Source organism: Arthrobacter sp. Edens01, assembly GCF_001307035.1.
In the GTDB taxonomy this organism is placed as follows: Bacteria; Actinomycetota; Actinomycetes; order Actinomycetales; family Micrococcaceae; genus Arthrobacter_B.
Map to the genome: position 1 here is coordinate 568,161 of NZ_LKIU01000002.1, position 56,087 is coordinate 624,247.

At 65.7% G+C, this 56,087-nt stretch carries 55 protein-coding genes (2 of these 55 cut by a window edge); 27 read left to right on the forward strand and 28 right to left on the reverse strand.

Annotated elements, in window-relative coordinates; all coding sequences use genetic code 11:
• The 3 genes from galE to dapD form a co-directional block, all read right to left on the reverse strand.
• A protein-coding gene (galE, locus tag AO716_RS03070; protein ID WP_055239469.1) for a UDP-glucose 4-epimerase GalE crosses the window boundary here: on the reverse strand, positions 1–159 show its start. It extends 861 nt beyond the left edge of the window; the window shows 159 of its 1,020 coding nt (coding positions 1–159); its start codon is at positions 157–159; the stop codon falls past the left edge of the window.
• Positions 160–246: 87 nt separating this feature from the next.
• Entirely contained in the window at positions 247–1,125 is an 879-nt protein-coding gene (locus tag AO716_RS03075) for a hypothetical protein (RefSeq protein WP_055239470.1), read from the reverse strand.
• A gap of 23 nt (positions 1,126–1,148) precedes the next feature.
• The gene (gene dapD, locus AO716_RS03080; RefSeq protein WP_055239471.1) at positions 1,149–2,120 is read right to left on the reverse strand and encodes a 2,3,4,5-tetrahydropyridine-2,6-dicarboxylate N-succinyltransferase; all 972 of its coding nucleotides are present in this window, start codon (positions 2,118–2,120) and stop codon (positions 1,149–1,151) included.
• A gap of 33 nt (positions 2,121–2,153) precedes the next feature.
• Between dapD and dapE the strand changes: the two genes are divergently transcribed.
• Positions 2,154–3,245, forward strand: coding sequence for a succinyl-diaminopimelate desuccinylase (dapE, locus tag AO716_RS03085; RefSeq protein WP_055239472.1), 1,092 nt, complete (start codon positions 2,154–2,156; stop codon positions 3,243–3,245).
• 82 nt (positions 3,246–3,327) lie between these two features.
• Here dapE and AO716_RS03090 read toward each other — a convergent pair whose 3' ends face one another.
• The 4 genes from AO716_RS03090 to AO716_RS03105 all read right to left on the reverse strand — a co-directional run bounded on the left by AO716_RS03090 (position 3,328) and on the right by AO716_RS03105 (position 6,682).
• Positions 3,328–4,200, reverse strand: coding sequence for an amino acid ABC transporter permease (locus tag AO716_RS03090; protein ID WP_055239473.1), 873 nt, complete (start codon positions 4,198–4,200; stop codon positions 3,328–3,330).
• Positions 4,197–4,871, reverse strand: coding sequence for an amino acid ABC transporter permease (locus AO716_RS03095; protein ID WP_055239474.1), 675 nt, complete (start codon positions 4,869–4,871; stop codon positions 4,197–4,199). The genes AO716_RS03090 and AO716_RS03095 overlap by 4 nt, the downstream gene beginning before the upstream one ends.
• Before the next feature lie 99 nt (positions 4,872–4,970).
• Positions 4,971–5,822, reverse strand: coding sequence for a glutamate ABC transporter substrate-binding protein (locus AO716_RS03100; protein WP_055239475.1), 852 nt, complete (start codon positions 5,820–5,822; stop codon positions 4,971–4,973).
• An 80-nt stretch (positions 5,823–5,902) separates the two neighbouring features.
• On the reverse strand, positions 5,903–6,682 hold the full coding sequence (locus AO716_RS03105; RefSeq protein WP_055239476.1) for an amino acid ABC transporter ATP-binding protein: 780 nt from the start codon (positions 6,680–6,682) through the stop codon (positions 5,903–5,905).
• A 150-nt stretch (positions 6,683–6,832) separates the two neighbouring features.
• On the opposite strand from AO716_RS03105, the gene AO716_RS03110 reads away from it, so the two are divergent.
• From AO716_RS03110 to AO716_RS03125, 5 genes are all read left to right on the forward strand, one after another.
• Positions 6,833–7,597, forward strand: a complete 765-nt coding sequence (locus tag AO716_RS03110) for a TIGR00730 family Rossman fold protein (RefSeq protein ID WP_055239477.1) — start codon at positions 6,833–6,835, stop codon at positions 7,595–7,597.
• 33 nt (positions 7,598–7,630) lie between these two features.
• The gene (locus AO716_RS03115) at positions 7,631–8,104 is read left to right on the forward strand and encodes a DivIVA domain-containing protein (protein ID WP_082413264.1); all 474 of its coding nucleotides are present in this window, start codon (positions 7,631–7,633) and stop codon (positions 8,102–8,104) included.
• Between the two features lie 62 nt (positions 8,105–8,166).
• Positions 8,167–8,667: a DNA-3-methyladenine glycosylase I gene (locus tag AO716_RS03120; RefSeq protein WP_082413314.1), complete on the forward strand. Its 501-nt coding sequence runs from the start codon at positions 8,167–8,169 to the stop codon at positions 8,665–8,667.
• Between the two features lie 209 nt (positions 8,668–8,876).
• Positions 8,877–9,044: a DUF3117 domain-containing protein gene (locus AO716_RS16890; protein ID WP_082413265.1), complete on the forward strand. Its 168-nt coding sequence runs from the start codon at positions 8,877–8,879 to the stop codon at positions 9,042–9,044.
• A 9-nt stretch (positions 9,045–9,053) separates the two neighbouring features.
• The gene (locus AO716_RS03125) at positions 9,054–10,676 is read left to right on the forward strand and encodes a leucyl aminopeptidase family protein (protein WP_082413266.1); all 1,623 of its coding nucleotides are present in this window, start codon (positions 9,054–9,056) and stop codon (positions 10,674–10,676) included.
• Here AO716_RS03125 and AO716_RS03130 read toward each other — a convergent pair.
• On the reverse strand, positions 10,673–11,317 hold the full coding sequence (locus tag AO716_RS03130) for an O-methyltransferase (protein ID WP_055239480.1): 645 nt from the start codon (positions 11,315–11,317) through the stop codon (positions 10,673–10,675). The genes AO716_RS03125 and AO716_RS03130 overlap by 4 nt on opposite strands.
• Positions 11,318–11,664: 347 nt before the next feature.
• Here AO716_RS03130 and sigE point away from each other — a divergent pair, with 347 nt between their 5' ends.
• The 3 genes from sigE to AO716_RS03145 are packed head-to-tail and all read left to right on the forward strand — an operon-like array spanning position 11,665 to position 13,684.
• Complete coding sequence (gene sigE, locus AO716_RS03135; RefSeq protein WP_055239481.1) at positions 11,665–12,276, forward strand: RNA polymerase sigma factor SigE; 612 nt, start codon at positions 11,665–11,667, stop codon at positions 12,274–12,276.
• A 5-nt stretch (positions 12,277–12,281) separates the two neighbouring features.
• On the forward strand, positions 12,282–13,193 hold the full coding sequence (locus AO716_RS03140) for a zf-HC2 domain-containing protein (protein WP_082413267.1): 912 nt from the start codon (positions 12,282–12,284) through the stop codon (positions 13,191–13,193).
• A 50-nt stretch (positions 13,194–13,243) separates the two neighbouring features.
• The gene (locus tag AO716_RS03145) at positions 13,244–13,684 is read left to right on the forward strand and encodes a hypothetical protein (protein WP_055239483.1); all 441 of its coding nucleotides are present in this window, start codon (positions 13,244–13,246) and stop codon (positions 13,682–13,684) included.
• An 18-nt stretch (positions 13,685–13,702) separates the two neighbouring features.
• Here the strand turns inward: AO716_RS03145 and AO716_RS03150 are convergent, their stop codons facing one another.
• From AO716_RS03150 to AO716_RS03160, 3 genes are read right to left on the reverse strand one after another with little or no spacing between them, the layout of a single operon-like run.
• Positions 13,703–14,851, reverse strand: a complete 1,149-nt coding sequence (locus AO716_RS03150) for an Mrp/NBP35 family ATP-binding protein (protein ID WP_055239484.1) — start codon at positions 14,849–14,851, stop codon at positions 13,703–13,705.
• A 3-nt stretch (positions 14,852–14,854) separates the two neighbouring features.
• Complete coding sequence (locus tag AO716_RS03155; protein WP_055239485.1) at positions 14,855–15,448, reverse strand: DUF1003 domain-containing protein; 594 nt, start codon at positions 15,446–15,448, stop codon at positions 14,855–14,857.
• The gene (locus AO716_RS03160; protein ID WP_055239486.1) at positions 15,441–16,727 is read right to left on the reverse strand and encodes a magnesium transporter MgtE N-terminal domain-containing protein; all 1,287 of its coding nucleotides are present in this window, start codon (positions 16,725–16,727) and stop codon (positions 15,441–15,443) included. Before AO716_RS03160 ends, AO716_RS03155 begins: the two co-directional genes overlap by 8 nt.
• A 120-nt stretch (positions 16,728–16,847) precedes the next feature.
• On the opposite strand from AO716_RS03160, the gene AO716_RS03165 reads away from it, so the two are divergent.
• A complete protein-coding gene (locus AO716_RS03165; protein WP_055239487.1) occupies positions 16,848–17,813 on the forward strand; it encodes a general stress protein in 966 nt (321 codons plus the stop codon).
• A gap of 86 nt (positions 17,814–17,899) precedes the next feature.
• Here AO716_RS03165 and AO716_RS03170 read toward each other — a convergent pair whose 3' ends face one another.
• On the reverse strand, positions 17,900–19,471 hold the full coding sequence (locus tag AO716_RS03170; RefSeq protein WP_055239488.1) for an aminopeptidase P family protein: 1,572 nt from the start codon (positions 19,469–19,471) through the stop codon (positions 17,900–17,902).
• 121 nt (positions 19,472–19,592) lie between these two features.
• Here AO716_RS03170 and AO716_RS03175 point away from each other — a divergent pair, with 121 nt between their 5' ends.
• Entirely contained in the window at positions 19,593–20,441 is an 849-nt protein-coding gene (locus AO716_RS03175; RefSeq protein ID WP_055239489.1) for a PHP domain-containing protein, read from the forward strand.
• 51 nt (positions 20,442–20,492) lie between these two features.
• Here AO716_RS03175 and AO716_RS03180 read toward each other — a convergent pair whose 3' ends face one another.
• Both AO716_RS03180 and AO716_RS03185 read right to left on the reverse strand, forming a co-directional pair.
• Positions 20,493–21,449, reverse strand: a complete 957-nt coding sequence (locus AO716_RS03180) for a DNA-methyltransferase (protein ID WP_082413268.1) — start codon at positions 21,447–21,449, stop codon at positions 20,493–20,495.
• A 21-nt stretch (positions 21,450–21,470) separates the two neighbouring features.
• Positions 21,471–23,120: a DEAD/DEAH box helicase gene (locus AO716_RS03185; protein WP_055239490.1), complete on the reverse strand. Its 1,650-nt coding sequence runs from the start codon at positions 23,118–23,120 to the stop codon at positions 21,471–21,473.
• A gap of 456 nt (positions 23,121–23,576) precedes the next feature.
• On the opposite strand from AO716_RS03185, the gene AO716_RS03190 reads away from it, so the two are divergent.
• Together AO716_RS03190 and AO716_RS03195 are read left to right on the forward strand one after the other, a co-directional pair.
• Complete coding sequence (locus AO716_RS03190) at positions 23,577–24,287, forward strand: ferritin-like fold-containing protein (protein WP_082413269.1); 711 nt, start codon at positions 23,577–23,579, stop codon at positions 24,285–24,287.
• 138 nt (positions 24,288–24,425) lie between these two features.
• Positions 24,426–25,517 (forward strand): GDSL-type esterase/lipase family protein, encoded by a 1,092-nt coding sequence (locus AO716_RS03195; RefSeq protein WP_152969837.1) that lies wholly within the window; start codon positions 24,426–24,428, stop codon positions 25,515–25,517.
• Here the strand turns inward: AO716_RS03195 and AO716_RS03200 are convergent.
• The 3 genes from AO716_RS03200 to AO716_RS03210 are packed head-to-tail and all read right to left on the reverse strand — an operon-like array spanning position 25,514 to position 26,710.
• The gene (locus AO716_RS03200; RefSeq protein WP_055239492.1) at positions 25,514–25,816 is read right to left on the reverse strand and encodes a hypothetical protein; all 303 of its coding nucleotides are present in this window, start codon (positions 25,814–25,816) and stop codon (positions 25,514–25,516) included. The genes AO716_RS03195 and AO716_RS03200 overlap by 4 nt on opposite strands.
• A 9-nt stretch (positions 25,817–25,825) precedes the next feature.
• Positions 25,826–26,050 (reverse strand): DUF3107 domain-containing protein, encoded by a 225-nt coding sequence (locus AO716_RS03205; protein WP_055239493.1) that lies wholly within the window; start codon positions 26,048–26,050, stop codon positions 25,826–25,828.
• Between the two features lie 45 nt (positions 26,051–26,095).
• Positions 26,096–26,710: a TetR/AcrR family transcriptional regulator gene (locus AO716_RS03210; RefSeq protein ID WP_055239494.1), complete on the reverse strand. Its 615-nt coding sequence runs from the start codon at positions 26,708–26,710 to the stop codon at positions 26,096–26,098.
• Between the two features lie 149 nt (positions 26,711–26,859).
• Between AO716_RS03210 and moeB the strand changes: the two genes are divergently transcribed.
• Positions 26,860–28,038: a molybdopterin-synthase adenylyltransferase MoeB gene (moeB, locus tag AO716_RS03215; protein WP_055239495.1), complete on the forward strand. Its 1,179-nt coding sequence runs from the start codon at positions 26,860–26,862 to the stop codon at positions 28,036–28,038.
• Between the two features lie 37 nt (positions 28,039–28,075).
• On the opposite strand, the gene AO716_RS03220 is transcribed toward moeB, so the two are convergent.
• Positions 28,076–29,380: a glutamyl-tRNA reductase gene (locus AO716_RS03220; RefSeq protein WP_055239496.1), complete on the reverse strand. Its 1,305-nt coding sequence runs from the start codon at positions 29,378–29,380 to the stop codon at positions 28,076–28,078.
• Between the two features lie 153 nt (positions 29,381–29,533).
• On the opposite strand from AO716_RS03220, the gene hemE reads away from it, so the two are divergent.
• From hemE to hemL, 8 genes are all read left to right on the forward strand, one after another.
• Positions 29,534–30,595 (forward strand): uroporphyrinogen decarboxylase, encoded by a 1,062-nt coding sequence (hemE, locus tag AO716_RS03225; protein ID WP_055239497.1) that lies wholly within the window; start codon positions 29,534–29,536, stop codon positions 30,593–30,595.
• Between the two features lie 2 nt (positions 30,596–30,597).
• A complete protein-coding gene (gene hemG / locus AO716_RS03230) occupies positions 30,598–32,067 on the forward strand; it encodes a protoporphyrinogen oxidase (protein WP_055239498.1) in 1,470 nt (489 codons plus the stop codon).
• A 67-nt stretch (positions 32,068–32,134) separates the two neighbouring features.
• Positions 32,135–32,839, forward strand: coding sequence for a hydrogen peroxide-dependent heme synthase (hemQ, locus tag AO716_RS03235; RefSeq protein ID WP_055239499.1), 705 nt, complete (start codon positions 32,135–32,137; stop codon positions 32,837–32,839).
• Positions 32,836–34,026 (forward strand): ferrochelatase, encoded by a 1,191-nt coding sequence (locus tag AO716_RS03240; RefSeq protein WP_055239500.1) that lies wholly within the window; start codon positions 32,836–32,838, stop codon positions 34,024–34,026. Before hemQ ends, AO716_RS03240 begins: the two co-directional genes overlap by 4 nt.
• Positions 34,026–34,979, forward strand: coding sequence for a hydroxymethylbilane synthase (gene hemC / locus AO716_RS03245; RefSeq protein ID WP_200907578.1), 954 nt, complete (start codon positions 34,026–34,028; stop codon positions 34,977–34,979). The genes AO716_RS03240 and hemC overlap by 1 nt, the downstream gene beginning before the upstream one ends.
• Before the next feature lie 14 nt (positions 34,980–34,993).
• Complete coding sequence (locus AO716_RS03250) at positions 34,994–35,896, forward strand: uroporphyrinogen-III synthase (protein ID WP_055239501.1); 903 nt, start codon at positions 34,994–34,996, stop codon at positions 35,894–35,896.
• A complete protein-coding gene (gene hemB, locus AO716_RS03255; RefSeq protein ID WP_055239502.1) occupies positions 35,893–36,876 on the forward strand; it encodes a porphobilinogen synthase in 984 nt (327 codons plus the stop codon). Before AO716_RS03250 ends, hemB begins: the two co-directional genes overlap by 4 nt.
• The gene (hemL, locus tag AO716_RS03260) at positions 36,876–38,192 is read left to right on the forward strand and encodes a glutamate-1-semialdehyde 2,1-aminomutase (protein ID WP_055239503.1); all 1,317 of its coding nucleotides are present in this window, start codon (positions 36,876–36,878) and stop codon (positions 38,190–38,192) included. The genes hemB and hemL overlap by 1 nt, the downstream gene beginning before the upstream one ends.
• Positions 38,193–38,274: 82 nt before the next feature.
• On the opposite strand, the gene AO716_RS03265 is transcribed toward hemL, so the two are convergent.
• From AO716_RS03265 to AO716_RS03290, 6 genes are all read right to left on the reverse strand, one after another.
• Positions 38,275–39,093, reverse strand: coding sequence for an ABC transporter permease subunit (locus AO716_RS03265; protein ID WP_235471981.1), 819 nt, complete (start codon positions 39,091–39,093; stop codon positions 38,275–38,277).
• On the reverse strand, positions 39,090–40,034 hold the full coding sequence (locus tag AO716_RS03270; protein WP_055239505.1) for an ABC transporter ATP-binding protein: 945 nt from the start codon (positions 40,032–40,034) through the stop codon (positions 39,090–39,092). Before AO716_RS03270 ends, AO716_RS03265 begins: the two co-directional genes overlap by 4 nt.
• A gap of 137 nt (positions 40,035–40,171) precedes the next feature.
• Positions 40,172–41,011, reverse strand: a complete 840-nt coding sequence (locus tag AO716_RS03275; RefSeq protein ID WP_055239506.1) for a MetQ/NlpA family ABC transporter substrate-binding protein — start codon at positions 41,009–41,011, stop codon at positions 40,172–40,174.
• Positions 41,012–41,137: 126 nt separating this feature from the next.
• Positions 41,138–41,938 (reverse strand): methionine ABC transporter permease, encoded by an 801-nt coding sequence (locus AO716_RS03280; RefSeq protein ID WP_082413271.1) that lies wholly within the window; start codon positions 41,936–41,938, stop codon positions 41,138–41,140.
• Positions 41,935–42,915 carry a methionine ABC transporter ATP-binding protein gene (locus AO716_RS03285; protein ID WP_055239507.1) on the reverse strand — a complete coding sequence of 327 codons (981 nt, stop codon included), beginning with the start codon at positions 42,913–42,915 and terminating at the stop codon, positions 41,935–41,937. The genes AO716_RS03280 and AO716_RS03285 overlap by 4 nt, the downstream gene beginning before the upstream one ends.
• Before the next feature lie 272 nt (positions 42,916–43,187).
• Positions 43,188–44,030, reverse strand: coding sequence for a 3'-5' exonuclease (locus AO716_RS03290; protein ID WP_082413272.1), 843 nt, complete (start codon positions 44,028–44,030; stop codon positions 43,188–43,190).
• A gap of 70 nt (positions 44,031–44,100) precedes the next feature.
• On the opposite strand from AO716_RS03290, the gene AO716_RS03295 reads away from it, so the two are divergent.
• The 3 genes from AO716_RS03295 to AO716_RS03305 are packed head-to-tail and all read left to right on the forward strand — an operon-like array spanning position 44,101 to position 51,193.
• Positions 44,101–44,517, forward strand: a complete 417-nt coding sequence (locus AO716_RS03295) for an MGMT family protein (RefSeq protein WP_055239508.1) — start codon at positions 44,101–44,103, stop codon at positions 44,515–44,517.
• The gene (locus AO716_RS03300) at positions 44,514–47,738 is read left to right on the forward strand and encodes an ATP-dependent helicase (RefSeq protein ID WP_055239509.1); all 3,225 of its coding nucleotides are present in this window, start codon (positions 44,514–44,516) and stop codon (positions 47,736–47,738) included. Before AO716_RS03295 ends, AO716_RS03300 begins: the two co-directional genes overlap by 4 nt.
• Positions 47,735–51,193, forward strand: coding sequence for an ATP-dependent helicase (locus AO716_RS03305; protein ID WP_055239510.1), 3,459 nt, complete (start codon positions 47,735–47,737; stop codon positions 51,191–51,193). The genes AO716_RS03300 and AO716_RS03305 overlap by 4 nt, the downstream gene beginning before the upstream one ends.
• 113 nt (positions 51,194–51,306) lie before the next feature.
• Here AO716_RS03305 and AO716_RS03310 read toward each other — a convergent pair whose 3' ends face one another.
• The 4 genes from AO716_RS03310 to AO716_RS03325 all read right to left on the reverse strand — a co-directional run bounded on the left by AO716_RS03310 (position 51,307) and on the right by AO716_RS03325 (position 54,773).
• Positions 51,307–52,002, reverse strand: a complete 696-nt coding sequence (locus tag AO716_RS03310; protein WP_055239511.1) for a hypothetical protein — start codon at positions 52,000–52,002, stop codon at positions 51,307–51,309.
• A complete protein-coding gene (locus tag AO716_RS03315; RefSeq protein WP_055239512.1) occupies positions 51,999–52,928 on the reverse strand; it encodes an ABC transporter ATP-binding protein in 930 nt (309 codons plus the stop codon). The genes AO716_RS03310 and AO716_RS03315 overlap by 4 nt, the downstream gene beginning before the upstream one ends.
• Positions 52,925–53,305, reverse strand: a complete 381-nt coding sequence (locus AO716_RS03320; protein ID WP_055239513.1) for a GntR family transcriptional regulator — start codon at positions 53,303–53,305, stop codon at positions 52,925–52,927. Before AO716_RS03320 ends, AO716_RS03315 begins: the two co-directional genes overlap by 4 nt.
• 145 nt (positions 53,306–53,450) lie before the next feature.
• On the reverse strand, positions 53,451–54,773 hold the full coding sequence (locus AO716_RS03325; protein ID WP_082413273.1) for a macrolide 2'-phosphotransferase: 1,323 nt from the start codon (positions 54,771–54,773) through the stop codon (positions 53,451–53,453).
• 153 nt (positions 54,774–54,926) lie between these two features.
• Here AO716_RS03325 and nudC point away from each other — a divergent pair, with 153 nt between their 5' ends.
• Positions 54,927–55,883, forward strand: coding sequence for an NAD(+) diphosphatase (gene nudC / locus AO716_RS17165; RefSeq protein ID WP_055239515.1), 957 nt, complete (start codon positions 54,927–54,929; stop codon positions 55,881–55,883).
• Positions 55,880–56,087, forward strand: partial view of an ATP-dependent DNA helicase UvrD2 gene (locus tag AO716_RS03335; RefSeq protein ID WP_055239516.1) — the 5' end (the start) only. Its footprint extends 1,916 nt past the window's final position; 208 of the gene's 2,124 nt are visible here — the first part of the coding sequence; it begins with the start codon at positions 55,880–55,882; the stop codon falls past the right edge of the window. The genes nudC and AO716_RS03335 overlap by 4 nt, the downstream gene beginning before the upstream one ends.

Here is a 56,087-nt window from a genome sequence, read left to right on the forward strand (position 1 = left end):
CGAAGCCGTGCGTCCGGAGAGTTCCTGGACCCGGTTCAGGGATTCGGTGCTGGAATTGGCGAGGTTGTCCATCACAACAACGTCGTGCCCGGCCTGCAGCAGCTCGAGCGTGGTGTGGGATCCGATGTAGCCGGTTCCGCCGGTGACTAGTATTCGCATGGTTTCCAGCCTAGCTGGTCCGCCGGGCGGCCAGCCTGAGGGCCTGCCGGGTTACCCCTGTCTGCCGGGTTAGCCCTGTCTCCCGGGTTAGCCCTGCCCGCCCACGGAGGCCGGGGCAATGTGGATGGCCACCTGCGTGCCGGGAGCATCGGACGGAGTCCACGTGCCGCTTCCACGGGTCCAGGTCATGGAGTCGAATGAGACTTCATTGATGTTCAGTGCCTTGGCGTTGGCTACAGCCCACTGGGCCAGCGACCAGCCGTATTCCCCTGAAGCACCTACCACCAGGACCTCGCCGAGCACCATGGCCTGCTGCTCGCCGTACAGCGTGTTCATCGCCGCCAGGACGGCGTTCGGATCACCGGGGGCCTGCGCGGGATTGAGGGTGCAGGCCAGCGCCGCGGGCGATTGCCCGGTCAGGGCCGAAGCGAAAGCCCTTCCCTCAGGCTCATGGTCCGCGTAGGCATCCGGATAGGCGCTTCGCTGGACTGTCTGGGCGGCGACCGTAACCGGCAGGTCCTGGTACCCGGGAACTTCGACGAGAGCGTCGTAGAAGACGTTCACGGCGTAGACCGGGTCCATCACCTGCTCCTGGGAGCCCCAGCCCTGCGACGGCCGCTGCTGGAACAGCCCGCGCGAATCAGGTCCCGCGTCATCTCCGTAGTCCAGATTGCGCAGCCCGGATTCCTGCACCGCGGTGGCCAGTGCGATCGATGCCGCACGCGGCGGAAGACCGCGCGCAACGGCTACGGCAGCAATCGTTGATGCGTTGGCTGCCTGGTCCGGGTTCAGGGACCAGGAGGCGTCGTTGACAGTAGCGGTGCAGCGTTCGCGTACCGGCTTCTCCTCGTCCCGGCCCAGGGCCAGGACGAGGAGGTAGATCAGGACTGCGGCGGCTGCCGCAGCGGCAAGCAGCAGCACGCTGATGGTCCTGCGCCGTGCCGCCGGCTGGGGGTTGCGGGCCACGGCCCTGCCTCCTGGTCGGGGTCCTAGTTGGCGTGCAGCGCTTCGTTCAGTTCCACAGTTCGGGCCAGCCGCGGAAGGGCCTCAACAGCGCCGGTTGAGGAATTGCGCCTGAACAGCAGGCCCGGAACACCGGAGAGATCTGCTGCCTTGACGGTGCGGACTTCGTTTGTTTCGGGATCGGTGACGCTGACGCGTGTGCCGGCGGTGACGTACAGGCCTGCTTCAACAACGCTGTCATCGCCGATGCTGATACCCACACCGGAGTTGGCGCCCAGGAGCACACGCTCACCGACGGTGATCCGCTCCTTGCCGCCGCCGGACAGGGTGCCCATGATGGATGCGCCGCCGCCGACGTCGGAGCCGTCGCCAACGACGACGCCCGCGGAAATCCGGCCTTCCACCATCGAGGTGCCGAGGGTGCCGGCGTTAAAGTTGACGAACCCTTCATGCATGACAGTGGTGCCTTCGGCGAGGTGTGCACCCAGCCGGACGCGGTCTGCATCGGCGATGCGCACCCCGGTGGGCAGGACGTAGTCGACCATGCGGGGGAACTTGTCCACGCCGTAGACCGTGACTGCACCGCGGGCGCGCAGGCCCAGGCGGACCGAGTCGAAACCGGCAACCTGGCAGGGACCGAAGTTGGTCCATACAACGTTGGGCAGCACGCCGAAGATGCCGTCCAGGTTGATGGTGTTCGGCGCCGCAAGGCGGGCCGAGAGAACGTGCAGGCGGAGGTAGGCGTCTGCCGTCCCGGCGGGAGCCTCATCGAGGTTGATCTCGGTGCGGACTACCTCGCCGCGGGTTCCGCGGACTTCATCCGCCATGGACGCAGCGGCCTTCTCGAGATCGGCTGCGAGTTCTTCGCCTGCCTGGAGCGGGGCCAGCTCGGGGCGGGGGTACCAGACGTCCAGGAAGGTGCCGTCTGCGGCTACAGTTGCCAGTCCGAGACCGGACGCGGTGCGTGGGGAGGGGGCTGCTGAAGTGCTTGAAGTCATGGGTTCCACTCTACCGAGCGGTACTCTGGACCGGTGACCGTATTACCTGCCAAACCCCTGAACCTGCACAACGACGTCGCTTCCCTCACAGCGGCCCTGATGGACATTGAGAGTGTGTCCGGAAACGAGGCCGCGATAGCCGACGCCGTTGAGGCGGCGCTGCAGGACCTCGGCCACCTTGAAGTGGTGCGCGACGGCGATTCCGTAATGGCACGGACCAATCTGGGACGCAGCGAGCGGGTCATCCTGGCCGGACACCTGGACACGGTGCCCCTGCCGTCCGTTCCCGGGTCCCGCGGAACCGTTCCGTCCAGCTGGGACGGCGAAGTCCTCTATGGCCGCGGTGCCACCGACATGAAGGGCGGGGTGGCGGTGCAGCTGGCGCTGGCGGCAAAGCTTACGGAGCCCAGCCGGGATATCACCTTCATCTTCTATGACCATGAAGAGGTTGATGCTTCACTGAGCGGGCTGGGCCGGCTGGAGAAGTCCTTTCCGGAGTGGCTGAAAGCTGACTTCGCGATCCTCCTTGAACCGACCGACGGGACCGTGGAGGGCGGCTGCAACGGAACCATGCGCTTCCAGGCCCGCACCACCGGCAAAGCCGCACATTCGGCCCGTGCCTGGATGGGGGAGAACGCAATCCATGCCGCTGCGGAGATCCTGGTGCGGCTGCGGGACCACGAGCCGGCCACGGTCCGTGTTGAAGGACTGGATTACCGTGAGTCGCTCAATGCCGTAAAGATCCACGGCGGCACCGCCGGCAACGTCATCCCCGATTCCGCCGTGGTGGAAATCAACTACCGTTTTGCCCCGGACAAGGACCTGGCCCAGGCCGAAGCCTACGTCCGTGAGCTGCTGGACGGCTTCGACCTGGTGCGCACCGATGCTTCCGCAGGGGCACGCCCCGGCCTGGACCGTCCCGCGGCCGCCAGCTTCGTGGAAGCCGTTGGTGCTGAGCCGAAGCCAAAGTACGGCTGGACCGACGTCGCCCGTTTCAGTGCCCTTGGGATCCCCGCCGTTAACTTCGGACCGGGAGACGCGCTGCTGGCTCACTCCGACAATGAGCACGTCACGGCCGGCGCCATCCGCGAATGCCTCCGGGCCCTTCAGGACTGGCTGGCCTAGTTTCCGGCAGTCGAACGAGACAGCCGAAAGCGCCCTTTAGAAGCTTCTAAAGGGCGCTTTCTGCTGTCTCGTTTAGGAGGACCTACCGCACGGGTGCCGGGACGCCTTCCGGGTCCACGGCTTCGTCAGTCTTGAGCAGGGCCCCTGCGCGCGCGCCGAGCAGGCGCGAAAGGCGCTGGGCGGCAAACGTCAGGATCATGTTCAGGATGATGAAGATCGCGGCGGTGACAAGCAGGGCCGGCAGGATATTGCCTTCACCCGAGGCAAGCCGGCGGGCGTAGCCGAGCAGCTCCGTGTAGCCAATAAAGGTACCCAGGGCAGAGTCCTTGAGGATCACGACGAACTGGCTGAGCAGGGCGGGGAGCATAGCCACCAGGGCCTGCGGAACCTCGACGATGCGAAGCGACTGGCTGCGGGTCAGGCCGATGGCCAGGCCTGCCTCACGCTGGCCCTTCGGCAGGCCAAACACACCCGAACGCACCAGTTCGGCGATCACGGAACCGTTGTACAGGGTCAGTGCCAGCACGACGGCGACAAACGGAACGTCCGAGGACGGAACCGGCGTGGACTTCGAGAGGAACTGGTAGAAGAAGATCATCATCAGCAGCACAGGCACCGCACGGAAGAACTCAACGACCAGGCCGGCGACCCAGCTGATGGCCTTCACCGACGAAAGCCGGCCGAGGCCGAAGACCAGGCCGAACACAATCGAAGTCACGATCGCAACGCCGGCCGCCTTCAGGGTCTCCAGGAGGCCGGGAAGCATGAAGTACTCCCAGGTCCGGCCTTCAATAAACGGATTCCACTTGGCCGCGTCGAACTGGCCCTTCTCGGCCAGGCCATAGACGACCAGTGCGAGGAGGGCAAGGATGAACAGGGTGCCGAGGATGTTGCCAACCATGATGCGGCGGCGTGCCCGGGGACCGGGCGCGTCAAAGAGTACGCTCTGGCTCATCGTGCCACCGCCAGTTTCTTCGAGGCCCAGGTGGTGAGCAGACCAATCGGGATCACAATGAGCACAAAGCCCAGTGCGAAGGTCAGGAAGATCTGCGTCATAAGGTCAGGGCGGAATTCGATCATGGTCTTCATCAGGCCGGAGGCCTCAGCAACGGAAGCTACGGCGGCCACCGTGGTGTTCTTGGCCAGTGCAATCAGGACATTGCCCAGCGGTGCAACAGCGCCGCGGAACGCCTGCGGCAGGATGATCAGCCACGCTGCGGGCAGGAAGGACAGCCCGATTGAGCGGGCAGCTTCGGCCTGTCCCAGCGGAACGGTGTTGACGCCGCTTCGGATCGCCTCGCAGACAAACGCTGCGTGGTAGACCGAGAGGGAGAGCACCGCCAGCCGGAAGAAGTTGAGTTGGAAGTCGCCGGACAGGTTGACCTGCAGCTGGGACCAGAGAGCCAGGGTGCCGAAGACCATGATGATGGTCAGCGGGGTGTTCCTGAAGATGTTCACGTATGCCGTGCCGAACCAGCGCAGGCTGGCGATTGGCGAAATACGCATCACGGCCAGGATGGTGCCGAGCACGAGGGACCAGAGCGCGGCCCAGAACGTGAGTTGGATGTTGACCCAGAAGGCCCCGACGACGTCGTATTCGCCAAAGAGCTCGAGGAAACCTTCCATATGTCACCTCTTCCGTAAAAATGTGTGGAGCGGAGTTCGGGGCAGGGCCGAAAGCCCTGCCCCGAACGTTGCCGCCGAAACCCGGCGGAGGCGGGCCGCTTAGGCGCAGGCGTCCATCGTCGGCGGGTTCAGGTCGGCGTTGAACGTGTAGTCAGCGCCTTCGGTGTTCTTCTTGATGGCTTCTTCCCAGGCGCCGTCTTCGATCATCTTTTCGATGGCAGCGTTGATGTCTTCACACTTGTCGCTGTCCTTCTGGATGCCGACGCCGTACTTCTCCTCGGAGAAGGTGTTGCCGACAACCTTGAACTGGCCCTTGTTGGCGTCCGTGGAGGCGAGGCCGGCCAGGATGATGTCGTCGGTGGTGACGGCGTCAATGGCGCCGCCCTGCATGGCGGTGACGCACTCGGCGTAGCTCGGCTGTTCCACGAGGTTGGCTTCATTGGCCAGCGTGTCCTTGACCTTCTGCGCGGACGTGGAGCCGGTAACCGAGCAGAGGGTCTTGCCGTTGAGGTCTTCGGGGCCGGTGATCTCGGAATCGTCGGAGCGCACCAGCAGGTCCTGGCCGGCAACGAAGTACGGTCCTGCGAAAGCGACCTTTTCCTTGCGGGTGTCCGTGATGGAGTAGGTCGCGAAGATCATGTCCACCTGGTCATTTTCCAGCATGTTTTCACGCTGGGCAGACGGGGTCTCGATCCATTCGATCTGGTCTTCGCCGTAGCCGAGTTCGCCGGCTACGTACTTGGCAACATCCACGTCGAAGCCGCTGTAGGAGCCGCCTTCGTCGAAGCCGAGGCCTGGCTGATCGAACTTGATGCCGATCCGGATGCTGTCGCCGCTGCCGGAATCAGCAGAGCCGCTGGCCGAATCGCTGCCGGAGTCGCCGCCGCAGGCGGACAGGGTCAGAGCGGCAGCTGCAGCCATGGCGGCAACTGCGTAACGGGTATTGCGCATTTTTTCTCCTTGCATTGCGGCCGGGGCCCGTGGGGGCCGCGGCCTTGCCTCAAAGGGTGGATGAAAAACCGGCGGACGCCCTAGTGGGCGAGGATCTTGCCGAGGAAGTCCTTGGCCCGGTCGCTCTTGGGGTTGGTGAAGAACTCTTCGGGTGCAGCCTGCTCAACGATCTGGCCGTCCGCCATGAAGATCACGCGGTCTGCTGCCTTGCGGGCGAAGCCCATTTCATGGGTCACGACGATCATGGTCATGCCCTCCTGGGCGAGCTCCACCATGGTGTCCAGGACCTCGTTGATCATTTCCGGGTCAAGCGCAGAGGTGGGCTCATCGAACAGCATGACCTTCGGCTTCATGGCCAGGGCCCGGGCGATTGCCACGCGCTGCTGCTGGCCGCCGGAAAGCTGGGCGGGAAGCTTGTTCGCCTGGTTGTCCACGCCTACCCGCTTGAGGAGCGCCATTGCCTTCTCCTTGGCTTCGGCGGACTTCATCCGCTTCACCTTGACGGGGCCAAGTGCCACGTTGTCCAGGATGGACTTGTGCGCGAAGAGGTTGAACGACTGGAAGACCATGCCGACGTCGGCACGCAGCTTGGCGAGTGCCTTGCCTTCAGCGGGCAAGGCCTTGCCGTCAATGGTGATCTCACCGTCGTCGATGGTCTCCAGGCGGTTGATGGCCCGGCACAGTGTCGATTTGCCGGACCCCGACGGGCCGATCACCACAACTACTTCGCCGCGCGCTACATCAAGGTTGATGTCCCGCAGCACATGGAGGTCCCCGAAGTGCTTGTTTACGTTCTTCAGCGAGACGAGGGGTCCTGCTTGCTCAGGCACCGGCTGCCCTGATGTTGTGTCACTGGTCATAGATAGAAGATAGCGAACAAATCAACCCCCGGTGTCCCCGATCACTCTTGCATGAACAAATCGTGACGCAAGAGAAACCAAAAGACGGCGGCGGGTGAGAGCGGGCGTGAGGTCCTCATCACAGGCTCGCGCTAGCCTTGGTAGATGGCTATGAGCGACGCAGAAGACGGAACCCGTCCAATATCGGCGAAACGGCGCGGACCTGTGGAGCTGCGCCGCGGGCAGGCGCGGGTTCCGCAGTCGGACCGGTTCCTGCTTGATACAGCGGACGGGACCCATTTCACGCATACCGATCCCTGGCGGGTATTGCGGATCCAGAGCGAATTCGTTGAAGGCTTCGGCACGCTGTCTGAACTGGGTCCTGCGGTAAGTGTCTTCGGGTCCGCCCGCAGTCTCCCGGGATCCCGCTGGTACAAGCTCGGGGAAGAGGTTGGCAGGCTGCTCTCCGAGGCAGGGCTTGCAGTCATTACCGGCGGTGGCCCAGGTTCGATGGAGGCCGCCAACAAGGGAGCAGTGGAAGCCGGAGGGGTCTCGGTTGGCCTCGGGATCGAACTGCCGTTTGAAACCGGGCTCAATGACTGGGTGGACCTCGGAATTAATTTCCGCTATTTCTTCGTCCGGAAAACGATGTTCGTCAAATACGCCCAGGGGTTTATTGTGCTGCCGGGCGGCTTCGGCACGATGGACGAGCTCTTCGAAGCAATGACCCTGGTCCAAACCCAAAAAGTAACATCATTCCCCATAGTGCTGATCGGCACCGAGTTTTGGTCCCCGCTGCTGGAATGGGTCCGCGGAACGCTGCTTGAGGAGGGAATGATCTCGGCCAAGGACCTGGACCTCGTGCACCTGGTGGATGACCCGGCTGAAGCCGTGAAACTCATCATTGCCGACAGCGCCGGCCACGTTTCCCTCTGACCACGCGGACTCATCTGCGACGATGGACCCGTGATGATCCTGCTCGCCTTTCTTGCCATCGCCGCCGTCGGCGCGGCCGCACTCCTGGTGGCCGGCCGCATCGGACCCGGCCGCCTGCGCCGCAGGTCCGGTTCCGCGGACGGGGGATGGGAGGCACTTAGCCCGTCAGAACCCCTGGCCACCCTTGGCGAGCCGGACCCGCGGCTGCCTCCGGTGCTGCTGCCGGAGCATCCCGGCGCGGCGGACGTTGGGGCACTGAAGTTCTCCGTTGCCTTTCGGGGTTATCGGATGGACGAGGTGGATCAGGTGCTTGAACGGCTGGGCGCTGCCCTGGAGGAACGGGATGCCGCCCTGGCCCGGTTCCGGGGGCCCGGGCCGGAAACAGACGCCGGGTCCGCGCCCCGAACCGGCCGGCACGCCCTGATTCAGCCCGGGGAAAGCGGAACCAATCCGCAGCCCGGAAGCACCAGGCCGGGAAACATTAAGCCAGGCACCACAGAACCGTGACGGCACTTCCCGGACCGGACGGAGCGCTGCGCTGTGCATGGGCCCTGGCCAGCGGCGACTACATGGAGTACCACGACCATGAGTGGGGCCGTCCTGTGCGGGGCGAGGCCGCCCTGTTTGAACGCCTGAGCCTGGAAGGGTTCCAGTCCGGACTCAGCTGGATAACTATCCTGCGGAAGCGGGAAGCCTTCCGGGAGGCGTTTGCCGGCTTCGATCCGGCCACGGTTGCGGGGTTTGGCGAAACCAATGTGGAGCGGCTGATGGACAACCCCGGCATTGTCCGCAATGCGGCCAAGATCCGGGCCACCATCGCCAACGCACGCGCCCTTCTTGCGCTGGGGGAGGATGAGTCGCTGGAAGCCCTGCTGGAGAAGCACCGTCCGCCCGTCCATGCTGCTCCCCGAGCTGCTGCTGACATTCCCCCCTCCACGGCGGAGTCAGCGAGCCTTTCGCGTGAGCTGCGGGCCCGCGGTTTTCGTTTCGTGGGGCCGGTGACTGCCTATGCCATGATGCAGGCCACCGGGTACGTAAACGACCATCTTGCTGACTGCGCCTTTCGCTGACCCGTGCCCCTGCCCGGTGCAGTTCCGCGCCGGCAGAACCCCCGGATGTGTCCTCAGACACACCGAAATTTCGCCTGCTTACGGTTGTACGGAATAATGGTCGCAAATGCGGCTCGGGCGCCTAACAACAATAGGTCCGGGGCCGCGGCAGGAACGGTGATTACTCGGGGAATAACCCCGCAGTGCACTTTTGAAAGGGGAATTTCAATATGGCTGCGATGAAACCGCGTACGGGTGACGGGCCCATGGAGGTTACCAAAGAAGGGCGCAGCCTGATCCTGCGGGTGCCGATCGACGGCGGCGGACGGCTCGTTGTCGAACTGAACGCTGAAGAAGCAGGCAAGCTCAAGGAATGCCTCCTCGGCGTCACCAGCTAGGCTGGATGCATGCGTCCTTCCAGGCTTACTTCCAAGCCTGCTGGTGCCTCTCCGGCTACCCGCAGGATGTCCATGACGGCGGTTTCCGGGCTCGCTCCGCTTTCGGAGCGCGCCGGAGATCCAGCCGGCGGCACCGGTCTGGCGCCGCGGACTGACGAGGGCGTAGACGTCCTCGCCGTTGCTATTGCCCCCGGGCCGCCCGGGGACCGCACGGTCCCCGAACCCAGGCGCGGCGCTGTTGAAGCCGCTGTGCAGTACGGCATCGACGTCGCTGCACGGGCAGAAGCAGCCGGAGTGACCGGCAAGGCAGGGGAACACCTGGTGGTGGAACCGCCCCGGGGATCTGCCGGTCTTGCGGGCAGGCTCATTTATTTGGGAGTGGGCGACGAATCCCACCAAAGCCTGCGGCGTGCCGGTGCAAGCCTGGCCAGGGCGACATCCGGAGCCAAGAGGATCCGGACGAGCGTTGTTGACGGGCTGACCCCGCAGGCGCAGCAGGCCTTCCTCGAAGGCTTCTTCCTGGGCGGCTACCGCGCGCCGCGCACCGGTGTAACCGATCCTCCGAAGCCGATGGCCGAGGTCATGGAGGTTACCGGGCTCAAGCCGCAGGCACTTGAGCTGGCGGAAGTTGCGGCCCGTGCGGCCTGGCTGGCCCGCGACCTGACCAATACTCCGCCGGATGTAGCCACCCCTGAATGGATCGCTGCACAGAGCGAGGCGGTGGCGGCTGCCAGGGGGCTCGACGTCGAGGTCTGGGATCCGGCGCGCCTGGCTGCTGAAGGATTCGGCGGGCTCACCGCCGTGGGATCCGGTTCTGCCAACGGCCCGCGGATGGTACGCGTCACCTACCGGCCGGCGGGCGTTGAAACCACGGACCGGGTGGTGCTGGTGGGCAAGGGAATAACGTTCGATTCCGGGGGCATTTCGCTGAAGCCCCGTGAGTCGATGCCCCCGATGAAAATGGATATGGCCGGATCGGCCGTAGTGCTGGCGGCGGTGCAGGCCGCGGCCGAGCTGCAGGTTCCCTTTGAAGTGACGGCCCTGCTCGCTTTGGCTGAAAACGCAATCGGAGCAGCGTCCTACCGGCCCGGCGACATTGTCCGGACGTACAACGGCACAACCGTGGAGATCGGCAACACAGACGCTGAAGGACGGATGGTGCTGGCTGATGCACTCGCGTACGCAGTGCAGGAGCTGAAGCCCTCCGCCGTGATCGACGTCGCGACCCTGACCGGCGCCGCCATGCTGGGTCTGGGCAAACGACATGCAGCCCTGTTTGGCAACGATCCCGAGCTTCTTACCGCGCTGGAAGCTGCAGCAAGCGCCAGCGGCGAGCCGCTCTGGCAGCTGCCGCTCGTCCCGGATTATGAGTATCTGCTTGAATCAGCCACCGCAGACCTGGCCCATGTTGCCCCAGTGAAGGCCAAAGCCGGCGGGGGAGCAATTCTTGCGGCACTGTTCCTGGAGAAATTCGTGGACGGAACTCCCTGGATCCACCTGGACATCGCCGGGCCCATGGAAGTTTCCTCGGACACCCACGAGTACTCGAAGGGGGCCACGGGCTTCGGTGCCAGGCTCCTGATCGCCTTCCTGCGTGCACGGGCTGCCCGTGCAAGGGCAGAAACAGCCTAGCGGCCGGGAAGTACCTTCACGGCCAGCTGAAGGCCGTCGCCCGTGGGCAGAAGCGAAGAAACAAGCGAATCGTTGTCCCGGATGAGGCGGCCGACCTGCCGCATGGTCGCCGTTAGGGGTTCCCGTGCGGCGGGGTCGGCCACCCGCCCGTTATCCAGGGCCCCGTTGATGATCAGCAGGCCACCGGGCTTCAGCAGCCGCACGGCCTGCTCGGCGTACAGGACGAAGGATGGCTTGTCCGCATCGATAAACACGAGGTCGTAGGCATTGTCCGTAAGGCGGGGCAGCACCTGTGCCGCCCGGCCGGAGATGGTGCGGGTGCGGTTTCCCGGAACTCCAGCCTCGGAGTAGGCCTGGCGCGCGGCGCGCAGATGGTCCACATCGGAGTCGATCGTGGTCAGTACCGAACCCGGACCAAGTCCGCGAAGAAGGCACACGCCCGAAACTCCGGCTCCGGTTCCGATCTCCACGACTGTCTGCGCCTTGGATGAAGCGGCAAGTACGGTCAGCGCAGCTCCCACCCCGGTGCTGACCGGTGCGACACCCAGTTCGTGTGAACGCTCACGCGCGCGAAGCAGGACTTCATCCTCGAAAGGCAGGGCCTCCGTGTAGGACCACGTGCTCTGCTTGTCGGCGCTCATGGATGCACAGTCTCTTTCGCTCAATAATCGTGGGGAAGCCGCGTCAGGTGTGGGTCTGCCGCAAACCGGGGCGAACGAACGCCCGCGGAACTGCGGCGGAACTGCAGCAATACAAGCTTAAGGCCACTGAAGCACGGTTTCTGCCCATCGCGCCCGGGTGAGCCGCGCCTAAAAACGAGCTGCTGCCCAATGAGCGGCGGCCACTTGTCCTGATCCGTTGGGCATGCTAACAGCGAACTCACAGAATCATGCGCAAACATGGATGGTGAACTTACTGACGATCGCCGCCCCGCAATCACGCTGAGCTGATTCCGGGGCCGCAGGCTACGTTGCGAAGGGAGGAAACCGTGACGGGGACAACGGACGTTGCAGCGGAGGCATCCGCAGGAACCGAATGGGTGCGTCCCACCTGGCAGGAGGTCGTGGAAACACACTCCGCCAAGGTGTACCGCCTTGCCTACCGGCTGACGGGCAATAAGCACGACGCCGAGGACCTCACACAGGAAGTCTTCGTCCGCGTCTTCCGCTCCCTTGCCAACTTCCAGCCCGGCACACTGGACGGGTGGCTCCACCGGATCACCACCAACCTCTTCCTGGACCAGGCCCGCAGGCGCAGCCGCATCCGTTTTGACGGCATGAGTGAAGAGGCAGAGAGCCGGCTGCCCAGCCAGGGCCCCGGGCCCGAGCGCAGCTTCGAGTTCAACAACCTGGACGTGGATATTCAGCGGGCACTCGAGGAGCTTCCTCCTGACTTCCGGGCCGCGGTAGTGCTCTGCGACCTTGAAGGACTTTCTTACGACGAAGTGGCGAACGCCCTGGGCGTGAAGCTCGGAACGGTTCGTTCGCGCATCCACCGCGGGCGCAGCATGCTCAAGGAGAAACTGGCTCACCGGGACCCGGCCCAGCGCCGTACTCCAGCCGTGGGCCTGAAGATCCCCCGCGTGGCAGGAGCCGGCTAGAGGATATGCGCCACCCCAAACGCCACCTGCGTGAGTTCCTCGACGGGGAACTGCCGGCACGCCGGCGTGATGCAGTCGAGTCCCATCTTCAGCGATGCGCATCCTGCCGCTGCCTTGTGGAAGAAGAGCGCCGCCTGCGCAGCCGGCTGAGGGCAATGAGCGTGCCGTCTCCGCGCGAAGACCTGGCCAGCCGGATCGTGGCAGACACTGCCAGCGCCCGGGTACCGCAAATCCCCGAAGCCCGTAGCCGCAGGCGTTACGCCGTCGCAATCGGGGGCATTCTCACCCTGGTGTCCGGCTTCGTCCTGGCCGGTGCCTATGTGCTGGGAAGCATCGCCGACGAGCCGCTTTCCGCGCCCCGGCAGGCACATCTGCTGGCCGGCTGGAACCAGCTGGCAGAGCAGCGCAGCCTTTCAGCCGAAGAGCTGCAGTCCCTCAGGGATGCGGGCTGGTCCTGCCCGGAACTGACCGAACTCGGCTTCACATTGGCCTCGGCCCGCACCCTGGAAGTCGCAGGACACCCCGCCGTCGCCATGGAGCTGACCCGTAACGGCGAGACCGTCCGGGTCTATGAGCAGCGCCCGCGCGAGGGCGATGCAAATCCTGAGGTGCTTCACGCCCTGACCGGCAGGCCGGCCGCGCTGGAAGGATTCAGTGCGCCCGATGCGGGCCAATCGACAACACCCCGGCTCTGGCGGAATGAGGAGCGCCCGGGGGAGGCCGTGCTCTCCGCGCGCAATGTTACTTACACACTGGCGACATCGAAGCCGGACGAAACCATGTCCTCGGTTGTTGGAGAACTCTCCCTCAGCGAGTCCGCCCGCCTGCTGGTTCCTTCGGGCGACGCGGATTCCGGAGCCGCCGAACGTATCCTGCGGGGACTGGCGCTGCTCGCGGGCGCAGGGCGTTCATCTTGAGTCCAGCCTTAAAGTGGCCCCGGTCCGGCTGGAAAAGGTAACCTTCAAAAGTGTTCGGAATTAACGGCTATGAGCTGATCATCCTGGCGGTCCTCGCCGTGGCCATCCTTGGCCCCGAACGCCTGCCCGAATACGCTTCGCAGCTGGCGCGGCTTGTGCGTGAAATGCGTCGTATGGCAAGCGGTGCCCGGGAACAGCTTCGCGAAGAAGTCGGGCCGGAAATCGACGAGGTGGACTGGCGGAAGCTCGATCCCCGCCAGTACGATCCGCGCCGCATTATCAAAGAGGCACTGCTCGACGACGTTGAGGACGCGGTCCGGCCGGCTGCGGCCCGCAGCGCCGGCTCCGCACGTCCTGTGGCGGAGCGGGCCGGAGCCGCTCCCGCCGGATCTGCTCCTGCTTTCCCCAGCCCGGCGGCGCCGCCGCCCGTCCAGCGCATCGAACGCCTGGCCGCGGGGGAACGGCCCCCCTTTGATGTCGAAGCCACCTAGGGGACGGCAGCTCAACCGTTAGCTTCGGGGTGTCACTCCGAGGTTGAGACCGGCCAGTCCGCGGGGACGCCCCGCCAGGGCAGCGGCTATCCGGCGCAGTTCGCCGCCGGCACTTTCGGCTTCTTCGGCCGACTCGTCCAGCACCGCCGGTTCTCCGGCGTCTCCGCCTTCGCGAAGTCTGACGTCCAGCGGAATGCTGCCCAGCAGGGGAACGCTGTAGCCCAGCGCCTCGCCCAGCCGTTCGGAAACGAGCGTGCCTCCGCCGGAACCGAACAGTTCCATGCGCTCACCTCCGGGCAGTGTCAGCCACGACATGTTCTCGATGACACCGGAGACTTTCTGTCCGGTCTGGGCCGCGACCGTACCGGCCCGCTCTGCGACCTCGGCTGCAGCTGCCTGCGGCGTAGTGACCACCAGGATCTCGGAGCCCGGCAGCAGCTGTCCCACTGAAATAGCGATGTCGCCGGTGCCCGGCGGCAGGTCAAGCAGCAGCACGTCCAGGTCGCCGAAGTAGACGTCGGTGAGGAACTGTTCCAGCGCCCGGTGCAGCATCGGTCCGCGCCAGGCAACCGGCTGGTTCCTGTCCAGGAACATGCCAATGGAGATTGTCTTGATGCCGTGGGCCACGGGGGGCAGGATCATCTCGTCGACCCGGGTGGGCGGTGCAGTGATGCCGAGCAGTCCGGGTACGGAAAAGCCGTGGACATCGGCGTCGACCACACCCACACGCAGACCGGATGCGGCCATGGCGGCCGCGAGGTTCACCGTCACGGTGGACTTGCCCACGCCGCCCTTGCCGCTGGCAACGGCGTAGACCCGGGTCAGCGAGCCGGGACGGTTGAACGGGACCCCGCGTGCTCCGGCGGGTCCGCGCAGCTTCTCCTTGAGTTCCTCACGCTGGGCCGGCGTCATGACATCGAGGTCAACCTGGACGGAAGTGATGCCGGGGACAGTGCTGAGTTCGCGTTCGACGTCGGCGGTGATGGTTCCGCGCAGCGGGCACCCCGCGATAGTGAGCAGGACACCGATCCTGGCCGCGCCGGCGTCGTTCACTTCAACGCTGCGGAGCATACCCAGCTCAGTGATGGGCCGGCGCAGCTCGGGGTCGATGACCCGCTCCAGCGCTGCGCGGGCGGCGTCCTTGAGGGGATTCTGTGTTTCGGGCACTGCCTAGTCTTCTCCCGCACCCTGGGTCGCTTTGGACGGCGGGGTTGTGCCGTCCTGGCCGCGGCGGCGGGTGCTGCGCCGCTGGCCGTCTTCTCGGTTGTCATTGGCTTCGAGGAGTTCCTCGAGGAGCCCGCGGATTTCGGAGCGGACGTAGTCGCGGGTAGCGACTTCCCGCAGCGCGATGCGCAGCTCTGCAATCTCGCGGGTGAGGTATTCGGTGTCCAGCAGGTTACGTTCAGCGCGTTCGCGGTCCTGGCGCATGGAGACCCGGTCCCGGTCATCCTGCCGGTTCTGTGCCAGCAGCAGCAGGGGAGCGGCGTAGGAGGCCTGCAGCGAGAGCATCAGGGTCAGCAGCGTGAAGCCCAGGGCCACGCTGTCGAACCGCAGGGGCTCTGGTCCCCAGGTGTTCCAGACGAGCCAGACAACACAGAACACCGTCATGTAGAGCAGGAACTGCGGGGTGCCCATAAAACGGGCGAAGTTCTCCGTGGCATGGCCAAAGGCATCAGGGTTGGGAGAGAGCCGCGGGAACCACCTGGTTCGGGCGGTGCGCGGAGTGTCGAGGCCGTCAGTACGGGGGCGGTTCTTCTCAGCCATTCTTCCTTCCCTGCCACGTTATGGGGCCGGTGTCGTCGGAGGCACGCCAGTCATCCGGGAGCAGGTGGTCCAGGACGTCGTCGACTGTCACTGCTCCCACCAGGCGTCCGGTGTCGTTGACCACCGGCAATGAGTTCAAGTTGTAGGTTGCCAGCATCCGGGAAATCTCCGCGATGTTGGCGAAGTCCCGCACCGGCTCCAGATCGGTATCGAGGATGTTGCCCAGGGCCTCCGGGGGAGCGGTGCGCAGCAGCTGCTGGATGTGCACGACGCCGAGGTAGCGGCCCGTGGGCGTCTCCAGGGGCGGCCGGCACACGTAGATCGAGGAGGCCAGGGCCGGGGTGAGTTCTTCCCGGCGCACGTGTGCCAGGGCTTCAGCCACCGTGGCCTCGGGCGGCAGGATCACCGGGACCGGCGTCATCAGTGAACCGGCAGTGTCCTCTTCATACTGCAGCAGCCGGCGCACGTCACGGGCGTCCTCCGGCTCCATCAGCTGCAGGAGCTCTTCCTTCTGCTCCTCGGGAAGCTCGTTGAGGAGGTCAGCGGCGTCGTCGGGGTCCATTTCCTCGAGCACGTCGGCGGCACGCTCAACGTCCAGGGACTGCAGGATCTGCACCTGGTCGTCGTCGGGCAGTTCCTGCAGCACGTCCGCGAGGCGTTCATCCTGCAGTTCGCTGGCCACCTCGATACGGCGCTTGCCGCTCATTTCGTGCAGTGCCTCAGCGAAGTCTGCGGGCTTGAGGTCATCATGCTGGGCGACGAACTGTGTCGCAGCCTGGGGTCCGGTGATGTCCCAGTGGCCAACCTCGGGCCACTCGATAATGAGCAGCTCACCCTTGCGGCGCAGACTGCGCAGGCGGGAACCGCCCCCGCCGCGCCGCACGAACAAACTTGAAACGTGCCAGTCACCGGCGCGGTTCTGCTCAATGGCGATGTCTTCGACGGTTGCTTCCCCGCTGCCGTCAGCCAGGACAACCCGGCTGTCGAACAGCTCAGCGACCACCAGCATTTCCGCCCCGCGCTGCTGGAACCGGCGCAGGTTCACCAGGCCCGTGCAGATGATCTGGCTCGGGTCCATGGAGGTGATGCGCGTGATGGGCACAAACACGCGTTTCTTGCCGGGAACCTCGACGACGATTCCCACCGCCTGGGGCGGGCGGCCCGCGCCGCGGTCCAGTACGACGGCGTCGCGGAGCCGGCCCAGCCGGTCGCCCAGGGGGTCGAAGACATCCAGGCCCAACAGCCGTGCAATGAAGACGCGCGTAGGATTTGTACTCACCCTACTTAGGCTACTTGGCGGGGGCAGGATCGGTGCATTTATGGGACCGGGCGCCGTGCCGGCGTTCACTGCCAGCGATACATTGGCGCACAATCGGCGCAACTGCGAAAGAATAGGGGAATGTCGAACCTATTTGGCGCCTCATCCCCGCGGGACCTCGGACGAACACTGCCCAGGGGTGAGCTGGTTGGCCGCTACACTGCCTACCTGGACGCCCAGAAGGCAGTTGACTACCTCGCGGATTCAAAGTTTCCCGTCCACCTTGTCAGCATTGTCGGCAACGAACTGAAGTCCGTGGAACGGGTGACCGGCCGCCTGACGTACCCGCGCGTGGCCATGTCCAGTGCCGCGACCGGTGCCTGGTTCGGCCTTTTCGTGGGCCTTGCGCTCATGCTTTTCGGCGGCGGGGATTCATACCTTTCGCTGATCCCGTCCATGGCACTCGGTGCGATTTTCTGGCTGCTTTTCGGGGTGCTGGCCTATGCCTTCCAGCGCGGACGCCGTGACTTCACATCCACCAGCCAGGTGGTCGCCACAAGCTACGACGTGGTGGTGGCGCCGGAAGCTGCAAACGAGGCCCGCCGCCTGCTTTCCCAGCTGCCCATGGTGGGCCAGAGCGGACACCCGGCACCGCAGGCGGGCCAGCCTCCCTTCCAGCAGCCTCCCTACCCCGGCCAGCCGGCGCAGCCCGGTACCGCACCTGAACGTCCCTCCACCTGGGCCGATCCCTACGGCACCCGCGGAGCGGGACGCCAGGATGCGCCCGCCGGGACCGGGACTCCGGAGAACTCCGGTGCGCACGCGGCACCGGGACAGCCTGTCCCCGGGCAGCCGGTGCAGGGCCAGCCCCAGCCGCAGCCTGCACAGCCTTCCGGAACGCCGCGCGGCCAGTTCCCCGACCTGCCCGACGGCCGTCCCCGCTACGGTGTCCGGCTTCCCGCCGCCCAGCAGGAAAGCCCGAAGGAAGCTCCCGCGCCGGCCGGCGCCTCCCAGCCGAAACCGGGCCATGGAGAACAACAGCCGGTTCACGAGCAGCCCGCTCCGCAGGACGGCGGGGACTCCCGCACATCCGGTGAAGGGCGCTAGCGCATACGCTGCCCGAACATACAGAAACTGCCCGTTTGGAAATCCAAACGGGCAGTTTCTGTATGTTCGATACTGTTTTCGGAAGGCTACGACGCGTAGATCCCGGCCATCCAGTCCTCGACGTCGGACGGGTCGCGGGGCAGTGCAGCACTGAGGTTCTCGGGGCCGTCTGCCGTGATCAGGACGTCGTCCTCGATCCGCACACCAATGCCGCGGTACTCCTCGGGGATGCTGAGGTCCTCTTCCTTGAAGTACAGGCCGGGCTCAATGGTGAACACCATGCCCTCTTCGATGATGCCGTCCAGGTACAGTTCACGCCGTGCCTGGGCGCAGTCATGCACATCCAGGCCCAGGTGGTGGCTTGTACCGTGGGGCATCCAGCGCCGGTGCTGCTGGCCCTGTTCGGAGAGTGCTTCCTCCAGCGGAACCGGCAACAGGCCCCATTCCTGGAGACGCTCTGCCAGCACCCGTACGGCGGCGGCATGCACATCACGGAACTTGTTGCCCGGCTTTGCGGCAGCGAAACCGGCATCAGCGGCGTCCAGGACAGCCTGGTACACGCGGCGCTGCACTTCGGAGTACGTACCGTTGACCGGCAGGGTCCGGGTGATGTCCGCGGTGTAGAGGCTGTCCGCTTCCACACCGGCGTCCAGCAGCAGCAGGTCCCCGGCCTTCACTGCGCCGTTGTTGCGGATCCAGTGAAGCACCGTGGCGTTGTTGCCGGCAGCGGCGATGGTGTCGTAGCCGAGGTCGTTGCCTTCTTCCCGGGCACGGGCGAAGAATGCACCTTCGACGACGCGTTCCCCGCGCGGGTGGGTAATGGCGCGGGGGAGAGCCTTCACAACTTCGGTGAAGCCGTTCACGGTTGCGGCGACTGCCTCGCGCATCTGTTCGATTTCCCAGGCGTCCTTGACCAGGCGCAGCTCCGAAAGGGCTTCGGTGAGCTCTTCATCCTTTGAATCGAGGGCGCTGAAGTCCATGTTTTCCGGGTCGAGCGCGGTGTTGTAGCGGACGGTGTCCACCAGCGCGTCGACCATTTCATCGACCTTGCGCAGCAGCCGCACGGACACTCCGCCGAACTGCGGGTCGCCTACGTTGGACGTGATGGCGGTTTCAGCCTCGGAGAGGTCCCGGGTCGGCAGGTCCACGAGTGCGCTGACCTGTTCCAGGTTCATCCTCGACCCGATCCAGAATGCGCCGTAGCGTGCGTTGGAATAGAACTCTTCATTGTCGGTGCCGGCCAGCGGACGGAAGTAGAGGGTAGCGGTGTGGTGGCCGCCGTCGTCGCCCTTGCCTTCTTCCACCGGTTCCAGGACCAGGACGGCGTCCGGTTCGTGGTCCAGGCCCAGACCGGTGAGGTGGGCGAACCCGGAGTGCGGACGGAACCGGTAATCGGTGTCGTTGGAGCGGACCTTCAGGGGGCCGGCCGGGATAACCAGGCGCTCGCCCTTGAAACGCTCGGAGAGTGCACGGCGGCGGGCGGCCGCGTGGGGAGCCACTGCGGACTGCTCCGGAAGCTCATCGGACGCGGACGCCCAGCCGGAGGACATAAAGTCCTTGAACGCCTGCGATGTGGGGCGCTGGGAACGGTTGTTCACCCGGTCCTCAAGCGGCTGTCCCTCGGACAGTTCCTCAAGGCCGGAATCGGCGGGGTTCATGGAATTGGCTTCAGTACTCACCTGTCTATGCTCTCACCGGCAGTTAACAAGGCCAAACATGCCCTGGCCTCCGCGGAGCGCCAACGCCGGATCCGCGCGGCTAACCGCGTAGATTGGAGGGGTGAGAATCGACCTGCACACCCACTCCAATGTTTCGGACGGCACGGAAGCGCCCGGGGCAGTGATGGCCTCCGCCGCCGCCGCCGGACTGGATGCCGTGGCGCTGACGGACCACGACTCCACTGCAGGGTGGGGCGAGGCAGCCGAAGCGGCCCGCACCCTGGGCCTGATATTCGTTCCGGGCATGGAGGTCTCCTGCCGCACCGAGGACGGGATCAGCGTCCATGTGCTGTCCTACCTCCACGACCCGTCCCATCCGGGTCTGCTGGCCGAGATCGCCAAGTCCCGCTCGGCGCGGGTAAGCCGGGCAGAACGCATGGTGGAACGGCTTGCCGAGGACTACCCCATCAGCTGGGCAGACGTGCAGGAACAGGTTGCTCCCGGCGCCACTATTGGCCGGCCGCATATTGCCGATGCGCTGGTTGCCGCCGGGGTGGTGCCTTCGCGATCGGCTGCTTTCGCCGGAATCCTGACCGGACGCTCTCGCTATTTCGTGGCGCACTATGCCCCCGATCCCGCGCATGCGGTGCGCCTGATCCGGGACGCCGGGGGAGTGCCCGTTTTTGCACACCCCGAGGCGTCCGCGCGCGGACGTGTGGTGGGAGAACGGACTTACCTGGAAATGATCGACGCCGGGCTGGCCGGCGTGGAGATTGAACATCGGGACAACCCCCAGGACGGCCGCGCCTACCTGCGCCGGCTGGCTGCTGAGCATTCCCTGCTGGTGACCGGCTCCAGCGATTACCACGGAACGGGCAAGCCGAACCTGCTGGGGGAAAACACCACCAGCGCCGAAGTCCTGGAACGGATTACTGAACTGGGTACGGGCACGCCCGTCGTCCGGCCATAACTGGTCCGGCCATAAGAAGTAGTCCGGCAGGAGCCATCCGGTCCCTGGCGGCTAGAGCGCTGCAGGCGCCGGTCCCGGGTCCACGGACTCGGCCGGTGCGTTCTTCGGGGCCGCAGCGCGCCTGGCCCGGACGCGTTTTGGCTTGGCCGGCACCAGTACCTTTGCGGCATGTCCCAGCCGGCGCTCCATAACCTCAATGGCCTGCGGGTTCGCGTCGACGCAGACAAACCGGCGGCCGAGCTTCTCGGCTACCGCTCCGAGGGTTCCGGATCCCGCGAAGAAATCGAGCACCCAGTCGCCCTCGCGGCTGGAAGCGGCGACGGCGCGGCGGAGCAGGCCTTCAGGTTTCTGGGTCGGATAGCCGGTCTTTTCCCGACCGGTGGGGGAGACAATTGTGTGCCACCAGACGTCGGTGGGCAGCTTGCCAAGCGCCACCTTCTCGGGCGTCACCAGTCCGGGCGCCATATAGGGCTCCCGGTCCACTTCAGCATTATTGAAGTGATACGCAGCGGGATTCTTTACATAGACCAGGATGTTGTCATGTTTGGCCGGCCAGCGGTTCTTGGCCCGTCCGCCGTAGTCGTACGCCCAGATGATTTCATTCAGGAAACAGTCACGGCCAAAAAGGGCATCGAGCATCACCTTGACGTAGTGCACCTCGCGGTAATCCAGGTGCACGTAGAGAGTTCCGTCGTCAGCCAGCAGGCGCCAGGCTTCTGCCATCCGGGGTTCAAGGAACGCCCAGTAATCTTCGAAGGCATCGTCGTAGCTGGAGAGCAGTCCTTTGACCGTGGTGTAGCTGCGGCCCTTGAACCCAGTCCGGTCGCCGGTTCCCTCGACGCTGCGGACCATGGTGGTCTGCTGCCGGCGCTGCGCCCGGCCGGTGTTAAACGGGGGATCGACGTAGATCAGGGTAAAGGAGCCGTCCGGCAGGGTCGGCAGATAGTCCGCATTGTCTGCGTGGACTATCAGCGACCCGCCGTCCGGCGTCCAGTTAGGTGTGCTCATCCGTGTGCAGGTGATCCCGGCCTATTCGGCGGCGGGTGCCTTGCTGACTACCTCACCGTTGCGGCGGCGGGTACGGCTCCGGTTCCGGCGGGGACGGTCGGACTTGGCAGATTCGCCGGCTGCGGCGGGTGCTTCAGCTGCCTTCTCCGGGCTGCGGCCTGAGCCGTCGCGTGAACCCTCACGGGAGCCGCGGGCACGGTCGGAGCTGCGTCCGCGGTCGGAGGACCGGCCGCCGGAGCGCTGGCCCGAATCGGAGCGTGGAGCGCGGCGTCCGCCGGACTTGCCGGTCTCGCCGAGGTCTTCCAGCTTCTCAGCATCGATGCCGGCCAGCACACGCTTGTTGCGCGGCAGGCGGCCCTTGGTGCCTTCGGGAATGTCGAGGTCGGTGTACAGGTGGGGAGAGGAGGAGTACGTCTCCACCGGCTCCGCCTGGTCCATGCCCAGGGCCTTGTTGATCAGGCCCCAGCGGGGAACATCGTCCCAGTCCACGAACGTGACGGCCGTTCCCTTGTTGCCGGCGCGGCCGGTGCGGCCCACACGGTGCAGATAGGTCTTTTCGTCCTCGGGGCACTGGTAGTTGATCACGTGCGTGACGTCGTCGACGTCGATGCCGCGGGCGGCGACGTCGGTGGCAACCAGCACGTCGACCTTCTCGTTGCGGAAGGCACGCATGGCCTGCTCACGGGCGCCCTGGCCCAGATCGCCGTGGATGGCGGCGGCAGCGAAGCCGCGGTCCACCAGTTCCTCGGAGAGCTTGGCGGCGGTGCGCTTGGTCTTGGTGAAGATGATGGTGCGGCCGCGGCCGCGGGACTGCAGGATACGAGCCACGACCTCGCTCTTGTCCAGGTTATGCGCCCGGTAGACAACCTGGCGGATGTCCTTCTTGGTCAGGCCTTCATCTTCGGGATCAGCTGCACGGATGTGCGTCGGCTTGGTCATGTAGCGGCGGGCCATGGCGACGACGGGGCCGGGCATGGTCGCGGAGAAGAGCAGCGTCTGGCGGGTTGCAGGGGTGGCTGCCATCAGGGTCTCGACGTCGGGGAGGAAGCCGAGGTCCAGCATCTCGTCCGCTTCGTCGAGCACCACAATGCGCACGTTCTTCAGCGACAGCTGGCGGCGGTTGTGCAGGTCGATCAGGCGCCCGGGGGTGCCGACGACGATTTCAACGCCCGCCTCGAGCGCTTCGATCTGCGGTTCGTAGGCACGGCCGCCGTAGATGGTGACGATGCGCGCGCCGCGGCGGCGTGCCGCCGTCGTGAGGTCGCTGGCCACCTGGACCGCAAGCTCACGGGTGGGGACTACGATCAGGGCCTGCGGGGCGCCCGGCGCGGGCAGGGCGTTATAACCCTCATCGGCGGGGACCACTACGCGCTGGAGCGCGGGAATGCCGAAACCGAGCGTCTTGCCGGTGCCGGTCTTGGCCTGCCCGATGATGTCGTGGCCGCCCAGGGCAACCGGAAGCGTCATCGACTGGATGGGGAAGGGGTGGGTGATGCCGGCCTCTGCCAGAGATTCCACGATCTCGCTGCGGACACCGAAATCGGCGAACGTCAGTTCGGGAATCTCGGCAGCTGCTTCCGTGGTGGCGATGGTCTCGGTGACATCGAGTTCTTCATTGCTGTCATCAGCGGTCAGCGACGCATCGCTGACCTGGGAAAGTTCAGTGTTCAATTACATACCGTTCAGTTAGGCATTCTGCGCTGCCGCGCTCGACGAGGGGGCATAGGGCCCATCCCGGAGCGGTGGCACGCAGGTGATGCGTCCAGCGGAAGCCGATCGCGGGCTAACAACTGCTGGCCACTCCAACTGCATTCGGCAAAGGCAGCGGCCGGAAAATATCAAGATCGCGTAGGTACTGCGGGTCTCACAACCGGGTTGGTTAGTGTCTCCAACCGGCATTTCAAGAAGGTTTCAAGAAGTGGGAACGACCGGGCATCCATTTACTACCATTCCAGTCTACCCGGTACAGCCCCGCGGACCCGCATTTGGCTTCCCAGCGCGTTAGCCTCCGCGCCCCCGCCCCGGCGGCGGTGTGCGCCCACACAGGCAGAAGGGCCATGACAGAGTTTGAAGCCGCAGGGGGGTGGAAGTGGATTGCGACCCGCGACACACCGGTACGCTGGGCACATGAGCGAGAACAACTCGGCTTCAGCGCCGGCTGACATCGAAGCGCCCGGTACGCCGGAGGCCTACCGGCAGTTTTTGGCGGATCTCCTGGGCGTCATTGCCTATGGGGAGCTCTCCGCCTTCGAACGGATGTCTTCCGACGCCCGGTTTTCTCCGACCCTGCGGGACAGGGCGGCACTGGGCCGGCTGGCGGTGCGCGAATACAACCACTTTGAACGGGTCACGGCCTACCTTGAGTCCATGGGCGTGAATGCGGAGGACGCAATGGCGCCGTTCCAGCAGTCCGTAGATGCCTTCCACGACCGCACCCGGCCGGGGGACTGGTACGAATCACTCATGAAGTTCTACGTCACGGACGCGATCTCCGACGACTTCTATGCTGCGCTGGGATCATTGCTCGATCCCGCTGCTTCCAGCCTGATTGCGTCCTTGAAAACCGAAGGCGAAGCGCCGGTGGATGTGCTCTTCGTCCGGCTGCAGGAGTCCCTGAAGGATGATCCGCGGCTGGCATCGCGCCTGGCGCTGTGGGGCCGCCGGCTGGTCGGGGAAGCCCTGACCCAGGCCCAGCGCGTAGTGATTGAGCGGGCCCTGCCCCAGGGGTTGGACGGTTTCCTCAGCCGTGAGGAATTCGATGTACAGATCCGGGACCTGTTCAGTCAGCTCACCCGCAACCATTCACGCCGGATGTCCCTGCTGGGCCTCACCGCCTGACCAAATCCCGGCACAGCGGAATAGTGCCGGGTCCGCGCGATCAGTGCCCGCCGGCTGTAGCGTTTACGGCAGGCCGCAAGGCCGCCCCGCACGGACATAAACCGTGAACGGGGCATGGGCGTTTCGTTGGGGAGCAGTATGGGATCGGAATCACCAGGCGCCGTGCGCAGGGTACTTGGAGCGGCAGCGGTAGCAGCAGCAGTTGCCGCAGCGGCGACGGGCTGCGGAGCCGGCCCGGCGCCTCAGTCGCCGCCCGCTGCGGCGCCGGCTGTGCCTCCCATGGATGCCCCTTTTGAGCCAGCCAACGCCGAGGGAGGGAAAACCCCGCCTCCTCAGGGCGTTCCCGCCCAGGCCTGGGCCGCCCTGGAGAACTTCCTGGACGTGCGCACGGCCGCCGGTGCGCCGCTGCCGGAACCCGCGGCAGATCCTGACTGCTCCCTGCCCGGTCCGGGCTGCACCTGGGATTTCGGAGCGGAGACACTCGTCTGGTCAGCCGGCACCGGACCACGGGCACTGCGGGCGGAGATCTATGACCGCTGGAAATCTTCAGTTCGTTCCCTCGGATGGCCGGTAACTTCCGAGTACCTCTTCGGCGGGGACTACAGAACGGACTTCGAAAAAGGGTCGCTGATCTACGTCCCGCGGCTGGGCCGGATCATGGACTGGAACCCGGCGGTAGAGAAAGCAGCAGTAGTTATTGGGGACTCGCAGGCCGGGCACGACACCTGGGTGGGCAAGGGCCTTGCGTCCCTGGGATACACACCGGTCATCCTTGGTGCCGGCGGCACAGGGTACACACAGGGCAACGGGACGGTGGACAACTATCCGTCCGCGCTGGAAACCGAGCAGTGGCTCATGCCATGGGGTGATCCCGGGCTGGTTGTCCTGCAGGGCGGCGGCAACGACGCATATGGAGCTGACAACACGCAGATCCGGCAGAACGCACTGCAGCTCATCCGGGAAGTGAAGCGGACCTATCCCCGGTCCCGCATTGTGGTGGTGGGGGTTATCGGTGACGGTACCGGGCGGAGGGCAGAAATAGACGACCTGCTCGGCCGCGTGGCGGCAGAACAGGGGCTGGATTTCCTGAGCCCGAGGAACTGGTGGAAACGGTATTCGCTGACTTCAAAACTGGCAGACGGGCTGCATCTGAGCCAGGCGGGCCACACCGCTGCGGCACCGGTTTTCGCCCGGGAACTGGGAGCCGTCCTGAAGCAGGGCGGGGACTAGAGCTTGAGGATCCGTTCGAGCTCATCTTTGTCGCGCGCCGTGCGCCGGGCACCCGCGGCCAGCGCTGCCGTGACGGCCGCGGCCGGCCCGGTAAGGACAGGTATGGCCCAGGAGAGCCAGTAAAAGGACGGGCTGGTCACTACCGGAGTGAACTGCAGGATGATCCAGGCAAAAAGCCCTGCTGCCAGGGATATCCCCGGCAGCAGGAGGATGCCGTACGCACGCCGTCGCGGATCAGCACCCCAGACGATGAAACCTGCCGCTGCCGTTCCGGCGGCGGCGAGCATCAGTTCGCCCATGGTTTGCGGCTAGAGGGCGCCGAACCCGACGCGGCGGACTTCCTCGGCACCGATTTCCACGTAGCCGATCACGCCTGCGGGAACAATGATGAGCCGTCCCTTTTCGTCCTTGAGGCGCAGTTCCTTCGAGCCGTTGATTGCTTCGGCGACGGTGTCGGCGACCTGGTCCGCGCTCTGCCCGGACTCGAACACAATCTCGCGTCCGACGTTCTGGATACCGATCTTTACTTCCACCGTGGTGCCTCCTGTGTAAACGAACTCAAGTGAAACGAATCTACTCTAGATTTCCTTGGGGAAGCGGCTGATTCCGCGCCAAGCTAAACGGTAGACCAGCTCGGAAGCTGCATCTATGTCCAGGTCCCCGTCTGTTTCGAGCCAGTACCGTGCGCTGACCTGCGCCATTCCGGCCAGGGCCCGCCCCAGCAGTGTTGCCTCGAGGTGGGAGAGCTTTGTGTCCTCAGCGATGACGTCCGCAATGTCGCTGGCGAAGCGGGCGTTGAACGCCTCGATGCGTGAGCTGACCTCGTCGTCGCTGGTCAGGTCGGATTCAAAGACCAGCCGGTGGCCCTGGCTGTCCTGCGCCACGAACCGGAAATAGGCCCGCATGGTTTCCCGGACACGGAGCTTGTTGTCAGTGGTGGAGGTCAGCGCAGTCTGGAGGAACTGCGTGAGCGTTCCAAGATGGTCATCCAGCAGTGCCAGATAAAGCTCGCGCTTGCCCGGGAAGTGCTGGTAGAGCACCGGCTTGCTGACCTGGGCCGTGTCGGCGATTTCGTCCATTGCCGCACCGTGGAATCCGCGGCTGACAAAAACTTCCTGCGCCGCCCGCATCAGCTGCCGGCGCCGTTCTTCCCGGGGGAGCCGGGTGGACTTGCCGGCGGGCTGATTGCTCACGTGTAAAGGGACCTCTTTCGAATATTCCCGGACAGACCCGGGTTATGGGACAACAGTTTACCCGTGGGTAACCCTGTGGGAAGCGAACCTGAACGGCGGGGCCCGTACGGGGCTCGAATGGCGCTGTGCAAGGGCTTAGATTGGATCCCATGAGCATTGACCAGGCCGCGGCCCTGCCGCCTCTTACCGAGCCGGCGACCGAGCTGGACCGGGAGGAGAAGGAACGGTACTCCCGGCACCTGATCCTCCCGGGCTTCGGGGCGGAGGCGCAGCTGCGGCTGAAGAACGCCCGGGTCCTGGTAATTGGTGCCGGAGGGCTGGGCTCCCCGGCACTGCTGTACCTCGCCGCAGCCGGAGTCGGCACCCTCGGTATCGTCGATGACGACACCGTGGACACCTCTAACCTCCAGCGGCAGGTGATCCACTCAATGAACGACGTCGGTGCTTCCAAGGCGCGCTCTGCCCGGGACAGTGTGCTCGCCCTGAACCCGCTGGTGAACGTCCAGCTGCACGAGGTCCGGCTTGATGCCGGGAACGCCCTGGAGATTTTCTCCGGTTACGATCTCATCCTGGATGGAACGGACAACTTCGCCACACGCTATCTGGTCAACGACGCCGCGGAGATCCTCGGCAAGCCGTACGTGTGGGGCTCCATCCTGCGGTTCGACGGGCAGGTGAGCGTCTTCTGGGGAAAGCACGGTCCCACGTACCGCGACCTGTACCCGGAGCCGCCGGCGCCGGGATCGGTACCGTCCTGCGCCGAAGGCGGCGTGCTGGGTGTGTTGTGTGCACAAATCGGTTCGGTCATGGTCAACGAGGCCATCAAACTCATCACCGGCACCGGGCGCCCCCTCCTGGGCAGGCTGCTCGTCTTCAACGCCGCAGACATGACCTGGCGGGAAGTGGGGCTGCAGCGTGATCCGGACCGTGGGGCGGTCAGTGAACTCACCGATTACGAGGCGTTCTGCGGACTGGGTGCGGTGCCGGATACGCAGCAGGTTCCGGGCATCAGCGTCACCGAACTGGCCGGCCTTCTGGCCGGACGTGCTGCCGGGGAACTGGATTTTGACCTGCTGGATGTGCGCGAACCGGGTGAATACCAAATTGTGAACATCGACGGAGCCCGCCTGGTTCCGCGGGCACGCATTCTGGCGGGGGAAGAACTGCCGGAGGCAGGACGCACTGTCTACGTTTACTGCAAGTCCGGGGGGAGGTCAGCGGAGGTGACAAGCTTCCTGCGTGCCGCCGGGTACGGCAGCGCCTTCAACGTAGAGGGCGGAATCCTGGACTGGGTGCGCAGCGTGGAACCGGAGAAACCGGCCTACTAGCACTGCGGGACAAACGCTCCAGGGGAGCAGCAGCTTGTTAGGCGGACCGGGCGGTGTCTGTCGATCCGTCGTCGTGCTTTTCCCGGGGCTGGTCCACGGTAATGCCGTAAATGGCTTCCAGGCCGCGGATGTAGTCATCCTGCTGGCCGCTGGCTGCCAGTTCGCGGGCACGGACGGCGGGGACGTGGAGCAGGGCCTTGACCATGCGCCGCATGGCGAATTCGACTTCCTGTCCGGCACCGGTGCAGCCGTGCTGTGCGCGGACCTTTTCAAGCTCCTTGTCCAGGACGCCGAGGGTGTGCTTCCGCAGTGCCACGATCGCCGAGTCCAGCTCACGGCTGAGCTGCGCTTCGGAAAACGCCTGGGCAGCGTCGGTGACAATCCGGTTGGCCTGCTGCAGGGATTCGGCCTGCTCCGCAGGGGCAGCCAGACGGACGGACTCCAGCGTGATCAGGTCAACGCCGTCGAGCTCCCGGACTGCCGGGTCGAAGTCGTGGGTCAACGCCAGGTCGATGATGACCAGGGGTTTGCCGGAACCGTTGCGTACCCGGCGGATGTCCTCGGCACTGACCTGGTTCTCGGAACCCGAGCAGCCAATGACGACGTCGGCGCGGGCAACCGCTTCGCCCAGGGACTCCCGGTCCAGTGCCGTGCCGCCGCGGGACGCGGTGAAGGACTCAGCACGCCCGGAGGAGGAGTAGACCGAGATGTCGGTGCAGCCGCGTTCCTTGAGCAGGGCCATGGTGGCTCCCGCATAGGCGCCAGTGCCGAAAACGACGACGGCTTTGTTCCGCCAGTCAGTGTCAACGGAAAGATCAGTGGCCAGCTCAAGCGCCACGGACACGATTGAAAGGCCGCGCTTGCCCAGGGCAGTGAGGGCGCCGACGTCCTTTGCCGTGCGTGAGGCGGTCTGGAACAGGCGCGTCAGGGTGCCGCTGGCAGTTCCCTTTTCCTGTGCCTCAATAAGTGCGCGGCGCACCTGCCCGGCAATTTCGCGTTCCCCGACGACGGCGGAGTCAAGTCCTGCGCCGACGGCGAACAGGTGCTTGGCGACGTCCTGGCCGGTGTTGGTGGTGAAGGACCGGGAGACGAGGTCTTCATCCAGTCCGGAGTGCCGGCTGATCTCGGCAACGGCCGCAGAACGGGCTGCTTCCAGGTCTGCCTCCGAGCGGGCTTCGCAGTAAACCTCGAAGCGGTTGCACGTGGCCAGAACCACGGCGCCGGCCACGGCGGGGCCGTTTTCCAGCAGGGAGGAAGGGACCTTGGGCGCGCCGGCACTAAGCCGGGCAACGGTTTCCAGGTCTACGTCAGAGTGTGTCGCAATGAGGGATAAGAGAACCACAGTGGCTTAATACTAGCCACCCGTTGCTCAATCGGTGTCATTGGCGACGCTCGTCACGGGTGATCTCGGACGCAATCAGCGGCTGGACTCCGCTTCCATCTGCCCGACGAGCCCCGGTTATCCTTTGGCAGTTTTTTTGGAGAGAATCAGAATATGACTCTCAGCGCCTCTCATCCGCTCATGGATGGCCGCACGGCCGATTCCCCGCTTATTGCTGCCTACCGCGGCAAGACCCCGTCCCGGCGTCCGGTCTGGTTCATGCGCCAGGCAGGCCGGTCCCTGCCGGAATACCGGAAGGTCCGGGAGGGGATTGGCATGCTCGATTCGTGCCTGCAGCCTGAACTCGCGTCCGAGATAACCCTTCAGCCGGTCCGCCGTCATGATGTTGATGCCGGCATTTTCTTCTCCGACATTGTCATTCCGCTCAAGCTGGCCGGAGTGGACGTGGACATCGTTCCGGGAGTGGGGCCGGTCCTGGGCGCTCCGGTGCGCACCGCCGCCGACGTCGCAGCCCTGCCCGAACTCACGGACGAGGCGCTCGAACCCATCCGCGAAGCCGTCCGGCTCACGGTGGACCAGCTGGGCTCGACGCCGCTGATCGGCTTTGCCGGCGCACCCTTCACGCTTGCCGCGTACATGGTCGAAGGCAAGCCCTCGCGGGACCACCTCGGTCCGCGGACCATGATGCACGCCGATCCCGAAACCTGGCAGGCACTCACAAACTGGGCCGCTGATGCCTCCGGCAAGTTCCTCCGTGCCCAGCTGGAAGCGGGAGCCAGCGCAGGCCAGCTCTTTGATTCATGGGCCGGTTCGCTGGGTCTGGCCGACTACACCTCCAAGGTGGCCCCGGCCTCCGCCCGGGCACTTGAGCACGTCCGCGGACTGGGCGCCCCGCTGATCCATTTCGGCACCGGCACCTCCGAACTGCTTGCTGCCATGCGGGACGTGGGAGTCGACGTCGTCGGTGTTGACTACCGGCTGCCGCTCGACGAAGCCAACCGCCGCCTGGGCGGAAGCGTCCCGTTGCAGGGCAATATTGATCCCGCGCTGCTCGAGGCGCCGTGGCCGGTGCTGGAAGCCCACGTCCGTCAGGTCCTGGAAGCGGGTTCGGCTGCGCCGGGCCACGTGGTGAACCTCGGACACGGCGTTCCTCCGGAGACTAACCCCGAAGTGCTGACCCGGGTGGTGGAGCTCATCCACTCCGTGGAGCCGTAGCCATGCCCGCTTCGCGCAGCAATCCCGGCCAGCCGGCGTCCGAAGTCACGCGTCCCGCGGCAGTGGTGGTGGGCGGCGGCATTTCCGGACTCATCGCCGCCCGTGACCTCGCCCGTGAGGGTTTTGAGGTGACGGTGCTGGAAGCAGCCGATGCCTTCGGCGGATGCGTCGGCACCCATACCGTGGCCGGCCTGCAGCTGGACAGCGGGGCGGAGTCCTACGCAAGCCGCTCACCTGCCGTTCCCGGCCTCCTGGCGGAGCTTGGCCTGCAGGAGAAGATTGTGCAGCCGAATCCTGACGGAGCATGGCTCCAGCTGGGCGGAGCGGATCTGGCTGCCGCCGCCCAGCGCATGCCGCAGACCGGACTGCTGGGCATCCCCGCCGATCCGCGCGCTGAGGAAATCGCGCGTGCCATTGGCCGGACCGGCGTAGCCCGGGCATCCCTGGACCGGCTGCTCCCGGTTGCACCCCTGCTGCGCCGTGAACAGGTCAGCCTTGGCGAAGTGGTGCGCTCGCGGATGGGGGACGCCGTCCTCAAACGCCTGGTGACTCCTGTAGTTGGCGGGGTCTACTCCGCGGACCCCGACGTACTGGACGCAGATTCAGTGGCTCCCGGTCTGCGCAAAGCCATGGCCGAGCACGGATCACTGGGTGCCGCGGTCGGAGCCATGCGGAAGGCGGCCCCAGCCGGATCCACCGTCGCCTCCCTCCGGGGTGGCATGGGCACCCTGAGCCGCGCGCTGACCGAGGACCTTGCTGCCCGTGGCGTGCACCTGTACGCCGGCACCCCGGTGACCGGGATCGAGCGCACAGGCACTGGTTTCCGGGTGAGCGCGGCAGGCACCGCCTATGCGGCTGCCGCGCTGGTCGTGGCAGCAGACGGACCGTCGGCCGTTGACCTGCTGGCGCCGTGCGTGCCCGAACTCGAGGCGTACCGCCCGGGCCCGGGCCCCGGCGTCGCGCTTGTCACCCTGGTGGTCGACAAACCCGAACTTGATGCCGCGCCGCGGGGGACCGGTGTGCTGGTATCCCGGGATGCCGAAGCCGTGCAGGCCAAGGCGCTGACCCACGCTACTGCCAAGTGGCAGTGGCTGGCCGATTCCACCGGTCCCGGAACGCACGTGCTGCGGCTGTCTTACGGCCGCGGGCTCGGGCCCGGACAGGAGGCGGACGCAACTGCCCTCCGCCCGGACGGGGAACTCTTCGAAGCGGCTCTGGCGGATGCGTCTGCGCTGCTTCAGGTGCCGCTCGAAAAGGCGGACGTTATTGGCTGGGACGTGGTCCGCTGGATTGGCGCGCTGCCGTCCGCGACCGTGGGCCACGCTGACCGGGTGGCTTCCGTGCGTGCTGCAGTTGCAGAGGTGCACGGACTCGAAGTGGTGGGCGCCTGGCTTGCAGGCACCGGCCTGGCCGCAGTGACTGCGGACACAAGGTACCGGACCGAGCACCTTGCCGAAGCCGTAAAATCATAAAAATGTTCTACGCTTTGTAGAAGTTCCGTATTCGCCTAAGCCTGCCGGAAGCGGCAGACTGTAAGTCATGAGTGAGTCCATGGGTCAGAACGCACCAGCCGAAGCCGAAACACAAGAACAGTTCTTCACACTTTGGACCGTTTTCAAGCGGTCAGATCTCCCCCGTGAAACCAGCGACGGCGCCTCGGGCGCCTTCGAGGAACTGGTGGGCAGCTTCGCTGCCGATAATGTAACCCTCCGCGGCATCTACGACGTTTCCGGCATGCGTGCCGATGCAGACATCATGATCTGGCTGCACGGCGGAAAGGCTGAAGCCCTGCAGGCTGCCCTGCGGCAGGTGCGGCGCTCCGAGCTCTTCGCCGGCACCGAGATTGCCTGGTCCGCCATGGGCGTGCACCGTGACGCCGAGTTCTCCAAGAACCACTGGCCCTCCTTCGCCCGCGGCATCGATCCCGAATCCTGGATCTGCGTGTACCCGTTCGTCCGCTCCTACGAGTGGTACCTGCTGCCAGCCGAAGAGCGCGGCGCCATGCTCCGCGACCACGGGATGCTGGGCCGGGAATTCCCGCAGGTCCTTGCTAACACCGTCGCCTCGTTCGCCCTGAACGACTGGGAGTGGATCCTGGGACTTGAAGCCCCCAACCTGGTGGACCTCGTGGACATGATGCGCCACCTGCGTTCCACTGAAGCGCGCAACCACGTGCGTGAAGAAACCCCCTTCTACACCGGCCGGCGCATCAGCGCTGCCGAAGTTTCCGAGGTGCTCCGATGACTTCACACTCCTCCGAATCCACCTTCAACCCGCTGGAAGGCGTCAGCGAGGACGGCGTGATGGCTCCCGCTGAATACGATGCCATCCTGCTCGCTTCCTTCGGCGGCCCCGAAGGCCAGGAAGACGTTATCCCCTTCCTGCGCAACGTGACGCGCGGACGCGGGATCCCCGATGAACGGCTCGAGGAAGTCGCCACCCACTACCGGGCCAACGGCGGCATCAGCCCCATCAACGAGCAGAACCGCGCGCTCAAGGCAGCTCTTGAAGCTGAGCTGGACCGCCGCGGGATCAAACTGCCCGTGCTGTGGGGCAACCGCAACTGGGATCCCTACATCAAGGATGTCCTCCAGGACGCGTACGACGCCGGTTACCGCCGCCTGCTGATGGTCACCACCAGCGTCTACTCCTGCTACTCCTCCTGCCGCCAGTACCGCGAAGACCTGGGCATCAACCTGGTTGAGACCGGGCTGGACAAGAAGCTGCAGGTGGACAAGGTCCGGCAGTACTTCGACCACCCGGGCTTCGTGGAGCCCTTCGTCGAAGGCGTCCGGGAGTCCCTGGCCAGGGTCCGGGAACAGCTGGCGGAAGCCGGGAAGGAAAACGGGAAGATCGAAATCCTGTTCTCCACCCACTCCATTCCCACCGCCGATGCGGAAGCGTCCGGCCCGCGCGACGTTGAGTTCGAAGAAGGCAGCGCCTACGTTGCCCAGCACCTGGCCAATGCGCGGGCCATCATGGACCGCGTTCCCGAGGCCGCCGGCCTGGACTGGCAGCTGGTGTACCAGTCCCGCTCCGGTGCCCCGCACATTCCGTGGCTGGAGCCTGACATCAACGACGCCATCGCCGAGCTGCCCGCCAAGGGCGTGGACGGCGTCGTCATTGTTCCGCTGGGCTTTGTCAGCGACCACATGGAAGTCATCTGGGACCTGGACACCGAGGCCATGGAGACCTGCACCGAGCTGGGCCTGGCCGCCCACCGTGCCCCCACCCCCGGGATCCACGAGAAGTTCGTTTCCGGACTGGTGGACCTGCTGTGCGAGCGCACGGTTGAAAACCACATTGCCGAGCGTCCAGCACTCACCAAGCTGGGACCCTGGTACGACGTTTGCCGTCCCGGGTGCTGCGCGAACCTGCGCGGTGAAAAGCCCACCATTGCAGGGGCGGATTCAACAGTAGGTGTGCAGTAGTGGCACATTCGCCGGTGCTGATCGGCACCCGCGGCTCAGCGCTGGCGGTCACCCAGACCACCACCGTTGCGAACACGCTGGCCGAACTTGGCGGTTTCGACGTTGACCTTGTGCGCGTCCGGACCGAGGGCGACGTGAACCGTGCCGCCCTGTCACAGATCGGCGGAACCGGGGTGTTCGTAGCCGCGCTCCGCGAATCCCTGCTGGCAGGGGACTGCGACGTCGCCGTGCACTCGCTCAAAGACCTGCCCACCGCCGAGGCTGACGGGCTGACCATCGGCGCCATCCCTGCCAGGGTGGATGTCCGGGACGCGCTCTGCGCGCGGGACTCGCTGACCCTGGCGCAGCTGCCTGCCGGTGCAAAGGTTGGGACGGGCTCGCCGCGGCGGGCTGCCCAGCTTCGCGCTGCCCGGCCGGATCTTGAAATCGTGGATATCCGCGGCAACGTGGACACCCGCCTTGCCCGCGTTGCCGGGCTGGTGGACGGCGGCCCGGGAGACCTCGACGCCGTCGTGCTGGCCGCTGCAGGCCTGAGCCGGCTGGGACGCCTGGACATGGTTTCGGAGTTCCTGGACCCAGCCGTCATGCTGCCTGCCCCCGGACAGGGTGCGCTGGCAGTTGAATGCCGTACCTCCGACGCAGCCGAGGGACCGCTCAGCCGTGCCTTGGCCGCCTATGACGACACCGCCAGCCGGCTCGCCGTGACTGCCGAGCGTGCGCTGCTGCAGCGGCTGGAGGCCGGCTGCACGGCGCCGATCGGTGCGCTGGCCCGGGTCACTGAACAGGGCCTGGCCCTGGAAGCAGTGGTCTGCAGTGACGACGGAACCCGGATCCTCCGGCGGTATTCCTCCACGATGCAGGTGGACGAAGACGGTGCACGGGCCCTCGGGATCCGCATGGCGGAAGACCTCCTGGCGGCTGGCGCAGCGGATCTGACCGAGCTGGCATCCTAAGCGGCCGCGCCTAGATGACCGGAGGAAGCAGCAGGGAGAACCGGGCCGCAGGCGGGTCCGGCGGTTCCCTGTCCGGAGCTGACGTGGTGCTGCTGCGCAGTCCCGGCCGCGCAGGCCCCATGACCCGCGAACTTCGTTCCCGGGGAGCGCGGGTACATCTGATGCCCCTGATCGACTTCCAGCGGCCGGCGGACACCGAACCGGTTTCCGCCGGCCTGCGCAGGCTTGGTGCAGGGGACTTCACCTGGATTATCTTTACGTCCGCTACGACCGTCGGGGCTCTCTCCCTCGCTGCGGAGGACCTCGGCGGAACCCTGCCCGGCCTGTGCTCCGGCACGCGGGTGGCAGCCGTCGGCAAGGGAACGGCCCGTGCACTCGAAGCGGCCGGCATCTCAACGGACCTGCTTCCCGGCGCGGACCAGTCAGCACGCGGGCTCGCCGCGGCATGGCCGGCGTCGGAAGACGGAGCGAACCGGGTTTTCCTGCCGCAGGCGAACATAGCCGATCCGTTCCTGCGGACCGCGCTGGCTGCCTCCGGCTGGGACGTCTGCACCGTTGCCGCATACGAGACGGTGGACTATCCGGCTCCGGAAGACCGCCGAATCAGCGCCGAGCCGGAGGGCGACCAGGAACTGCTTTCCCCGTCCCGGTACCGTGCCGGCGCAGCGTTCCCGCACGCCGTCGTCGTAACCTCTCCCAGCACCGCCCGGCGGTTCGTCCGCGATGCACTGGTGCCCGGAACCGCCGTGCTCGCAGCCATCGGTGATCCCACGGCCGCCGAACTGCGCGGGCTGGGCCATCCGGCGGCCGCCACGGCAGAGCACCCCACTCCCGCCGGAATCGCCCGTGCCGTGGAAGCGGCGCTGGCAACCATAGATTTCCCACACCCTGACCCGGAAGGCAGAGAACAGCCATGAGCTTCCCCCAGCACCGCCCCCGCCGGCTGCGGACCACACCGGCCATGCGGCGGATGACCGCCGAATACCGCCTCGATCCGGCCGAACTCGTGCTCCCGGCCTTCATCCGCGAAGGCATCACGGAACCGAACCCCATCACCTCGATGCCCGGCGTCGTGCAGCACACCACACAGACGCTCAAACGCGCCGCTGCTGAAGCCGTGGAGCTCGGCGTCGGCGGCATCATGCTCTTCGGCATCCCCGCTGAGCGAGATGCCGAAGGCAGCGCCGGAACCGATCCCGAAGGCGTGCTGAACAAGGCAATCGCTGACGTGCGTGCTGAAGTCGGCGACGACCTGGTGATCATGAGTGACGTCTGCCTGGACGAATTCACCGACCACGGCCACTGCGGTGTGCTCGATTCAAACGGCGTGGTGGACAACGACACCACTCTTGAAATCTACGGCCGCATGGCAGTGGAGCAGGCCCGCGCCGGAGCGCACGTCCTCGGCCCGTCCGGCATGATGGACGGCCAGGTCGCCGTGATCCGCCACGCCCTTGACCGGGCAGGGTTCCAGGACGTCTCAGTCATTGCCTACGCCGCAAAGTACGCGTCGGCGTTCTACGGTCCGTTCCGTGAGGCAGTGGACTCCCAGCTCAAGGGAGACCGGCGAACCTACCAGATGGACGCAGCCAACCGCCGCGAAGCACTCCTGGAGGTCGAGCTCGACCTCGAAGAGGGCGCAGACATGGTCATGGTCAAGCCGGCCATGAGCTACCTGGACATCCTCGCGGATGTCGCGGCGATGTCCCCGGTTCCGGTAGCGGCTTACCAGATCTCCGGCGAATACGCGATGATCGAAGCTGCGGCCGCGAACGGCTGGATCGACCGCCGCCGCGCCATCGAAGAATCCGTCCTCGGCATCAAGCGTGCCGGTGCCAACATCATTCTCACGTACTGGGCTGCCGAGCTGGCCGCCTGGCTGAAGGAAAGCAAGTAATGACCCAGACGACCTCCTCCGAAGAGCTCTTTGACCGCGCCCGTGCCCTGATGCCCGGCGGCGTGAACTCACCCGTGCGCGCCTTCGGCTCGGTGGGCGGCACCCCGCGCTTCCTGGTTTCCGCCAAGGGCCCGTACGTCACCGACTCCGAGGGCCGCGAATATGTGGACCTGGTTTGCTCCTGGGGCCCGGCGCTGGTGGGCCACTCCCACCCCGACGTCCTGGCCGCCGTGCATGCCGCAGTTGACCGCGGACTGTCCTTTGGCGCTTCCACTCCGGCAGAGGCCGAGCTGGCAGCCCTGGTGATGGACCGGGTCAAGCCGGTTGAGCGCCTGCGCATGGTGTCCACCGGCACCGAAGCCACCATGACAGCCGTGCGCCTGGCCCGGGGATTCACCGGCAGGAACCTGGTTATCAAGTTCGCCGGCTGCTACCACGGCCACCTGGATTCCCTGCTCGCATCCGCCGGTTCCGGCGTCGCGACCCTGGCGCTGCCCGGCTCCGCCGGCGTTACCGAGGCCACTGCAGCGGAGACGCTGGTGCTGCCCTACAACGACGTCGCTGCCGTGGAAGCAGCGTTCGCCGAGCACGGCGCGAACATCGCTGCTGTCATCACCGAGGCGGCCCCCGCGAATATGGGTGTTGTTACCCCTGCTGAGGGCTTCAACGCCGCGTTGTCCCGAATCACCACGGCCCACGGCGCCCTGCTCATCCTTGACGAAGTCCTCACCGGCTTCCGCACCTCCCCTGCGGGCTACTGGGGTCTGACCGGCCAGAAGGAAGGCTGGGCTCCGGACCTGTACACCTTCGGCAAGGTCATTGGTGGCGGCATGCCCGTAGCTGCCCTGGGCGGCCGCGCCGAGGTCATGGACTACCTGGCGCCAATCGGCCCGGTCTACCAGGCCGGCACCCTGTCCGGTAACCCGATCGCCATGGCTGCCGGCGTAGCAACGCTGACCGCAGCCACCGCCGAGGTCTATGCGAACATCGACGCACGCTCGGCCCAGCTGTCCCAGGCTGTCTCCGATGCGCTCTCCGCAGAAGGCGTGAACCACAGCGTCCAGCGTGCCGGAAACCTGTTCAGCATCGCGTTCGGCAGTGCCGGGAACGGGGTACACAACTACGCTGACGCCCTGGCCCAGGAAGCATTCCGCTTCAAGCCGTTCTTCCACTCGATGCTTGACTCGGGTGTCTACCTGCCGCCGTCGGTCTTCGAAGCCTGGTTCCTTTCGGGCGCACACGATGACGCCGCGATGGACCGGATCCTGGCGGCCCTGCCGGCAGCAGCGAAGGCTGCGGCTGCCGCCCAGCCCTAGCGCCCTCCCTCCCGCGTCGAGATGACAGAAACTGCCCGTATCAGCACTGATACGGGCAGTTTCTGCTATCTCGGTGAAGTGCCTAGCCCAGGATGTCCCGGCGGTTCAGCGCCCACACCGCCAGCCCCGTGAAAAGGATGCAGGCAGCGGCGAGCAGTCCCAGACCGGGTAAGTCGAAGCCATCCGCCAGAGGGTCGTTCCGGTAGGCCCCGGAATAAGGCGAGAAGTTCCGCAGCCAGTCCAGGTCCGAGTTCTGGTTCGCAAGCGCGTTCATGACGTAACCCGCTGCAGCCACCCCGGCGGCGGTACCCAAGGCCACGGTCCGGCGGCCGGTGAGGGCACCTGCTGCCATCGCGATGCTGCCGGACAGATAACCCAGTCCAAGCCACGCTGCCTCCACTGCCGCCACGTTTGCGGCGTCCAGGCCAAGCTCGGAGGGGCCGCTGAGGGCAAGCACCACTACCGCCGTCGCCACAGCGAACCAGAGGAGCCTCACCAGGATCCCCAGCGCTGACTCCACGGCATACCGGACCCTGCCGACGCCATGGGAAAGGACCAGCTCCAGCCGCCCGGATTCTTCGGCGCCTGCTATTGCCGTGCTTCCCCAGGAAACCGCAGCCGCAGTGATGAGGACGAACCCCAGCAGCCCGAAGAACGTTGCCTGGACGTACCCCGGACCGGAGAGGATGTCCTCGTAGCCCAGGGCATTCACCAGCTCGGGAGGAAGCGAGCTGATCAGGCTGCGCATGTCGGCGCCGTTCATGGAGGGGTAGAGCGGCAGGTAGAGCAGCAGCACGGCGGCAAGGGCCGCGGTCCAGATGAGGGTCGAGCGCCATGAATCGATGACCGCCCTGCGGAAGACCGGCAGCGGTTTTGGCGTGGAGATCATCGGCGGGCTCATTCCGGACCCTTTCGAATGTCCCCGGGAGCGGCGTCGGGCCCGCCGTACAGCTGCAGCACTGATTCCTCGAGGTCAGGTTCTTCCACTGCAAGGTCCAGTATCCGGTGCCGTGCGAGCACCCTGATGAAGGCGTCAACCCCGCCGTCCAGCGTGCCCCGGACACGGGCAGTTCCATCCTGCCACGTGACGGTTCCCTGCAGTCCCGCAGCAGCGAGTTCGTCTTCCAGCACCGGGCCGGCCCCGCCAGCGGCTGCCAGCGAAGCCCTTACATGACGCAGTCGGTTTAGGCGCAGGGAGGCTACGTCCCCCTGCGCCACCACTTTGCCCAGCGAGAGGACGGCAACCTGGTCAGCGCTTTGCTGGATTTCGCTGAGGACGTGGGAGCTGAGCAGGACGGTGCGGCCTGCAGCGCGTGCCTCGGCGAGCATTTCCAGGAACTCGCGCTGGACCAGCGGATCGAGTCCGCTGGTGGGCTCGTCAAGGACCAACAGGTCCGGGTCATGCATAAAGGCCTGCACCAGGCCCAGCTTCTGCCGGTTGCCCTTGGACAGGGTTCGAACCGGCCGGGAAAGGTCCAGACCCAGCCGCTCAGCGAGTGTTTCAACGCGTCCGGCAGGAACCGGTGAGCTGATCTGCGCGAAGTGTTCCAGCAGTGTCCGGCCCCGGGCCCGGCCGTTGAGCCGGAGGTCTCCGGGAACGTAGCCGATTCGGCGGCGCAGGGCGGGTCCGCCGGACCGTGGCGGAACCCCCAGGACGAGGGCCTGGCCCGACGACGGCCGGATGATGTCCAGCAGCATCCGCAGGGTTGTGGTCTTGCCGGAACCGTTGGGGCCGATCAGCCCGAAGACACATCCAGGCTGGACACTCAGGTCCAGTGAATCCACGGCCGTGCGGGACCCGTAGCGCTTGGTCAGCGCCCGGGTTTCTATGACCGGCGGCATTCGGCACCTCCCACTCGGCAGTGGACATTATGCTAGCTCCGCTCCGGGCCGGTTGAACTCCCGAGATAGCAGAAACTGCCCGTATCCGGGATGGATACGGGCAGTTTCTGCTATCTCGATGAGGCGGCGAACCGGGCTTAGAACGCCGGGGTCACGTCACCGTTGGGCCACTTCTCCTCGATGAAGGACTTCACCTCGGGGGAGTGGAGGAGCTCTTCGAGCTTGTCGATCCGGGCGTCCTTGCTGCCGGCCTTCCAAGCCAGCAGGTTGGCGTACGGATTGTTGTCGAGGGACTCCACCAGCAGGGCGTCCTCCGTCTTCAAACCGGCGTCGAGGATGTAGTTGCCGTTGATGATTGCAAGATCCACGGTGGGATCGGAGAGATCGTTGACCAGCAGTTCAGCCTGGTTCTCGACGAAATCCAGGTTCTTCGGGTTCTGCTCGTCGTTCAGCGAGATCACGGAAGCGTCCGCGGGGACATCCTTGAGCAGGCCGGCGTCCTCAAGCAGGGCAAGGGCCCGGGCCTGGTTGGATGGATCATTGGTGATGGCTACGCGGGCACCTTCTTCGACGTCGGAGATGTCCTGGTGCTTTTTGCTGAAGACCGCGTAGGGCTCAATGTGGATGCCTTCCCCGCGCTCAAAGTCGTATCCGCGTTCCTCGATCTGTGCGTCCAGGTAGGCGCTGTGCTGGAAGTAGTTGGCGTCGATTGAGCCGTCATCCAGGGAGATATTCGGGGTCACGTAGTCATCGAACGGAACAACTTCGAGTTCCAGTCCGGCATCTGCGGCGAGGTTGTCGGCCACGTATTCCAGGATGACAGCGTGCGGCTGCGGGCTGGCGCCCACAGTCAAGGAGACCGGATTGGCAGGATCGAGGCTCTCCACAGCGCTGGAGGAGGATTCAGAACCCCCGCAAGCCGTCAGCGCCAGAGCCGCGGCCACGCCGGTGGCCACGAGTGAAAATGCTTTCCGCATTGGATGCGTTTCCTTTCGAAGGTCCGGCCCGGGAACCCCGGGCCGGCTGTTGTGCAGCTAGCGGCTACTGGCTGCAGGCTCCGGCGGGTGCGCAGGCACCGGCCGGAAAAACTGGGGTGCGCGGAATCAGACCCGGGTCCGCGCATCGTCCGTTGCCGGGGCTTCCGCTGCCGGAGCATCCGCGGCCGGGACAGCGGGTGCCGCTGCCCGCGAAGGACGCCGGCGACGCCGCGTGGTGCCCGCTGCTGAACGGTGGTCGACCCTGCGGGCGGCAAAGTCTCCCGCAAGCTGGATGATCTGGACGATCGCAACGATGATGACGATCGTGACGACCATAACGGCCGTGTCGAAGCGCTGGACGCCGTAGTTGTAGGCCAGCCGGCCCAGGCCTCCGCCGCCGATGATGCCTGCCATGGCTGAGTAGCCCACGAGGGTTACCAGGGTGGTGGTCAGGGCTGCGACCAGTCCGGGAAGGGCCTCCGGCATCAGAACCTTGCGGATAACCTGCATCCGGGTGGAACCCATGACCAGGGCAGCATCGATCTTCCCGCCTGCCACATCACGCAGGGAGGTCTCCACCAGGCGTGCGAAGAACGGAATAGTGCCGATGCTCAGGGGCACGCATGCAGCCAGCGGGCCGATCGAGGAACCGGTGACCAGACGGGAGAACGGAATCAGGATCACCATCAGGATCGCGAACGGAATTGAACGCGTGATGTTCACAATGATGTCCGAGAGGATCCGGTTGGTAACCGGCATGGGCCGCAGGCCGCCGGGTGCGGAGGTGTGCAGGAAGATTCCCAGTGGCAGCCCGATGAGGAGCGTGAAGAAACCGGACACACCAACCATCAGCAGGGTGTCGGCCACGGCCTCGGGCAGTGCCTTGGTGATGCCGGGATTGTTCGCAAGTTCTTCGAACAGGTTCATGCTGCCACCTCCACTGAAACGCCCTGGCCGGCCAGGTAGTCCTTCACCGCGTCCATATCCGTCCGTTCGTCGAGCTGCACCCGCAGCCTGCCGAACCGTTCACCGGCGAGAGTCTCGACGCTGCCGGCAAGGACATTGACGTCCGTGTCGAAGCGCCGGGTCAGTCCGGAGAGCACGGGCTCGGTTGCATGTTCGCCAACCATGAGCAGCTCCACCACGGGGCCTCCGGGCACGGGAGGAGTTGCGGGAAGGGGAATCAGCGCCTTGGCCAGACGGCCGCCAAGGTGGGATGCGACTTCCTGCAGCGGGCCGTGTTCCACGACCCGTCCGGCCTCGAGCAGCGAGACCGAGTCGCAGATCCGCTTCACTACGTTCATCTCGTGCGTAATGATCAGCACGGTCAGTCCCAGCCGGTTGGTCAGCTCGGAAATCAGGTCCAGGATTTCATCCGTTGTCCGCGGGTCCAGGGCAGAGGTTGGTTCATCGCAGAGCAGCACGTCCGGCTGTGCCGCCAGGGCGCGGGCTATGCCGACCCGCTGTTTCTGGCCGCCGGAGAGCTGGGCCGGGTAAGCGCCGGCGAAGTCCTGCAGGCCTACGAGCGAAAGCAGTTCGGCAACCCGGGCCTCGGTGTCCTTCCGGCTGGTGCCGACAAGCTCCAGCGGGTGCGCGATGTTGGCTGCCGCCGTGCGTGAATCCATGAGGTTCGCGTGCTGGAACACCATGCCGATGCGGCGGCGTGCCAGCCGGATCTCGGAGTCCTTGACGTTGGTCAGCTCCCGGCCGTCAATCGTGACAGTTCCCGACGTCGGGCGGTCCAGCAGCGTCAGGCAGCGCACCAGGGTCGACTTTCCGGCACCGGAATGGCCGATGATGCCGTGGATCGATCCTTTGGGCACGCTCATGCTGACCCCGTCCAGGGCCACCACGTCACGGGAGCCTTGGCGGTATACCTTGCGCAGGTCGGTAACTGTGATCATTCATCCTCAATGTCTGCGTACTTCGTAGGAGGTCGTGCAGGGGGAAAACAGCCCGGAGGAAGGGACGCCAACGGCCCGGCTGTGTGGGAAGTGCCTGCCAATCGCGTGACACGGGGCGCGTACGGCCGCGCCCGGGCGCCATCAGCGCCTGACACTGTCTTAAGTATGTCAATGCTACGCGGGCGGAGGTCCCATACCGAAATCCGGAATGTGGGGAAGGAACCTGCTGTGCGGGGGATTCCGGGGTATGGACGTGCTGCCCGGGACGTTTACTAGCTGGGGGAAAGTTCCATCACCAGCTGGCCACCGTCCTCCTCCGCCAGCACCGGGACTTCCAGTGCCGGTACAGGGACTTCCGGTCCCGGAACAGCAACAGCGGCGGCCGGGACGGCGGAGGCCGACAATGCAGCAGGAACGGAAACAGCGAACGGTGCGGGCTTGAGCGGCCAGGTGCCGTCGATGACGGCCTCCGGATCGCGGCGGCGCAGGTAGGCCTGGAAACTCGCTGCCTGTTCTGCCGCCCACTGAACCTGCAGGGAGTGCAGCACCGCTGCTTCCTGTGCCATGACGGGGAAGGCATTCGCCACCGCGGCTCCGACGCTGAGGGTTGCCAGCACGTCTGCGGCAGAGGTGTGCGCGTTCTCGAAAGCCACCCCGTAGTGCTCTGCCATGGCGGTCAGGGTGCGCTTTCCGCGGCGGAAGCGGTCTGCCTGCTTATCCATGATGTAGGGATCGATGACAGGATGCGGCACCGGAGCCGTAAGCCCGTGGCGTTCGGCTTCGCGCGCCAGGACAGTGAAGTCGTAGGCGGCATTGAACGCCAGTACCGGGATGCCGGCGGCAAAGGTGTCCGCCAGGACCGCGCTGATCTGGCGGACTGCTTCGGCGGCACTGATTCCGTCGCGGCGGGCCGTTTCGGTGCTCACCCCGTGGATCGCTGCTGCTTCGGCGGGGATTTCGACGCCGGGGTCAACCAGCCATTCATGGTGGGCCATGATGCTCCCGCTGCCGTCCACCAGGATGATGGATGCGGTGACAATACGTGCCTGCTGGGGATCCCGTCCCGTGGTTTCCAGGTCGAAGGATGCTCGGGGAAGTTCGTGCCAGCTCAACATGTATTCAAACCTACCGGCGGGCACGGACATTACCCGGAATCAGCGCGCCGGGCATGGCTAAGCTGGAATCATGCGGGAGGACTTTAGGGAAGCAGTGCTGGCCGTGGCCGCGCTGATTCCGCCTGGCCGGGTGCTGGCCTACGGGGATATTGCCGAACTGCTGGATGCCGGCGGGCCGCGGCAGGTTGGGTCAGTGTTGTCCAGGGAAGGAGGTTCGGTCCCCTGGTGGCGGGTGATCCGATCATCAGGTGAGCCCCCTGCCTGCCACGGACGGCGTGCATGGACGCATTACCTGCGGGAGGAAACTCCACTGCGGGGCAGCGTGGAACCGGACGGGTCCGGTTACCGGGTCCGGATCAGCCAGGCACGGTGGCAGCCCGACGACGCCGGCTGGGAAACACTTGATGCGCTGCGGAACCGCCTGGCTGCCGGCGCATCGCAGGCAAAGCAGGGAATGTCACCGGGACATGGTGAAGTGGAGGTATGAGCATCAACCTGCGGCTAGTTCCGCCCGCCGCGGCCGGCCAGGCCGCACCGCAGCTTAGCCCGGACCAGCGTGCCGCCGTCGAGCGCCCGGCCGGGAGCGGGCCCCTCCTTGTACTGGGCGCACCCGGAACCGGAAAGTCCACGGTCCTGGTGGAAACCGCCGTCGAGCGCATCACACACGGCGGATTGGATCCTGCCGGCGTGCTTCTGCTGGCACCGTCGCGGCTGGCAGCTGCCGCGCTCCGTGATTCGCTGTCCGCCCGGCTGGAGCGAACCATCAGCGCCGCTCCGGCACGGACCTGGGCGTCCTACGCGTTCGATGTCATCCGCCGTGCCAAGGCCGAGGGCCTAATGCCGCACGTTACCCGCGCCCCGAAACTGCTGTCCGGTGCGGAACAGGACGTCATCATCAAGGAGCTGCTCGCCGGGCACGGACAGAACGGCGTGCCGCAGCTGCCCTGGCCCGACTCACTGTCCCTGGCACTGGGCACGAGGGGGTTCCGCCAGGAGATCAGGCAGCTGTTTGACCGGGTGATTGAACTCGGGCTCGCTCCCGAACAGCTGGAGGACTTTGGCCGGCGGTACGGGAGGCAAGACTGGATTGCTGCAGCGCATCTGTACGCCGAATACCGCGATGTCCTGGATCTGCGTATGCCGGAGGCCTTCGACCCCGCCGGGATCATCACTACGGCAACGGACATTCTGGCCTCCGAGCCCGGGTTCCTGGCGGCAGAGCACGAGCGGCTCCAGCTGATCCTCGTTGATGACCTCCAGGAAGCCAACGGCGCGATCCACCGCCTCCTGGGGCTACTGGCCCGGGACCGCGAAGCCGTGGTCACTGCCAGCCCGGACACCGTGGTCCAGGGGTTCCGCGGCGCCCGCCCGGATCTGCTCGGTGACCTGAAGAACGTGCTGGGTTCCGATCTCCAGACCGCGGTGCTGCAGACCCAGCACCGGCTGGCTGAACCCGTCGCCGCCGCCTGGCACCGCTGCGCGTCACGCATTTCCGTGGTGAAGGGACTCGCCGCTGCGCGGACCCCCGGCGGCCGCAGCGGAAATGATGGAACCGGTCCGGTGTCGGCGACGGCCCACGTGGTGGATTCGCCCATGCATGAGCAGCGTTACGTAGCCCAGCGGATCCTGGAAGCGCAGTTGCTGGACGGCCGGCAGCTGGAGGACATCGCCGTGATTGTGCGCACCGGAGGCCAGCTGGCACGGATCCAGCGCTACCTCATCAGCCAGGGGATCGAGGTGCGTGTGCCGGTGGCTGAAAAGGCTGTTCGCGACGAAGCCGCCGTCCGGCCCCTGCTCGATGCCTACGGCGTTGTGCTGGACCAGGACCTGCTGACTCCGGAACTGGCGGTCTCGCTGCTCACTTCACGGATCGGCGGGGCAGGATCGCTGGACCTGCGCAGGCTGCGGCAGGCGCTGCGCCGTGAAGAACTTCGTGCGGGCGGCGGGCGCAGTTCCGACGCCCTGCTGGTGGAGGCACTGCTGGACCCGCTTTCCGACTCCGGGCTGGCGCTCGCCGGACTGGGCTGGGAGGCGGCGCCCGCCAAACGGCTGGCAGCTATGCTGCGTGCCGGCCGCGAAGCAGCTGGGCAGCCCGGTGCCAGTGCCGAGACTGTCCTGTGGGCTTTGTGGTCGACGTCGGGGTGGTCCAAAAAGTGGGCGGAAGCCGCCCTCTCGGGAGGATCGGCGGGAATCCGGGCCGACCGGGACCTGGATGCGATCATGGCACTGTTCCAGACTGCTGAGCGCTACGTCGACCAGCTTCCGGGCTCCACACCGGCACAGTTCCTGGACTACCTCACCAGTTCCGAACTGCCCATGGACACCCTCGCAGCCAGGGCACAGCAGCGTGACGCGGTTGAACTGCTGACCCCGGCCAGCGCCGCAGGGCGCGAATGGCCCGTGGTGATCGTCGCCGGTATCCAGGAGGGTGTCTGGCCCAACCTCCGTCTGCGCGGGGAACTGCTCGGCAGCGGGGACCTGGTGGCAGCCGTCGAGTTCCCCGACACCGACTACCGCTCCGCCCGCAACCCGCAGGCGCTGATGCAGGCGACCCGCTACGACGAACTGCGCAGCTTCTCCACTGCGATCTCCCGCGCCCGGGATGTGCTGGTCTGCACGGCCGTGGCTTCGGATGACGAGCAGCCCTCCCAGTTCCTGGACCTGGTGGACCCGCTGCCCGACGGCGTCGGAGTTCGCCCCCGCACAGAGGTCCTGCGCCCGCTGACCCTGCGCTCCCTCGTCGCGGAACTGAGGGCCCATGCCCAGCAGGCCGAAACCGATCCGGAGACAGCGCGCGAAGCGGCTTTCCACCTCGGCCGGATGCTCCGGCACCCGGTCCGTGTGCCCGGAGCTGCGCCGGCGGAGTGGTGGGGTCTCCGTCCGCTGTCCAGCACCGGACCGATCCTGCCGCCCCAGGCACCCATTCCGGTCTCGCCTTCCAAGGTGGACGCCGTGATGAAATCACCCCTGAGCTGGTTTGTTTCTGCCGTGGGCGGGGAACAGGCCACCGATTTTGCCCGTTCGCTTGGCACACTGGTTCACCAGATCGCCCAGGAGATGCCCGATGCCACCGGCACCGAATACACGCAGGAGCTTCGCAGGCGCTGGCCTTCCCTTGGCATGAAGGACAACTGGGAAGGGAAGACAGATCTCAAGCGGGCCGAAACCATGGTGGGCAAGCTGGCGGAATACGTAATCAAGATGCGCCAGGGCGGCAGGTCCCTGGTTGCCGTGGAACAGGACTTCGAAGCGGCAATTCCGGTGGAAGTCCGAAGCGCAGTCCGGACGGCCCTGCTGCGCGGCCAGATCGACCGGCTGGAGAAGGACGCCGAAGGAAGGCTGTACATCGTGGATCTGAAGACCGGCAGGAGTGCGCCGAAGAAGGCGGACCTCGAAGGGCACCCCCAGCTGGCTTCTTACCAGGAGGCAGTTCGGGAAGGCGCGCTTGACGAGGGTCCACGGGTCCCGGGCGGCGCTGCCCTGGTGCAGCTGGGCACCAGTTCCAAGGGCGTCGCTGTGCAGGAGCAGCCGCCGCTGGGCCCTGATGACACCAGTGCGCTGGAAATGATCCAGCAGGCCGCGGCGCTTATGTCTGATGAGAAGTTCGACACCGTTCATGACCCCGCGCGCAGCGGACACGGCGGACACGGCTGCCGGCTGCCGGAGATCTGCCCGCTGTGCACTGAGGGAAAGCAGGTCACGGAATGAGTGTCGACGTGAGTGATGACGTGGAGCAGAACACGCCGTTCCAGCCGCAGTACTCTGCCAGGAGACTGGCGGAGATGCTGCACGACGGCGATCCGCAGGACGTCCAGTACCCCACCGAGGCCCAGCAGCAGATCATTGAGGGTCCGTTGGAACCGCTGCTGGTGGTGGCCGGAGCAGGGTCTGGAAAGACCAAGACCATGGCCGACCGCGTGGTCTGGCTGGTGGCGAACAAGCTGGTTGCACCGGAACAGATCCTCGGCGTTACCTTTACCCGCAAGGCGGCCGGGGAACTGGCCAGCCGTATCCGCGGACGGCTGCGGCTGCTGGAACGCAAACTGGGGGAGGACACCGGTGACCATGACCCGCAGCTCGAAGCTGCGGTCTCCACCTACCACTCCTATGCCAACGGCATCGTCAATGACTATGGCCTGCGCATCGGCGTCGAACGTGACTCCGTAATGCTCGGAGGTGCCCAGTCCTGGCAGCTGGCCAACGAGGTCGTGGAGGCCTACACCGGGGACTATGAGCATTTCACCGCCGCTAAATCCACTCTGGTCACTTCGGTGCTGCAGATGGCTTCGGAATGCTCTGAGCACCTAAAGACGCCGGCGAGGGTCCGTGCCGAGCTCGAGAAGCATGTGGCCGGGGTTCTGGCCCTGCCGTACCAGGCAGGCAAGCCCAAGCAGCCCACCCAGGCGGCAAAGGACCTGGTCAACAAGCTCCGCACCCGTATCTCGGTTACCGAGCTGGTAGAGGCTTACCAGCGCGCCAAGACTGAGCGCAGGCAGCTGGACTTCGGTGACCTCGTGGCGCTCGCCGCCCGCATTGCCGAAGAGATCCCCGAAGCACGCGAGATGGAACGTGCCAAGTATAAAGTGGTGCTGCTGGACGAGTTCCAGGACACCTCCCACGCCCAAATGGTCTTGTTCTCCACGCTCTTCGGCAACGGCACTCCGGTAACGGCGGTGGGCGATCCGCACCAGTCGATCTACGGTTTCCGCGGGGCATCCGCGGGTCAGCTGGGCACTTTCCGGGAGCATTTCCCGCGGTTCAATTCCGACGGCAGCCGTTCGCTGGCCGGCGTCGCCAACCTGTCCGTGGCCTGGCGGAACTCAACCTCCATCCTCGCTGCTGCCAATGCAGTCTCCGGAGCCCTGAACGCACCGGTGCCGTGGCTGAAGAACAACCGGCCGCTGGACGTCCCGGAACTGCAGGCCAAGCCAAAAGCGCGCGTCGGCGATGTATTCCTGGGCCGCTACCTGAGCGAGAAAACCGTCACCCTGCCGGACGGTACCGTGAGCGTGGGGGAAGCCGAAGCGCTGGCCACCGAGATCGCCCGGGTCCGCACCCAGTGGTTTAGGCACCCCAGCCATGAAACCGATGGCCGGGGGAACGCGCTGCCGCCCACCGTGGCTGTGCTGTGCCGCGGCAAGAAGCAGTTCGACCCGATCCGCCGGGCGCTGGAAGACCGGGGTATCCCCGTGCAGATCGTAGGCCTTGGCGGGCTGCTTTCAACCCCGGAGATCGTGGACCTGCTCGCGGTCCTGAGGGTCCTCAGCGATCCGGGACGCTCTGACTCAATGCTCCGCATCCTTGCCGGGGCGCGCTGGCGCATTGGTCCGGCGGACCTGATGGCGCTGGCTGACTGGTCACGGCACCTTGTCCGGGTCCGGGAACGGGCTGTGCGGGTCCAGGATCTCTCGGATGTACACGGGCCTGATGAAACCGGCGCCGCCGTCGTCGAAACCGATCTCGCGGAAGCCGGAAGCCTGGTGGAAGCCGTGGACTACCTGCCCAAACCGGGATGGGTCTCCAGCGCCGGACGCACGCTGACAGAGGAAGGGCTGGCCCGGCTGAGCGCTCTGCGCGATGAACTGCGGCAGCTGCGCGGGTACGTCGGGGAAGACCTGACCACCCTGATCGGCGAGGTGGAGCGCCGCATCCTGCTGGACATCGAGGTAGCGGCCAAGCCGGGTATCAGCATCCACGAATCCAGGCGGAACCTGGACGCGTTCATCGACGCAGCCGCCACATTCAGTGCCTCCGCGGACCGTGTGGACCTCGCGGCCTTCCTGGCCTGGCTGGAAGTTGCCGACGAGGAGGAGAACGGCCTGCCGGTCACCGCGCTGGAGACCTCCCGCGAAGCAGTCCAGCTGCTGACAGTCCACGCGTCCAAAGGCCTGGAGTGGGATGTAGTGGCCGTACCGGGTCTCTCGGAGGGCCAGTTCCCGAACGTGAAGGATTCACGCTGGAGCAGCGGAAACTCCGCCATCCCGTGGAACCTGCGCGGAGACGGACCGGACCTGCCGCAGTGGGACTGGGAACAGCCGGACCAGAAATCCTGGCTGGAAGCCGAGAAACAGTTTGCCGAAGATGCGCGCGGCCATGCGGAGCGCGAAGAGCGGCGGCTGGCCTACGTGGCTTTCACCCGTGCCAAGGACATCCTGTTCTGCACCTCAAGTGCCTGGGGCGGCGGCCGGACCAAGCCGACACCGGCGTCGCGCTATCAGCTGGAACTCTATGAACTCGGTAAGGGCGGTGCACCCGGCTACCATCTTCTCTCCTGGCTGGAACCGGAGGACGAAGGGGACGAGAACCCGGCGAACGCGGCAGTGGAGCGGGCCAGCTGGCCCAAGGACCCGCTGCCTGCGGAGAGGCGTGCGGCCATGGAAGCCGCCGCCGAAGCTGTGCTCGCCGCTGCCCGCGAATCTGTTCCGCCGGCCGGGTCCCGGGACAAGGGCGCTGTTTCGGAGACCGGGAACGACGTCTTCGAACCCCGGCGCTGGGGGCGGGACGTAGAACTGGTCCTTGCCCGGCACCGTGCGCCGGATGAGGTAATGGAAGTTGAACTGCCCGCCCACATCTCGGCCTCCATGCTCGTGGACCTGCAGGATGATCCTGAGGCAGTGACCCGACAGCTGCGCCGTCCTGTTCCGCGGGAACCGGGGATGGCAGCCCGCAAGGGAACAGCGTTCCACGCCTGGATTGAGGAGTACTTCGGCCGCAGCGGCATGCTCGACATTGACGAGTATCCCGGGGCCGCAGATGCCTACGTTGACGAGGCTTACCAGCTCGAGGACATGGTGGCCACGTTTGAAGCTTCTGAGTGGGCACCGCGGACGCCGGCTTACATAGAGGTTCCGGTTGAGACACGGGTCAACTCGGTCGTCGTCCGGGGACGGATCGATGCCGTGTTCCAGGATGAGGACGGCGGCTGGGACCTGATCGACTGGAAGACGGGGGCTCCGCCTTCGAAGGAGAAGCTGGCCGTCCGCTCGGTGCAGTTGGCGGTTTACCGGCTGGCCTGGGCAAGACTGAAGGGCGTTCCCCTGGAAACGGTCCGTGCGGCGTTCTACTACGTTGCGGCAGACAAAGTGATTCGTCCGCACAACCTTCTTGGGGAAGAGGAGCTGGAACGGATCATCCTCGATGCCGCAGGCGGTCCGGATGCCTAAGGCCGGATGACGCCGGCTATCCGTTCAGGCCATGGCGCGGGCGGAGAAACCTGAACAGCGCCGCCGTCCCGGACAGGACGGCGGCGCTGTTCGTATTGTGTGCTGTGTGCCGGCTACGGGGTGGCCCGGCGGAGCGTCCCGTAGGATCCGGCTGCCAGGACCACTCCGACGAGAAGCAGCCAGCCGGTCAGGGCCAGGGGCGTGAGCTGCATGAACCAGGCGCCCACCGAAGCCCACGAGTCTGTGTATGACGCGAGTCCAACCGCGCCAAGCAGAAGCAGGCCGAATCCGACGAGTGCTGCTACCAGGCCCGTGGTCCTCCATCGCCGGTAAACGGTGGCGAACCAGAAACCGAACATAAACAGGAGAATTGTCAGCGCGAAGTACAGCAGGATCTGGACCCACCAGGCAGACTCAACGACCCAGGGCAGCGCGTAGATGTTCCCGTCGACTCCCCAGCCGTTCGTTGCCTGTTCCACCAGTCCCAGCACCCAGTACAGGACACCCAGTGCGAGTGCCAGGACTGAGAACAGTCCCAATGTTCCGATGTAGAAGGACCGGCGGCTGACGCTCATGGCCTGCGAAAACGGGAAGGTCAGGCTCAGCGACTGGACGCCGGCCGCCAGAAAATACCACATGACCGCCTGGCCGGAGAACGCCATCCTGGTGCCTTCGCCGCCGTCAGACGGGACCATCGCCAGGATCGCGATGGCGATGAGCGTGGATGAGGCGATGATAATTCCCGGGATGCCAAGGTACAGCCACTTGTTCAGCAGCTGCATACGCGCGACGGCGAGGGGGCGGTTCATCGCAGGACCTCCAGATCCTTCTCGTTATTCTCCTGATGGGAGCCGTAGTGTTCGTTGGCTTTGAGGGTGCGCCGGATGATGAGCTGCTGCAGCGACACCGGGGCGAGTTCCAGCCCAAGGGCCTGCGCCCGCTGCCGGTCATCGGCGGACAGCGGAGTGTCCACCGTGACCGAGGCCAAAGCGCCCAGTCCTTCCCGGTGCAGGATCGGACGTCCCGCAACGAACTCCTCCACGGAGGACGATTTCCCTGCCACCGCGAAGGCGGATCCGGTGATGGCTTCCACCTCGTCATCCATCACGATGCGCCCGCGGTCGATGACGATGACGTGTTCGAGCAGGTTCGCCACTTCGTCGATCAGGTGGGAGGAAAGAATGATCGTCCGCGGGTGGTCTGCGAAGTCGGTCAGCAGCCGGTCGTAAAAGAGCTGCCGGGCGACGGCGTCGAGTCCCAGGTACGGTTCGTCGAAGAAAGTCAGCTCTGCCCGGGATGCCAGCCCGATGATCACGCCGACGGCGGACAGCTGGCCACGGGAGAGTTTCTTGATCCGGTGCTTCTTCGGCCGGGGGAGCTGGAAATCCTCGAGCAGGGTGTCCGCGAGGTCCTTGTCCCAGTTGGGGAAGAACAGGGCAGCTGCATCCAGGGCATTCCGGACAGTGAAGTCATCCGGGTATTTCTGCGACTCCCGGACGAAGCACAGCCGGGAGAGGACGTGCTCGTTTTCGAATGGGTTTCCGCCGAACACCCGCACTTCGCCGGAGGTGGCAAAGCCCTGTGCGGTCAAGATGGACATCAGGGTTGTCTTCCCTGCGCCGTTGCGGCCCAGAAGGCCGTAGATGCGGTTTGGGGCGATGTCGAGATTGACGTCGTCAAGGGCCACCTGGTCCTTGTATCGGCGGGTCAGTCCGCGGGTTTCTATGACGTTCATGGTGCCGGGGTCCCTTCGTGTTCAGCGGCACTGCGTTGGATGAGGTTTGTGAGTTCCTCCATGCTGATCCCGAGTTTCCGGGCCTCCAGATGGAGTGGCTGGACGTATTGGCGGTAGAACTGCTCCCGGCGCTTGGCCAGGACCTGTGCACGGGCTCCGGGTGCAACGAACATGCCGATTCCCCGGCGCTTGTAGAGGAGTCCTTCGTCAACCAGAAGGTTCACGCCCTTGGCCGCAGTGGCCGGGTTGATCCGGTAGAAGGCTGCAATCTCATTCGTTGACGGCACCTGTTCCTCCTCCGCCAGCACGCCGTCCAGCACATCTGACTCGATCCGTTCGGCGATCTGCTGGAAGATCGGTTTGCTGTCGTCGATCACGGCATCCTGCTTACGCTGGCTTGTTGGTTCATTACTTGACTAACTAACCATGGAACCAGGATGTCCGTCAATAGTGCTCCCAAAAACAAAAGCCCGCCTGAAAATCAGGCGGGCTTTCACTGGGCTTTGCAGCGATACCGGGGTGTCAGGAGTTCCTGGTGTCTTTGGCTGCAGGGGAATCAGCCACAACCAGCGGAATTGCCGTGGTGGCGGGACCCGCTTCAGCTTCCTCGCCGGTCTCATCCACATCCGGAGCGGGGGTCTCCTCCGGGGTTGGCGGAGCGTCTTTCTCGGCCCTAACCTCTGCGGGCTCCGCCGCCGGCTCTGGTTTGGGGGACGGTTCCGGTTCCGGAATGGGCATAACCGTAACCTTGCCGCCCCCGGTGGACGGCCTGGTGCCGGTGGAGACGGCGGGGGCGCCCGGTTTTGCGGGAACCGCCTTAGCAGCGGAGCCGGTCTGCAGGAGCGGCTCGGCCTGGACCGCGGGACTGGACGGCGCCGAGGGGCCCGCAGCAGCATCCGCACCGGCATCCGCTGCGTCCTCCAGCGCCTCTTCCTGGGCCAGGATGTCCGCTTCCAGCGTCGCGAGCATCTCTTCGGCTTCCTCCACCATTGACTGGTTCTCAGCAGCCAGCCCGCGGACCAGCCACTGGGCAAGGGCAAACTCCGCAGACAGGGCTGCCCGCCTGATTAGGTGGGGGTCTACGGCATCGGGCCGGGCGGCAACGTAGGCGCTGTGGACTGTGTCGGTGAAACGGGAGTTGTTCGCCGCGATGAGCCAGGCAAAATCGTCTGCGGGGTCACCGATCCGCAGATCGGTCCAGCCATTCACGGCGCTGATCCGGTTCCCGGAAATGAGCAGGTTGTCCTCGTGAAGGTCCCCGTGCACCACAGTGGGGCTAAAACGCCAGAGTCCAACGTCCTCCAGTGCGTGCTCCCAGCGGCGCAGCAGTGTCGGGGGAATCTTGCCGGTCGTCGCGGCCTGGTCCAGCTCATTCAGCTTGCGCTGGCGGAACTCATTGGCCGTGTAGCTCGGCAGGTCCGCGTTGTTCACGAGGGACTGCGGGAGGGCATGAATGGCGGCCATCGCACGCCCGACGTCCGCCGCGAGATCACCCCCGGCCACGGCCAGCTCGTCAATATCCTTTGTGGCCCCGGGAAGATGGGAGTAGACAAAGGTGCACAGCTCGCCCTGACGGACGGTTCCTGCGACATAGGGCAGCGCGAAGGGCAGTTCGGCGCGGACAGCCGGCACAAAAGCCCGCAGAACAAGCAGCTCAGTCTCCAGGCGCATGCTTGCTTCCACATGCTTGGGGGAACGCACCCGCCATTGTTTTCCGGCGTCGTCAACCAGGAGCGCGGAGTCGAAGTCCGCGGCGTCGTCGGGCGAACCGGCCACGCCGGTAAGCGCCAGCGCCGGTACGGCGGCGCTGGCCAGGGCTGCCAATTCCATGGGTGTGCGTTTCACACTTTCAACCGTAGGGGCAGATGTGGTGCGAGTAACCCATAGGCACCCGGCGAGTCGGAAGAGCGTGAGGAAAAACTCAGCCGGGGATGCCGCATTGTCCACTGGCGGGCCACGGCTTTCTGGTTGGGCCCGCGAAGTAAGTACGGTAGGGGTATGAGCAGTCCGTTACGCACGCCAGACTCCCCGCAGCTAGGACGGCTTCCGCTTGCACGCGGGGCCATAGACCGCGGCAGTGAGCGGAGGACAGCCGGAGACCTCTTCGAGCAGATCAGTGCCCTGGAGACCACCCGGGTGATGTACTTTTCCCGCGGGAAGGCCCTGATCCGGGAAGAGAAACTCGTCCTTGAGCCCGCCGGTCCCGAAGGCTTTGGCGATGAGCCCGTCTACCTGGGCCGAACGCTCGAAGACGGCCAGGTTCCTGCTGGCGCGGACATAGTGATGGTCACGCTGGCCGAACCCGATCCGGAGATGGAAAGCAGCGGTGCCCGCTGGGCAGGGCTGCGCGACGTCGCGGTTACTCTGGGGTCCCTGGACGCGGGACTGTTTGTGGAAGCCTGTGCGGTTGCGAACTGGCATGCCACGCACACCCACTGCCCGCGCTGTGGTGCCCCCACCCGAATGGAGCAGGGCGGCTGGGTGCGCCGCTGCTCCGAAGACGGCAGCCAGCACTTCCCCAGGACTGATCCGGCGATCATCGTGGCCATCACCGACCCCCAGGACCGGATCCTGCTGGGGCGGGCCGCGGCCTGGCCGGGCAACCGTTATTCCACCCTTGCCGGCTTCGTGGAACCCGGGGAGTCCCTCGAAGCGGCAGTCATCCGCGAGGTGGCGGAGGAATCCGCAGTCGTGGTGCGCAACCCGCAGTATCTGGGGTCCCAGCCATGGCCGTTCCCGTGCTCGCTGATGCTTGGTTTCTGCGCCGAGGCGGATGGCACCGAACCGCGGGCCGACGGCGTCGAAATGGCAGACGTGCGGTGGTTCACCCGCAGGGAACTCACCGATGCGGTCGCCTCCGGGGAGCTCAGTATCCCCTCTTCCATCTCGATTGCCCGGAACCTGATCGACCGCTGGTACGGCGGCCCCGTTCCGGAACCGGAGGGCAGCAAGTGAGCATTGATACCCTCGAAGCCCGCATCCTCGCCGGTCTCGACGACGAGCAGCGCGAAGTAGCGACCACTCTTTCCGGGCCGCTCTGTGTCCTTGCCGGAGCCGGCACCGGCAAGACCCGTGCCATCACCCACCGCATGGCCTACGGCGTCCACTCCGGCATGTACAAGCCGCAGCAGGTCCTCGCCGTAACCTTCACGGCCCGTG

Excerpts from the sequence above, each read along its gene's own strand:
- hemG (WP_055239498.1), top strand. The coding sequence starts at position 30,598 with ATGCCCGCTTCGCGCAGCAATCCCGGCCAGCCGGCGTCCGAAGTCACG.
- AO716_RS03200 (WP_055239492.1), bottom strand. The coding sequence starts at position 25,816 with ATGGGCGAACTGATGCTCGCCGCCGCCGGAACGGCAGCGGCAGGTTTC.
- AO716_RS03310 (WP_055239511.1), bottom strand. The coding sequence starts at position 52,002 with ATGAACCGCCCCCTCGCCGTCGCGCGTATGCAGCTGCTGAACAAGTGG.
- AO716_RS03190 (WP_082413269.1), top strand. The coding sequence starts at position 23,577 with ATGAGCGAGAACAACTCGGCTTCAGCGCCGGCTGACATCGAAGCGCCC.
- AO716_RS03290 (WP_082413272.1), bottom strand. The coding sequence starts at position 44,030 with ATGTTGAGCTGGCACGAACTTCCCCGAGCATCCTTCGACCTGGAAACC.
- AO716_RS03170 (WP_055239488.1), bottom strand. The coding sequence starts at position 19,471 with ATGAACCCCGCCGATTCCGGCCTTGAGGAACTGTCCGAGGGACAGCCG.
- AO716_RS03180 (WP_082413268.1), bottom strand. The coding sequence starts at position 21,449 with ATGAGCACACCTAACTGGACGCCGGACGGCGGGTCGCTGATAGTCCAC.
- dapD (WP_055239471.1), bottom strand. The coding sequence starts at position 2,120 with ATGACTTCAAGCACTTCAGCAGCCCCCTCCCCACGCACCGCGTCCGGT.
- AO716_RS03155 (WP_055239485.1), bottom strand. The coding sequence starts at position 15,448 with ATGGCTGAGAAGAACCGCCCCCGTACTGACGGCCTCGACACTCCGCGC.
- nudC (WP_055239515.1), top strand. The coding sequence starts at position 54,927 with ATGAGCAGTCCGTTACGCACGCCAGACTCCCCGCAGCTAGGACGGCTT.
- hemL (WP_055239503.1), top strand. The coding sequence starts at position 36,876 with ATGACCCAGACGACCTCCTCCGAAGAGCTCTTTGACCGCGCCCGTGCC.
- hemQ (WP_055239499.1), top strand. The coding sequence starts at position 32,135 with ATGAGTGAGTCCATGGGTCAGAACGCACCAGCCGAAGCCGAAACACAA.
- AO716_RS03165 (WP_055239487.1), top strand. The coding sequence starts at position 16,848 with ATGTCGAACCTATTTGGCGCCTCATCCCCGCGGGACCTCGGACGAACA.
- AO716_RS03250 (WP_055239501.1), top strand. The coding sequence starts at position 34,994 with ATGACCGGAGGAAGCAGCAGGGAGAACCGGGCCGCAGGCGGGTCCGGC.
- AO716_RS03315 (WP_055239512.1), bottom strand. The coding sequence starts at position 52,928 with ATGAACGTCATAGAAACCCGCGGACTGACCCGCCGATACAAGGACCAG.
- AO716_RS03090 (WP_055239473.1), bottom strand. The coding sequence starts at position 4,200 with ATGAGCCAGAGCGTACTCTTTGACGCGCCCGGTCCCCGGGCACGCCGC.
- moeB (WP_055239495.1), top strand. The coding sequence starts at position 26,860 with ATGAGCATTGACCAGGCCGCGGCCCTGCCGCCTCTTACCGAGCCGGCG.
- AO716_RS03110 (WP_055239477.1), top strand. The coding sequence starts at position 6,833 with ATGAGCGACGCAGAAGACGGAACCCGTCCAATATCGGCGAAACGGCGC.
- AO716_RS03105 (WP_055239476.1), bottom strand. The coding sequence starts at position 6,682 with ATGACCAGTGACACAACATCAGGGCAGCCGGTGCCTGAGCAAGCAGGA.
- AO716_RS03120 (WP_082413314.1), top strand. The coding sequence starts at position 8,167 with ATGGAGTACCACGACCATGAGTGGGGCCGTCCTGTGCGGGGCGAGGCC.
- AO716_RS03130 (WP_055239480.1), bottom strand. The coding sequence starts at position 11,317 with ATGAGCGCCGACAAGCAGAGCACGTGGTCCTACACGGAGGCCCTGCCT.
- AO716_RS03095 (WP_055239474.1), bottom strand. The coding sequence starts at position 4,871 with ATGGAAGGTTTCCTCGAGCTCTTTGGCGAATACGACGTCGTCGGGGCC.
- AO716_RS03305 (WP_055239510.1), top strand. The coding sequence starts at position 47,735 with ATGAGTGTCGACGTGAGTGATGACGTGGAGCAGAACACGCCGTTCCAG.
- AO716_RS03100 (WP_055239475.1), bottom strand. The coding sequence starts at position 5,822 with ATGCGCAATACCCGTTACGCAGTTGCCGCCATGGCTGCAGCTGCCGCT.
- AO716_RS03265 (WP_235471981.1), bottom strand. The coding sequence starts at position 39,093 with ATGAGCCCGCCGATGATCTCCACGCCAAAACCGCTGCCGGTCTTCCGC.
- AO716_RS03125 (WP_082413266.1), top strand. The coding sequence starts at position 9,054 with ATGCGTCCTTCCAGGCTTACTTCCAAGCCTGCTGGTGCCTCTCCGGCT.
- AO716_RS03300 (WP_055239509.1), top strand. The coding sequence starts at position 44,514 with ATGAGCATCAACCTGCGGCTAGTTCCGCCCGCCGCGGCCGGCCAGGCC.
- AO716_RS03115 (WP_082413264.1), top strand. The coding sequence starts at position 7,631 with ATGATCCTGCTCGCCTTTCTTGCCATCGCCGCCGTCGGCGCGGCCGCA.
- AO716_RS03295 (WP_055239508.1), top strand. The coding sequence starts at position 44,101 with ATGCGGGAGGACTTTAGGGAAGCAGTGCTGGCCGTGGCCGCGCTGATT.
- AO716_RS03280 (WP_082413271.1), bottom strand. The coding sequence starts at position 41,938 with ATGAACCTGTTCGAAGAACTTGCGAACAATCCCGGCATCACCAAGGCA.
- AO716_RS03270 (WP_055239505.1), bottom strand. The coding sequence starts at position 40,034 with ATGCCGCCGGTCATAGAAACCCGGGCGCTGACCAAGCGCTACGGGTCC.
- hemE (WP_055239497.1), top strand. The coding sequence starts at position 29,534 with ATGACTCTCAGCGCCTCTCATCCGCTCATGGATGGCCGCACGGCCGAT.
- AO716_RS03240 (WP_055239500.1), top strand. The coding sequence starts at position 32,836 with ATGACTTCACACTCCTCCGAATCCACCTTCAACCCGCTGGAAGGCGTC.
- AO716_RS03275 (WP_055239506.1), bottom strand. The coding sequence starts at position 41,011 with ATGCGGAAAGCATTTTCACTCGTGGCCACCGGCGTGGCCGCGGCTCTG.
- AO716_RS03140 (WP_082413267.1), top strand. The coding sequence starts at position 12,282 with ATGCGCCACCCCAAACGCCACCTGCGTGAGTTCCTCGACGGGGAACTG.
- AO716_RS03195 (WP_152969837.1), top strand. The coding sequence starts at position 24,426 with ATGGGATCGGAATCACCAGGCGCCGTGCGCAGGGTACTTGGAGCGGCA.
- AO716_RS03285 (WP_055239507.1), bottom strand. The coding sequence starts at position 42,915 with ATGATCACAGTTACCGACCTGCGCAAGGTATACCGCCAAGGCTCCCGT.
- AO716_RS16890 (WP_082413265.1), top strand. The coding sequence starts at position 8,877 with ATGGCTGCGATGAAACCGCGTACGGGTGACGGGCCCATGGAGGTTACC.
- hemB (WP_055239502.1), top strand. The coding sequence starts at position 35,893 with ATGAGCTTCCCCCAGCACCGCCCCCGCCGGCTGCGGACCACACCGGCC.